Consider the following 57,544-nt stretch of genomic DNA (forward strand, 5'->3'; position numbering starts at 1 on the left):
CCGCATCGAGGAACGCCTGGTGCGTGACGGCATCAACGCCGCGCAGCTGTCCGGCGACGTGCCGCAGCACAAGCGGATCAAGACGCTCGAAGGCTTCCGCGAAGGCAAGATCCGGGTACTGGTCGCCACCGACGTGGCCGGTCGCGGCATCCACATCGACGGCATCAGCCACGTGATCAACTTCACCCTGCCGGAAGTCCCGGACGACTACGTGCACCGTATCGGCCGTACCGGTCGTGCTGGCGCCGACGGTGTGTCGATCAGCTTTGCCGGTGAAGACGACTCCTATCAGTTGCCGTCCATCGAAGAAAAACTCGGTCGCAAGATCAGCTGTGAAACGCCGCCGACCCATCTGTTGCGGGCGGTTGAGCGCAAGCGTCCACAGTAAGCGACGCCATAAAGAGAAGCGCAGCCGGCAACGGACTGCGCTTTTTTTTCACCCGGATATTGTTCAACAAAACTAAAAGTCCATAATGGACAAATTAGTTTAGAAACTGTCTCCGGAGTCTGACATGTCCAGTACGCCTTACGTGATCGACCAAACCCAGGCCCGCGAGCTGTTGGCCCGGATCGATGTGCCGCAGATCCTGCGCAAGCTGTTCCGCGATCTGGCGGCCGGGCATGCGGTGCAACCGGCGCAGCAACTGGTGGAATTCCCTCAGGGTGCCGGGGACTTCATCAACTATCTGGGCGTGCTGGCGGAAGACGGCGTGTACGGGGTCAAGACTTCGCCTTACATCGTTCGCGAACAAGGCCCGCTGGTGACCGCGTGGACACTGCTGATGTCGATGCAGACCGGTCAACCGCTGCTGCTCTGCGATGCCGGCGAACTGACGACTGCCCGCACAGCTGCGACCACCGCCGTGGCGGTCGATGCCCTCGCCCCGTTAAAGGCCGCGCGCTTGGCAATCATTGGTAGTGGCAAGGTCGCCCAGGCGCACCTGCATTACGTCAAAGCGTTGCGCAACTGGCAGAGCATCAGTGTGTACTCGCCGACCTTGAGCGAAGACCCGGCCACCGCCCGCCAACTGCAAGCCCTCGATCCACGGGTGAACATCGCCGACAGCCGCGAAACCGCCATCGCCGAAGCCGACGTGATCATGCTCTGCACCTCGTCCGCAGGCCCCGTGATCGACCCGGCAACCTTGAGCAAACCGGCGCTGATCACCTCGATCAGCACCAACGCACCGCGCGCCCACGAAGTGCCGCCGCAAAGCCTCAACGACATGCAGGTGTTCTGCGACTATCGTCTGACCACCCCGGGCTCGGCCGGCGAGATGCTGATCGCCCGCGAACAACATGGCTGGGACAACAACGCGATCCTCGGTGACCTGGCGGATCTGCTCAGCGAAAAAGTGCAGCGTCCCGATTACAACCGTCACGTGTTTTTCCGCTCCATCGGTCTGGGCCTGGAAGACATCGCCCTGGCCAACGCCGTCTATCAATTGCAGCGCTGACACCGGAGATTTTCATGAGTCATGCAGATTTCATCATCATCGGCGGCGGGATTGCCGGCGCGTCCACCGGTTTCTGGCTGTCGCAGCACGGCAAGGTCGTGGTGCTGGAGCGCGAGTCGCACCCGGCCTATCACTCCACCGGGCGTTCGGCTGCGCTGTTCACCGCTGCTTACGGCACTGCGCAGGTCCGGGCGCTGACCCTGGCCAGCCGCGAATTCTTCGACCATCCGCCCAGCGGCTTCTGCGAGCACCCGCTGCTGACCCCGCGCGGGGAAATGACCGTGGACTTCACCGGCGACGTCGCCGAGCTGAACAATCAATACCTCAGCGCCAAAGCCACGGTGCCGGAGATGCAGTTGCTCAGCGCGGATGAAGCCTGCGCGCGGCTGCCGATCCTGCGCCGGGAAAAAGTCCATGGCGCGATCTACGACCCGACCGCCAGCGACATCGACACCGACGCCCTGCATCAGGGTTATCTGCGCGGCATCCGTCGCAACAACGGCCAGGTGCAGACCGATTGCGAAGTGCTCGGACTGAGCCGGGACGCCGACGGCATCTGGCACGTGCAGACCAACGGCCAGACCTTCAGCGCGCCCATCGTGATCAACGCAGCAGGCGCCTGGGCCGACAAGATCGGTGCCCTCGCCGGCGCCAAGCCGCTGGGCCTGCAACCGAAACGCCGCGCGGCGTTCATCTTCGCCGGCCCGGAAGGCGTGGACATTCATCACTGGCCGATGCTGGTCAGCCTCGACGAATCCTTCTACATGAAGCCCGACGCCGGTATGTTCCTCGGCTCACCGGCCAACGCCGACCCGGTCGAACCCCACGACGTGCAGCCGGAAGAACTGGACATCGCCATGGGCATTTACCAGATCGAGGAAGCGACGACCCTGACCATCCGCCGCCCGACCCGCACCTGGGCCGGCCTGCGCAGTTTCGTCACCGATGGCGATTTGCTGTCCGGCTTCGATCCTCAGGTGCCGGGGCTGTTCTGGGTCGCGGCCCAGGGTGGCTACGGCATCCAGACTTCGCCGGCGATGGGCATGGCCAGCGCGGCACTGGTACGTGGCGAATCGTTGCCCGACCATCTCAAGCAATTCGGCCTGACCGCCGCCATGCTCGCCCCTGCCCGCCTGGCCTGACCGTCCGCCCGGATGACGCGCCCGACGGATTGCGGCACACTCGCAACGCCCCCGGATCACGGGGGCGTTGACGTTGCCTGGAGCTCCACAGTTATGACCGCCCCCGAACACACGCCCGAGCTGAATGACGCCGCGCTGGACAACTACCACGCCATCGCCGACGCCATTGCCACGCTGTTCTTTCCCCACGCCGAAGTGGTGCTGCACGACCTGCGCACGCAGAAGGTCGACTACATCGCCAACAACCTGTCGAAACGGGTGATCGGCGATGAATCGTCGCTGGAAGACATGCTCAGCGACGACGTCAGCGAACGGAACATCGGTCCGTACGAAAAGCTCAACTGGGACGGCCAGAAGATTCGCAGCCTGAGCACCGTGCTGCGCGACAACGAAGGTCATCCGCTGGCGGTACTGTGCATCAATCTGAATATTTCGCTGTTCGAAAATGCCAAGGCTGCGCTGGACCTGTTCCTCTCGCCGAGCAAACTGATCCCGCAACCGGACTCGCTGTTTCGCGATGACTGGCAGGAGCGCATCAACACTTTCCTGCACGCCTGGCTACGCGAGCGGCAACTGAGCCTGAACCTGCTGACCCGCGATCACAAACGCGAACTGGTGCTGGCGCTGCACGCCGAAGGAGCGTTCAAGGGCAAGAGCGCCTCGAACTATGTAGCCAATGTACTGAACATGGGGCGGGCGACGGTGTACAAGCACTTGAAGGAATTGAAGGGCTGAAACCGTGCAGCCTGCGAAGGCTGCACGGTCTTCAGACTCAGTCGCCGTAGATGTCCGACTTGAAGTACTTCTCGGAAATTTTCTGATATTCGCCACTGGCGCGAATGCCGTCGATGGCAGTGTTCAACTGGCTGACCAGTTCGGTGTTGCCCTTGCGCACCGCAATCCCCGCGCCCTCGCCCACGTATTTCGGATCCTTCAGCTCAGGCCCGACGAAGGCGTAACCCTTGCCGCGCGGCATCGACAGGAAGTCGGTCAGCGGGATGGTGTCGGCGAAAATCGCATCGAGACGCCCGGCCGCCAGGTCCATGTAGATTTCTTCGTTGTTGCCGTAGCGCTTGACGTTGATGCCCTTGGGCTCGAACACCTCGGTGGCGTAACGGTCGGTGGTAGTCGCACGCTGCACGCCGACGGTCTTGCCCTTGAGGCTGGCGTACTGGTCATCGACGCTCGCGCCTTCCTTCATCACCAGCCGCGACGAGGTGAAATAGTACTTGTGGGTGAAGTCCACCGACTTCTTGCGGTCTTCATTGATGGTCATGGACGACAGCGCCATGTCGATTTTCTTCACTTTCAGGGAAGGAATGAGACCGTCGAACTCGCCCTCGACCCACACGCACTTGACCTGCATCTGCGCGCACAGGGCATTGCCGATGTCGTAGTCGAAACCGACGATTTCACCCTTGTCGGTCTTCGAGGCGAAGGGCGGATACGCCGCTTCGATACCGATGCGCAGGGTTTTCTCGGCGGCGAACGCGCTGCTGCACGCCAACAGGCTCAGCGCCAGACCGGTAATGAGGGGGAATTTCTTCATGTTCGTTCTCTCGCGGGTTGTTGTTGGTTTGGCAAGACAGAAGAAAAAGCTGGAAACGGGGAAAGACTTTTTTGTACTTGTAAATCCATACTGGACTTTTACGTACAAACCGTCAATTGGGCGAGACCGATCATTTCTGGCCGATGGTCGGGGAGGTGAACTTGAGGGAGTTGGTGATTCGGATGGCCTCTTCGCGAGCAAGCTCGCTCCCACAAGGATCATCGAAAACCTTTGGGAGCGAGCTTGCTCGCGAAGACTGACGCCAAGACGACAGAAGGGTTAATGCTTCCAGCGATCCGCCGCCGCATGATCGCTGTCGCGACCTTCGACCCAGCGCGGGCCGTCGCTGGTGTTTTCTTTCTTCCAGAACGGTGCGCGGGTTTTCAGGTAATCCATGACGAAGGCGCAGGCGTCGAACGCCGCCTGGCGGTGGGCGCTGGCGGCGGCGACGAACACGATCGGCTCACCCGGTTCCAGCGCGCCGATGCGGTGCAGCACTTCCAGCTTCAACAGCGGCCAGCGCTGCTCGGCTTCAACGGCGATCTTGCCGAGGGCCTTTTCGGTCATGCCCGGATAGTGTTCGAGGAACATCCCGGCGACATCCAGGCCGTCGTTGAAGTCGCGCACGTAGCCGACAAAGCTCACCACCGCGCCGACCCCGACATTGGCCGCGTGCATCGCGTTGACTTCAGCGCCGGGATCGAACGGCTCGGACTGCACCCGAATGCCCATGTCTCAGCCTCCGGTCACGGTAGGGAAAAACGCTACTTCGTCGCCATCGACCACCGGTTCGTCGAGCTGGCAGAGGTCTTCGTTGCGCGCGCACATCAGGTTCTGTTCGCTCAGCACCTCGGCGCCCTCACGCTGCGCCAGCAACGCACGAACGTCATCGACGGTGGCGAAATCACCTTCGACCTTCACCGAATCCACGCCCAGCGCCTCACGGTAACGGGCAAAAAACTTCACGGTCAGGTTCATGGCTGCTCCGCCTGGAAATGCCCGCTCTTGCCGCCAACCTTTTCCAGCAGACGTACGCTTTCGATGGTCATGCCACGGTCCACGGCCTTGCACATGTCGTAGATGGTCAGGGCGGCGACGCTGGCGGCGGTCAGTGCTTCCATCTCGACGCCGGTCTGCCCGGACAGTTTGCAACGGGCCACGATGCGTACCGTGTCATCGCCTTCGGCACTGAGTTCGACCTTGACGCCGGTCAGCATCAACGGATGGCACAGGGGAATCAGGTCACTGGTTTTCTTCGCCGCCTGAATGCCGGCAATGCGCGCCACGGCGAACACGTCGCCCTTGGGATGGCCACCGCTGACGATCATCTGCAGGGTGTCGGGCAGCATGCGCACCAGCGCTTGGGCCGTCGCTTCACGGAACGTCACGGCTTTTTCGGTGACGTCGACCATGTTGGCGCGACCTTGGGAATCGAGATGAGTCAGCACGGGATTACTCCTGATCAGGAGCACCGATTGTAAACCTGGGGGTCAGAATTGCGCACATAAAAAACCGGGCGACTTTGCAGTCGCCCGGTTCGGTTTGACGGTTACAGATGCGATTCGGCGTATTCGGCCAGAATCGAGCGAGGCACCCCTTGCAGGGTAATGTGCACACCGTTGGGGAAATCCTTGAAGCGTTCGGTCAGGTAAGTCAGCCCGGAACTGGTCGCGGACAGGTAAGGGGTGTCGATCTGTGCCAGGTTGCCCAGGCACACCACTTTGGAACCGGCGCCGGCCCGGGTGATGATGGTTTTCATCTGGTGCGGCGTGAGGTTCTGGCATTCGTCGATCAGGATCAGGCTCTGCTGGAAGCTGCGACCGCGAATGTAGTTGAGCGATTTGAACTGCAACGGCACTTTGCTGAGGATGTAGTCGACGCTGCCATGGGTGTTTTCGTCATCCATGTGCAAGGCTTCGAGGTTGTCGGTGATGGCGCCCAGCCACGGCTCCATTTTTTCCGCCTCGGTGCCGGGCAGGAAGCCGATTTCCTGGTCCAGGCCCTGCACGCTGCGGGTGGCGATGATGCGGCGATAGCGCTTGCTGACCATGGTCTGCTCGATCGCCGCGGCCAGCGCCAGAATGGTTTTACCCGAGCCGGCGGCGCCGGACAGGTTGACCAGGTGAATATCCGGATCCAGCAGCGCGTACAGCGCCAGGCTCTGGTAGATGTCCCGTGGCTTGAGGCCCCAGGCTTCCTGATGCAACAGCGGTTCCTGGTGCAGGTCGAGGATCAGCAGCTTGTCTTCTTCGATCTCCTTGATCCAGCCGACGAAGCCCTGCTCATCGATGATGAACTCGTTGATGTGCACGGCAGGCAGGTTGTCGATCAGCTGTACCTGATGCCAGGTGCGGCCGTGGTCCTGACGGGTTTCGACCTTGCTCACGCGGTCCCAGAAGGAGCCGGTCATGTTGTGATAGCCGTTGGGCAGCAGGGACACGTCATCAACCAACTGGTCGGTGCTGTAGTCCTCGGCGTCGATCCCGCAGGCGCGCGCCTTGAGGCGCATGTTGATGTCTTTGGTAACGAGCACCACCGGTTTTTTCGGGTCGCGGGTATGCAGGTCGATCAGCTGGTTGATGATTTTGTTGTCGTTCAGATGCTCGGGCAGAATCAGGTTCGATTCGGCCTGCTTGCTCATCAGAATCGACAGCAAGCCCTTCGGGCCGCCCTTGCCGCGCTGGATCGGCACGCCCTGTTCGACATCATCGGGTGAAGCATCGCCCAGGGTCTTGTCGATCAGCCGGATAGCCTGACGGCATTCGGCGGCCACGCTGTGATGCCCGCTCTTGAGCTTGTCCAGCTCTTCAAGCACGGTCATCGGGATCGCGACGTGGTGTTCTTCGAAATTCAGCAGGGCGTTTGGATCGTGAATCAGTACGTTGGTATCGAGTACATAAAGGATTGGCTGGTTGGAGGAAGGGCTACGTCCGTGATCATCCATACTCGGTCACCTTTGTGGGAGCCATTCGACGCAATACCTCGGCGGTGCTGCGCCTCGAAGTGACTGCCGAATCCACCTGCACAGCTTTTGTCGGGATAGCAGGTGAACCGCACACAAAATGGGTCTTGGAAGACGCCACCTGTGTTGCAGGTTTCGGCGGTCTGACTTCGTAATACTCCAAAACCCGTGACAGAAAAAAGCACTTTGACGCTTTTTTGAAGTTTATTTTGCAAAGTGACGAAAAGCCCTTGGCGGACCGCCCTGCCCCCGTTAGAGTCGGAAGTCCGCCTGCATCGAATTCTGCAAAAAATTCACCCCAAGCCCAATGTTTCCGGGCTCTTGCCGTTTTTCAGCGAAACGCGTCCTGACAGTCTTCCCAGCCGATGCCGCTTTGCGCGGTTTGCGCGATCAGCCACGGCAACGCAGTCTTCACCGCATCCTGCTTCATGTTGAAATTGATCACCCCGTGCCGCCACAGCAGCATCAGGGTCAGCACCCGCTGCGCGCTCGGAGCGCCCTTGAGCTTGCCGGCGCCGTCCTGGGCATCGATGTCCCACAGCGCCACTTGCAGGCCCTGACTGTTGAAGAAACCCCGGGCATCGCTGCGACGTTGCCCTTCCGGCGGACGGAACAGCGGCACGTAGTTTTCCGGCAGCTTGTTGCGGACCAGATCGGCACTGCGCCGCACCGAATCCTGCCAGTCCTGCCAGTGGCTGTGAGAGCGGAACTCCCAGCCCTGCACGCCGACGCACTGCTGCGAAAACGCCGCTTGCAGGCTGCTGACGGAACGGTCGGCCAGCCGCGCCTGAACATCCTTGCCCAACATGAAGAACGTGCCGCTCAGATTCGACTTGCGCAGGTACTCGGTGAGCCAGTCGGTGTTGTCCGGTTGCAGGTTGGCGGCGCTGTCGAAACTCAACAGAAACAAGCGGTCGTGCATGTCGTCGCCGTTGCGCTCGTAGTCTCCGAAATGATCGATTTCGCTGCTGGTCTGCGGCGAGAGCGCCGCCTTGCGCATCAGCTCATCGAGGTATTGCAGGTGGAAGATCCGGCTCGGCTCGGCCCACTTGGTGTAATAGCTTTCGTCGCTGACCACGAATTTGGCCGCCTGCTCGCGCAGGGTCGGCAGGTCTTCGACAAGGAAACAGAACGAGGCATCCTGATCGCAGCTTTGCTGGGCAAAGTTGTAGTTGGCCAGCAGCCGCTGCCACAGGCGCTCGCGCAGGCTGTTGATTGCATCCAGATTGACCGTGCGCAGCCCCAGACGCTGGGCCAGCGCCGCTTCGTCCAGGGCTTCGGTGCCGAGCAGGCCGCGGGCGAACATCAGGATTTCCGCCCGCGAGGCGACATCGAACAGGGTCGGATTGTCGAGTTTTTCCGGCCAGGTGCCGCGATCCAGCGTCGCGATATCGCCCGGCGCCGCAACGGCACCGATGCTCAACAGCCACGCGGTGAAAAAAAGAACAATGCGCAAAGGGTGTCTCCATAACAAAACCCGCGCCGCACTATAGCCGATCCGGCTGGTAAACCGCCGATCACCTATGGACGTGATAGCTGGAGTCATCCGCCCCAACCCCCTAGAATCGCCCCCACGATTAAAGGAGACGACTTCATGCTGATGGTGATTTCCCCCGCCAAGACCCTCGATTACGAAACACCGCCGGCGACCCAGCGCTTCACCCAGCCGCAATACCTCGACCACTCCCAGGAACTGATCCAGCAACTGCGCGAACTGAGCCCGGCGCAGATCAGCGAACTGATGCACGTGTCCGACAAGATCGGCGGCCTTAACGCCGCGCGTTTCGGCAGCTGGACACCGGCGTTCACGCCGGAAAACGCCAAACAGGCACTGCTGGCCTTCAAGGGCGACGTCTACACCGGACTCGACGCCCAGAGCTTCAGCGAAGCCGATTTCGATTACGCGCAACAGCACCTGCGCATGCTGTCCGGCCTTTACGGCTTGCTGCGTCCGCTCGACCTGATGCAGCCGTACCGCCTGGAAATGGGCACCAAACTGGCCAACGCCCGTGGCAAGGACTTGTACGCCTTCTGGGGCACGCGCATCAGCGAATGGCTGAACGAAGCGCTGGCCGACCAGGGCGACGACGTGCTGCTGAACCTGGCGTCCAACGAATACTTTTCGGCGGTGAAACGCACAGCCCTGAATGCGCGGATCATCAACACCGAGTTCAAGGACCTGAAGAACGGCCAATACAAGATCATCAGCTTCTACGCGAAAAAGGCCCGAGGTCTGATGAGCCGTTTCGTGATCCAGGAAAAAATCAACGATCCGGCCCTGCTCAAACAGTTCGATGTGCAGGGTTATCGCTACAGCGCCGAGCAATCGAAACCGGATAATCTGGTGTTTCTACGCGATCACGCCCCCGAATAAAGCATGCCTAATGCACGACTCTTTATATGAAGAGTCGTGCAGCTCGCACGATGTCAAAAAAACCCCGCCACATTTCGCCATTTTACTGGCGCCAGAAAAACATCCCTGTCTTTTCTAAGATTAGTTTCACTCGACACTGATCATTTATTTCAGTAGTGGCACCTAAATTTTTTCACCGTAGTGGCACAAAACTATCTAACGTGATTTTTCGCCTGTTATTAAAGGTCGAAAACGAAATTGCTATCAAATTGATACTGGTGCCATCTCCGACAATATTTCAAGAAATTTCAGATTTCGCGATGAGCGGACAGGAACTTCGTCCGAATGCATAGCTCATACCACCGGTAACGATTCTCGCCGAGTTTGTACGAGATAACTTACGCGGAGCAGATAGCCATGTAACCAAGTTGTCACAGCAACTTGTCTAGATGACTAACTAGTCTCAAAGCAGACGATGGACAGGAGATACGCACCATTAATATCCCCTACAAAGGCCATGGCCGCGCCCTTATAAACGTGCTCACCTGAGCACCCAACCGCTTGATTTACGGGACTTTCATCCTGACATCGAGCGCGCAAGACGATTGCACAAGAGTCTTCTCCAAAGAAGATCGGCTGCATAACAGGGCACGTCATAACAACAAGGCCTGGTTGCGCACATCTTGAGTGCACTTATTTAGACACTCGGAACTTAAGTATGCCTGCACACGGCATTGTGGCGCCTGTATGCCGCACTTTCGAGTGCACTAATGAACGCTGAACACCATTAACTCCGGCCCTCTAAGGCCTGATATATACAGAGGTAATTGCGATGCGCATCAGCATATTTGGTTTGGGTTACGTTGGCGCAGTATGTGCCGGTTGCCTGTCTGCTCGGGGCCACGACGTAGTGGGCGTCGATGTTGCCAAAGACAAGATCGACATGATCAACGCTGGCAAATCTCCCATTGTCGAACCGGGCCTGGGCGAGTTGCTGGCACAAGGTATTCAGACCGGTCGTCTGCGCGGCACGACCAACTTCGCCGAAGCGATTCGCGACACCGACCTGTCGATGATCTGCGTCGGTACGCCGAGCAAAAAGAACGGCGACCTGGAACTGAACTACATCGAAGCGGTATGCCGCGAGATCGGTTTTGTCCTGCGTGAAAAGTCCACCCGCCACACCATCGTGGTGCGCAGCACCGTATTGCCGGGCACCGTGGCAAACGTTGTCATCCCGATCCTCGAAGACTGCTCCGGCAAGAAAGCCGGCGTTGATTTCGGTGTCGCCGTGAACCCTGAGTTCCTGCGTGAATCCACCGCGATCGCCGACTACGACCTGCCACCGATGACCGTCATCGGCGAGTTCGACAAGGCGTCGGGTGACGTACTGCAATCGCTGTACGAAGAACTCGACGCACCGATCATCCGCAAGGACATCGCCGTCGCCGAGATGATCAAGTACACCTGCAACGTCTGGCACGCCACCAAAGTGACCTTCGCCAACGAGATCGGCAATATCGCCAAAGCCGTGGGCGTCGATGGCCGCGAAGTGATGGACGTGGTCTGCCAGGACAAGACCCTCAACCTGTCCCAGTACTACATGCGCCCGGGCTTCGCTTTCGGCGGTTCGTGCCTGCCCAAAGACGTGCGCGCCCTGACCTACCGCGCCGGTTCCCTGGACGTCGAAGCGCCGCTGCTCAACTCGCTGATGCGCAGCAACGAATCGCAAGTGCAGAACGCCTTCGACATCGTTGAAAGCCACGACAAACGCAAAGTCGCCCTGCTGGGCCTGAGCTTCAAGGCCGGCACCGACGACCTGCGCGAAAGTCCGCTGGTGGAACTGGCCGAGATGCTGATCGGCAAGGGCTACGACCTGAGCATCTACGACAGCAACGTCCAGTACGCCCGTGTCCACGGCGCGAACAAGGACTACATCGAGTCGAAGATCCCGCACGTGTCGTCCCTGCTCAATTCGGACTTCGATTCGGTGATCGACAACTCCGACGTGATCATCCTCGGCAACCGCGACGAGAAGTTCCGCGCCCTCGCCGAAGAAGCGCCGCAGGGCAAGCAGGTGATCGACCTGGTGGGCTTCATGTCCAAGGCCACCAGCGCCGGTAGCCGCACCGAAGGGATCTGCTGGTAACACAGCAGCAAGCCTCGAGCTTCAGGCCGCACGCCGTGAATCGGCGGGCGGCTTGAAGCCCCCATCACCTTCGGATGACGGTCATGTCCAAGCTCAAACATTTTTTTCTGCAATCCGCCGGCTGGCTTTTGTTTCTGAGCCTGCTGATGGGCCTGGCCCTGATGCTGCCCACGTCCACATTCGACTCCGAGTCGAAGGACTTCATTTTCCTGATTGGCGCCGTAGGTATCTGGCGCTACTCGATGGGTGCCACGCACTTTGTGCGCGGCATGATTTTTCTCTACATCGTCTACCCGCACCTGCGCCGCAAGGTTCGCAAGCTGGGTAAGGCTGCGGACCCGTCCCATGTGTTTCTGATGGTCACCAGTTTCCGCATCGACGCGTTGACCACCGCGCAGGTTTACAGCTCGGTGATCCGCGAAGCCATCGACTGCGAACTGCCGACCACCGTGGTCTGCTCCATCGTCGAAATGTCCGATGAGCTGCTGGTCAAGGCACTGTGGGCGCGGATGAATCCGCCAGACCGGGTGAAACTCGACTTCGTACGCATTCCCGGCACCGGCAAACGCGATGGCCTGGCCTATGGTTTCCGCGCGATCTCCCGTCACCTGCCGGACGACCGCGCCGTGGTGGCCGTGATCGACGGCGACACCGTGCTCGGCGAAGGCGTCGTGCGCAAAACCGTGCCGTGGTTCCAGATGTTCGGCAACGTCGGCGGCCTGACCACCAACGAATTTTGCGAAGTGCGCGGCGGCTACATCATGAGCGAATGGCACAAGCTGCGTTTCGCCCAGCGCCACATCAACATGTGCTCGATGGCCCTGTCCAAACGCGTGCTGACCATGACCGGCCGCATGTCGGTGTTCCGCGCCACCGTGGTCACCAACCCGGAATTCATCGCCGACGTCGAAAGCGACTCGCTGCAACACTGGCGCCTGGGCCGTTTCAAGTTCCTGACCGGCGACGACAAGTCGAGCTGGTTCAGCCTGATGCGTCTGGGCTACGACACCTTCTACGTGCCAGATGCAGCGATCAATACCGTTGAACACCCGCCGGAAAAGAGCTTCATCAAGGCCAGCCGCAAACTGATGTTCCGTTGGTACGGCAACAACCTGCGCCAGAACTCGCGAGCGCTGGGTCTGGGTGTAAAACGCCTCGGCGCCTTCACCTCGGTGGTGCTGTTCGACCAGCGCGTTTCGATGTGGACATCCTTGCTGGGCCTGACCGTGGCAATCATCGCCAGCTTCAAGTACGGCACCGCGTTCATCCTGGTTTACCTGCTGTGGATCGGCATCACCCGCCTGATTCTGACGCTGCTGCTGTCCTGCTCGGGCCACCGGATCGGTCCGGCCTACCCGGCGATTCTCTATTACAACCAGATCGTCGGCGCGCTGGTGAAGATCTACGTGTTCTTCCGCCTCGACCAACAATCCTGGACCCGACAACCCACTTCCCTGACCCGTGATCTCGCCAGCTTTCAACGTTGGTTCAACACCTGGTCGTCTCGGACCATGACCTTCTCCGCCGGCAGCATTTTCGTCGCCGTGCTGCTGATGATGGTCTGACCTGCCCCTATTGAATTAACAAGGAAATCGCCCCCATGAATACCGCCGTCAACGCCAACGTAGTGCATGAATCCGAAGCCCAGCGTCAGCACGCCCGAGTCAAAATCCCGGCCAAGCTGCGTTTCTTCGGCCCCGACCGGACTCCGGTTGAAGCGCGGGTCCTCGACCTGTCCGCCGGTGGTCTGGCGTTCAACGCCGGACAACTGCCGCTGACCGTCGGCGAGGTGTACAAGGCGCGTTTGCAGTTCGTCATCGACAACCTCGGCCTGGCCATGGACGTTGAACTGCAAGTGCGCTCCTACGACCGCCAGACGGGTCGTGCTGGTTGCCAGTTCCAGAACCTTGAACCGCAGGACATTTCGACCCTGCGTCACCTGATCACTTCGCACCTGGCCGGCGACATCGTCAGCATCGGCGAAGTGCTGGCAACCCTGCAGCGCGACAACTTCACCAAGGCGCGCAAGGTCAAGGACGGCGATTCCGGCATGACCCCGTTCGGTCGCCTGAAAGCCGTGACGTTCAGCGCCGGTATCTTCGCGGTCGGCCTGGTGGCGGCGGGTTTCATTTTCAAATCGGTGTACAGCATGTACTTCGTCAGCCATGCGCAGGCCGGTCTGGTCAGCGTGCCGGGGATGAACATCACCATGCCGCGCGACGGCACCGTGCAGAGCCTGGTGAAGTCCGACGGCGTCGCCGCAAAAGGCGCACCGCTGGCGACGTTCAGCACCAGCATGCTCGACGTACTCAAAGGTCACCTGGAAGAAGATCAACTGTCCCCGGCCAAGGTTGAAGAACTGTTCGGCAAGCAGATGACCGGCACCCTGACCTCCCCTTGCGATTGCACCGTGGCCCAGCAACTGGTGGCCGACGGTCAGTACGCGAGCAAGGGCGACGTGATCTTCTCGCTGGTACCGCGCAACACCCAGGCCACCGTCGATGCGCGCTTCTCCTATCGCCAGTTCGGCGACGTGCGTCCGGGCACCCCGGTGAGTTTCCAGATCGCCGGCGAAGACAAGACCCGCACCGGCAAGATCGTCAGCAGCACCAGCCTGAAAAGCGCTGACCTGTCCTCCGACATCCGTGTGCAGATCCAGCCTGACGAGCCGCTGGACAGCCGCTTTGCCGGCCGCCCGGTGGAAGTCAACAGCGACCGTGGTCCGAACCTGAACTGGCTGATCGACAAAGCCATGGCTGCCGGTCTTTAAGTCGAGGACATGCCCGTGACGAGCCCTATCAGAATCCTGCCGGTCCCGCTGACCCTGGCCATGGCAATCGCCCTGGCCGGTTGCGCCGGCCTGCCCGACCAGCGTCTGGCCAACGAAGCGCTCAAGCGCGGTGACACCGCGACCGCCGCGCAGAACTACCGTGCGCTGGCCGACCTGGGTTACAGCGAAGCCCAGGTGGGCCTCGCCGATATTCAGGTCGACAGCCGCGACCCGGAACAGATGAAACAGGCCGAAGCCACCTACCGCGCCGCCGCCAGTGTTTCGCCGCGTGCCCAGGCCCGACTCGGCCGCTTGCTGGTGGCCAAGCCTGGCTCCACCGAAGCCGAACATCAGGAAGCCGAAAGCCTGCTGAAGAAAGCCGCCGCCAGTGGCGAAGGCAACACGCTGATCCCGCTCGCGATGCTGTACCTGCAATTCCCGCACAGCTTCCCGAACATCAACGCCCAGCAGCAGATCGATCAATGGCGCAAATCCGGTTACCCGGAAGCCGGTCTCGCCCAGGTGCTGCTGTATCGCACCCAGGGCACTTACGACCAGCATCTGGATGACGTGGAAAAAATCTGCAAGGCCGCGCTCAACACCACCGACATCTGCTACGTCGAGCTGGCCACGGTCTATCAGAAACGTGGCGCGCCGGAGCAACAGGCCGAACTGATCAAACAGCTGCAGGCCGGTTACAGCCGCGGCACCGTCAGTGCTCAGCGGGTGGATTCGGTGGCCCGTGTGCTGGCCGATTCGACCCTGGGCAAGACCGACGAAAAAACCGCGCAGTCGCTGCTCGAACCGATCGCTCCAGGCTACCCGGCGTCGTGGGTCACCCTCGCGCAACTGCTCTACGACTTCCCGGAACTGGGCGACGTCGACCAGATGATGAAGTACCTGGATAACGGCCGCGCCGCCGACCAGCCGCGCGCCGAGCTGTTGCTGGGCAAGCTCTACTACGAAGGCAAACTGGTCCCGGCCGACGCGAAAGTCGCCGAGGAACATTTCCAGAAAGCCGTCGGCCGCGAAGTCGCCGCCGACTACTACCTCGGCCAGATCTACCGCCGTGGCTACCTGGGCAAGGTCTATCCACAGAAGGCTCTCGACCATCTGCTGACCGCTGCGCGCAACGGCCAGAACAGCGCCGACTTCGCCATCGCCCAGCTGTTTTCCCAAGGCAAGGGCACCAAGCCCGACCCAGTCAACGCTTACGTGTTCAGCCAGTTGGCAAAAGCCCAAAACACTCCGCAAGCCGATGAGCTGGCGACCACCCTCGCCGCGCAACTGCCGCCCGAGCGTCTGGCCGAAGCCCAGCGCCTGCTGCAACAGGAACAGGCGACCCGTGGCGCCCTGAGCCAGAACACGCTGCAACTGCACGCCCTGCAAGAAGAAGACGGCGAGGAAAAATTATGAAATTGAATCCCTTTGTGAAGGCCGGCATTGGCCTCACGTTCGCGCTGATCTGGTCTTGCCCGACCCTGGCCGCGATGACTGAATCGAAGAACTTCGGCCTCGAAGTGAAAATCACCGGCCAGTCCGAAGACGACCGCGACCTCGGCACCGCCAGCGGCGGCGACGTCAACGGTGTCGGCCTCGACCTGCGTCCGTGGGTCTACGGCGAAAGCGGCGCGTGGAGCGCCTACGCGATGGGCCAGGCCGTGACCTCGACCGACATCATCGAGACCGACACCCTGCAGCAGTCCGACAGCGAAGGCACCCAGACCACCGACAACGGCGACCGCAAGACCAAGAAAAACTACCTGGCGATGCGCGAGTTCTGGGTCGGCTACAGCGGCCTGACGCCCTACCCCGGCGAGATCCTCAAGTTCGGTCGCCAGCGCCTGCGCAACGACGACGGCCAGTGGCGCGACACCAACATCGAAGCCCTGAACTGGACCTTCGACACCACCCTGCTGCGCGCCAACGCCGGTGTCGCCGAACGCTTCAGCGAATACCGCACCGACCTCAAGGAGCTGGCGCCGAAAGACAAGGATCGCCTGCACGCCTACGCCGATGCCGCTTACCAGTGGACGCCGGGCAACTGGGTCGGCATTCGCGGCCACCACACCCATGACGACGGCAAGCTCGACTATCCGGAGCCGGGCGTGGCTGGCGACTCGCTGGACAAGAAAGAAAACGGCGACATCAGCTGGCTCGGCCTGACCGCCGACAGCGACGCCTACAACTGGCGCAACACCAACACCGTCAACTACTGGGGCAGCATCACCGGCATGAGCGGCGACCGCGACACGGTCAACGCCCTCAACGCCGATGGCACCCGCCCGGCCCAGGCCAAGCGCAGCGACAACGTCGACGGCTGGGCCACCGATATCGGTGTGCGTCTGCGCCTCGATCCGCAATGGCAGGTCGGTGCAGCGTATGCCCGTGCCAGCGCCGATTACGAACAGAATGGCCTGGAAAGCAACCGCTCGAACTACACCGGTACTCGCTCCCGGGTTCACCGTTTCGGCGAAGCCTTCCGTGGCGAAATGAACAACATGCAGACCGCCACCCTGTTCGGTTCGTGGATGCTCAACGACCAGTACGACGCCAGCCTGATCTACCACAAGTTCTGGCGTGTGGACGGCAACAAGCCGGTGGGCAGCAACGGCATCAACGCCGTGGAAAACAACACCGACGACGTCACCGGCGCGATCCTCTCCAGCACCTCGCTGCCACTGCAGGACGGCAACAAGGATCTGGGCCAGGAAATGGATCTGGTGGTCACCAAGTACTTCAAGCAAGGCTTGCTGCCGGCAGCGCTGAGCCAGTCGATCGACGAGCCGTCGGCGCTGGTACGTTTCCGTGGCGGTGTGTTCAAGCCGGGTGATGCCTATGGCAGCCAGGTCGATTCGTACATGCACCGCGCGTTCATCGACGTGATCTGGCGCTTCTGATGCAAACCGCCAAGGGAGTGCCCGACATGCACCATGCAAGGAAAGGCTCGCTCAGCCTGTTGGCCGGCGCCATGCTGCTGGCCTCCGCTGGCGCCTTCGCCACGGTGGAACCGGCTGTGCCTCAACAGGGCAAACCGGTGACCACCGCCAAAGAGCTGCAACAAGCCAAGACCTACACCGTCAGCAGCGCACCGACCGAAGCGCTGGAACTGGCCAAGCCGAAATTGCCCGACCTCTCCGGCTACACCGCCGAAGCCGCCGCCGCGAAAATCGTGCGCAGCAAACCGGGCAAGATCAGCGTGCGCCGGATGATGCAGGAAGACGCCCTGAAGGATTTCATCGGCGGCGACAACAAGATGGCCGAATGGGTGGTGCGTCAGCACGGCATCCCGCAGGCGATCTTCGTCGACGACGGCTACATGAACCTGAAAGAGCTGGCGCAGAAACTGCCCAAGCAGTACTTCAGCGAAACCTCGCCGGGCGTGTATCTGGCGAAGTTGCCGATCGTGGTCGGCCGCAAAGGCATCCTCGAAATCGACGGTCAGACCCAGGAATTGCGCCTGTCCCAGGAGGCCGGTTCGTTCCTGGTCAACGACGGCCAGCTGTTCGTGCGTGACACCAAGGTCACCGGCTGGCGCGAGAAGGAAAACGGCCCGGCGACCTTCCGTTCGCCGAAGGAATTCCGCCCGTTCCTGCTGGCCTGGGGCGGCACCGAGACCTACATCGTCAACAGCAAGATGGCCAGCTTCGGCTACGCCAACAGTAAGTCCTACGGCGTGAGTATTTCCCAGTACACGCCGAACATGGCCAAGGTGCTCAAGCGTCCCGAGCCGACCGGCTGGATCGTCGGTTCCGAGTTCTCCGACATGTGGTACGGCTTCTATTGCTACGAGACCCGCGACTTCGTGGTCAAGGGCAACACCTACAAGGACAACATCGTCTACGGCATCGACCCGCACGACCGTTCCCACGGTCTGATCATTGCCGAGAACACGGTTTACGGCACGAAGAAGAAGCACGGGATCATCATTTCCCGTGAAGTGAACGACAGCTTCATCTTCAACAACAAAAGCTACGACAACCACCTCTCGGGGCTGGTGATCGACCGTAACAGCGTCAACAACATCATTGCCTACAACGAGATCTACAAGAACCACACCGACGGCATCACCCTCTACGAGTCCGCCGACAACCTGCTGTGGGGCAACAAGGTCATCAGCAACAAGCGCCACGGCATCCGCATTCGTAACAGCGTGAACATCCGCCTCTACGAAAACGTCGCCATGGCCAACGGCCTGACCGGCGTCTACGGGCACATCAAGGACCTGACCGACACCGACCGTGACATCAAGCTCGACCCGTTCGACGCTCAGGTTTCGCTGATCGTGGTCGGCGGTGAACTGGCGGCCAACGGCAGCGGCCCGCTGTCGATCGATTCGCCACTGAGTGTCGAGCTGTATCGCGTGTCGATGCTGGCGCCGACCAAATCCAGCGGCATCAGCTTCAACGGCATCCTCGGCGAGCGCCAGGATGAAATTCTCGACCTGCTGGTGCGCCAGCAGAAAGCCGTGCTGATCGACCCTGTCGAACGCCAGACCGAATTGCAGGACTGAGGATAATTTTATGCACCCACACCTGATCAAATTACTCAGCCTGTCGGCCCTGACCGTGGGCATTCTGGCGGCCAGCAACGGCGCCCGCGCGGACGAAGTGAAAGCGCCGACGTTCACCGCCGAGCCGTGCTGCAGCCTGTGCCCGGCCGCCCACGACGCGAAGAACTACACCACCCGCTACCAGCAGAACTTCACCACTCTGGTGCAGGCGCAGGGCGACTGGTTGTTCCGGACCCAGGAAGACCTGCGCACCGAGTTCAACACCACCCCGGCCGGCTACAAACGCCTGCAACAGCTGCACGATGCGTTCAAGGCCAAAGGCGTCGAACTGGTGATCGTCTACCAGCCAACCCGTGGTCTGGTGAACCGCAACAAGCTCAACCCGGCGGAAAAAGCCGCGTTCGATTACGAGAAAGCACTGGGTAATTACAAGACCATGCTCGGCCGTTTCGCCAAGATGGGTTACGTGGTGCCAGACCTGTCGCCGCTGACCAACGAGTCGCTGCCGGACACCCTGCCCGCCCACGATTTCTACTTCCGCGGTGACCAGCACTGGACGCCATACGGTGCCCAGCGCACGGCGAAAATCGTCGCCGAAAAGGTCAAGCAGATTCCGGCATTCGCCGACATTCCCAAGCGTGAGTTCGAAACCAAACGCTCCGGGCGCATGGGCAAGACCGGCACCCTGCACAACATGGCCGGGCAACTGTGCGGCACCAGTTACGCGATCCAGTACATGGACCAGTTCACCACCGAGCCGAAAGGCGAGGCCGGTGACGGCGACCTGTTCGGTGATTCCGGCAATCCGCAGATCACCCTCGTGGGTACTTCGCACAGCGGCAAGAACTACAACTTCGCCGGTTTCCTTGAAGAAGCCATCGGCGCCGACATCCTCAACGTCGCCTTCCCCGGCGGCGGTCTGGAAGGTTCGATGTTGCAGTACCTGGGCAGCGACGAATTCCAGAAGACGCCACCGAAAATCCTTATCTGGGAATTCTCGCCGCTGTACCGCCTCGACCAGGAAACCATCTATCGCCAGATGATGTCCCTGCTCGACAACGGCTGCGAAGGCAAAGAGGCGCAAATGTCCGCCAGCACCACGCTCAAGCCGGGCGGCAAACAAGAACTGCTGGTCAACAGCAAGAACCTGAACCTGCAGAACAGCAGCCATCAGGTCGACATCCGCTTCGCCGACACCTCGGTGAAAACCCTGCAAGCCACCCTCTGGTACATGAACGGTCGCCACGAGGACATCAAGATCGAGAAACCGGAAACCTCCGACACCGACGGTCGTTTCGCCTTTGAGTTGCGCACGGACGAAGACTGGGCCTCGCAAAACCTGCTGGCGGTCGAAGTCCAGGGCCCGGAAGCGGGCACCGCGCCACAGAAAGTCGAAGCGAAAATCTGCAAACGCAACGTATTCCCGGGCGCTGGGCCACAAACCGCTCAGGTCGGGCAATGAGGTCTGCTATGCGAAATCCGAAACTGAAAACTCTTCTGGCGCCGACGCTGCTCGGGCTGGCGATCTTCGCCGGCACTGCGCAGGCCGCCGCACCACTGCGTCCGCCACAGGGCTATTTTGCGCCTGTGGATAAATTCAAGACCGGCGACAAGAGCGAAGGCTGCGATGCAATGCCGGCGCCCTACACCGGGCCACTGCAATTTCGCAGCAAATACGAAGGCTCGGACAAGGCTCGCGCGACGCTGAACGTGCAGTCTGAAAAAGCCTTTCGCGACACCACCAAAGACATCACCACACTTGAGCGCGGCACTGCCAAACGGGTGATGCAGTTCATGCGCGACGGTCGCCCGGAGCAGCTCGATTGCACGCTGAACTGGCTCACCGCGTGGGCCAAGGCCGATGCGTTGATGTCGAAGGATTTCAACCACACCGGCAAGTCGATGCGCAAATGGGCGCTGGGCAGCATGGCCTCTTCGTACATTCGCCTGAAGTTCTCCGATTCCCATCCGCTGGCCCAGCATCAGCAAGAGGCACAGTTGATCGAGGCCTGGTTCAGCAAAATGGCCGATCAGGTGGTCAGCGACTGGGACAACCTGCCGCTGGAAAAAACCAACAACCATTCGTACTGGGCAGCCTGGTCGGTGATGGCGACGTCGGTCGCGACCAACCGCCGCGACCTGTTCGATTGGGCAGTCAAGGAATACAAGGTCGGCGTCAATCAAGTCGATGCCGACGGTTTCCTGCCGAACGAACTCAAGCGCCAGCAACGCGCCCTCGCCTATCACAACTACGCCCTGCCGCCGCTGGCGATGATCGCCAGTTTCGCCCAGGTCAACGGTGTGGATCTGCGTCAGGAAAACAACGGCGCGCTGAAACGCTTGGGTGACCGGGTGTTGGCCGGGGTGAAAGACCCGGATCAGTTCGAGAAGAAGAACGGCAAAGAGCAGGACATGACCGACCTGAAACAGGACATGAAATTCGCCTGGCTTGAGCCGTTCTGCACCCTCTACACCTGTTCGCCGGATGTGCTCGAGAAGAAGCACGGGATGCAGCCGTTCAAGACCTTCCGACTGGGTGGCGACCTGACCAAGGTCTACGACCCTTCGCACGAGAAAGGTAACAAGGGCAGTTAGTCGCTGATCGGCTGATCGTTCCCACGCAGAGCGTGGGAACGATCGCAGGACTGTTTCACCCCTCCAACACCACGGGGGGTTTGGGGGGGCTTTGGCCCTTGACTGTTGGTTCAAACATGGAGAGATCGGGATGGTATTTTCATCCAACGTGTTCCTGTTTCTGTTCTTGCCGATCTTTCTCGGCTTGTACTACCTGAGCGGGCAACGCTATCGCAACCTGCTGCTGCTGATCGCCAGCTACGTGTTCTACGCGTGGTGGCGGGTGGACTTCCTGGCGCTGTTCGCCGGCGTCACCCTGTGGAACTACTGGATCGGCCTGAAAGTCGGCGCCGCCGGCGTGCGCACCAAACCGGCCCAGCGCTGGCTGTTGCTCGGTGTGGCGGTGGACCTGTGCATCCTCGGCTACTTCAAGTACGCCAACTTCGGCGTCGACAGCATCAACGCGATCATGACCTCGATGGGGCTTGAGCCGTTCATCCTCACCCACGTACTGTTGCCGATCGGTATCTCGTTCTACATCTTCGAGTCGATCAGCTACATCATCGACGTCTACCGCGGCGACACTCCGGCCACCCGCAACCTGATCGACTTTGCAGCGTTCGTGGCGATCTTCCCGCACCTGATCGCCGGCCCCGTGCTGCGCTTCCGTGACCTGGCCGATCAGTTCAACAACCGCACTCACACCCTCGACAAGTTCTCCGAGGGCTGCACGCGGTTCATGCAGGGTTTCATCAAGAAGGTCTTCATCGCCGACACCCTCGCCGTGGTGGCCGACCATTGCTTCGCCCTGCAAAACCCGACCACGGGCGATGCCTGGCTCGGCGCGCTGGCCTACACCGCACAGCTGTATTTCGACTTCTCCGGTTACAGCGACATGGCCATCGGCCTGGGCCTGATGATGGGTTTCCGCTTCATGGAAAACTTCAAGCAGCCGTACATCAGCCAGTCGATTACCGAGTTCTGGCGCCGCTGGCACATCAGCCTGTCGACCTGGCTGCGTGACTACCTGTACATCACCCTCGGCGGCAACCGTAAAGGCACGCTGATGACCTATCGCAACCTGTTCCTGACCATGTTGCTCGGTGGTCTGTGGCACGGCGCGAACATCACCTACATCGTCTGGGGTGCGTGGCACGGCATGTGGCTGGCGATCGAAAAAATGCTCGGCCTCAACACCGCGCCGCGCAGCCTCAATCCGATTCGCTGGGCGCTGACCTTCCTGCTGGTGGTCATGGGCTGGGTGATCTTCCGCGCCGAGAACCTGCACGTTGCCGGCCGCATGTACGGCGCGATGTTCAGCTTCGGCGACTGGTCGCTGTCGGAACTCAATCAGGCCAGCCTCACCGGCCTCCAAGTCGCGACCCTGGTTGTGGCTTACGTGACTCTGGCGTTTTTCGGCCTGCGCGATCTGTACACCAATCAGCCGCCTGCCAAGAGCAAACCTGAGGTCAACGTCGAGGCCAATGGCCCGGCCACAGCGACTCCGGGAATGATCAAGGCAGCCCCGGGCGAAAACCCGGCAAGCATCCACGAGCCTGGCTACACCGTCGGCGTCGAAGCCCAGGTGCAACCGGCCTACTGGACCGCGGACTGGTCGCGCTACGTGATGCGCGGACTGATCCTGCTGCTGTTCATCGCCTCGATTCTCAAACTCTCGGCGCAAAGCTTCTCGCCGTTCCTTTACTTCCAGTTCTGAGGGATCTGACATGACCCGCTCATTACGCATCTTCTACATCGCACTGTTTCTGGTGACCCTGCTGGTGCTCGGTCTGTGGTCGGTGCGCAGCTTCTTCGGCTTCAGCACCAACGCCGATGCGACGGTGCTCAACGGTCGCTGGACCAAAGCCGTGGAAACCCACTACGACGACGAATTCCCGATCAAGCGTCTGGGCACCAATCTCTGGGCCGCGCTGGATTTCAAACTGTTCAACGAAGGTCGTCCGGGCGTGGTGCTCGGTCGCGATCAGTGGTTGTACAGCGATGAGGAATTCAACCCGATCGTCAACGAAGAGCTGAACCTGCAAGGCAACTACGCGCTGGTCGAAGGCGTGCGCCAGACCCTGAAAGAGAAAGGCGTGAAACTGGTGATGGCGATCGTGCCGGCCAAGGCTCGCCTGTACCCGGAACACCTGGGTGAAGTGAAACCGGCAAGCATCCACGCCAACCTCTATCAAGACTTCCATGCCCGTGTCGCGGCGGACAAGATCCTCGCCCCCGACCTGCTCGGCCCGCTGCAAGCGGCCAAGCAAAACGGTCAGCAAGTGTTCCTGCGCACCGACACCCACTGGACCCCTGAAGGCGCGGAAATCGCCGCCAACACCCTGGCCAAGACCATCGCCGACAAGTTCCCGCTCAGCGGCGAGCCGCAGCGTTTCGTCACCACCCCGGCGGAGAAGGTCACACACAAGGGCGACCTGCGTCTGTTCCTGCCGCTGGATCCGCTGTTCGAAAACCTGATGCCGGCCAAGGAACCGCTGCAAAAGCGCAACACCGTAGCCGTCGAGCAGCCTGCCGGGGACGACGCCCTGTTCGCCAACAGCGAAGTGCCGGTGGCCCTGATCGGCACCAGCTACAGCGCCAACCCGAACTGGAACTTCGTCGGGGCGCTCAAGCAAGCGCTGCACAGCGACGTGGTCAATTACGCAGAAGATGGCCACGGCCCGATCCTGCCGATGCTCAGCTACCTGAAAAGCGATGACTTCAAGAACAGCCCGCCACAGGTGCTGATCTGGGAGTTTCCTGAACGATATCTGCCTGTGAACAACGAAATCGGCGACGCCGACCCGCAGTGGGTCGCAGAGCTTAAACAAGCCGGTGCTCGCCAACAAAACGTAGCCATCAACACTAAATCCGAGACGCCCGATCGGGCGCAAAACTGAAAGAGAGGTAACACCATGACTTTCACTACAACTCCTCGTCGTCTCGCCAAACGCTTCGCTCTGGTTGCCGGTCTGAGCGTGCTGTCGGTCCAGGCCTTCGCCGGTGGCGACGCTGCGCTGTACGGCCCGACTGCACCGAAAGGCTCGACCTTCGTGCGCGTCTACAACGCCAGCAACGCTGAAGTCAGCGCCACCGTCGGCAGCACCAATCTGAGCGACGTCGCGCCGCTGGCCAGCAGCGACTTCAGCTTCATGCCGGGCGGCGACTACAGCGCCAAGGTCGGCAGCCAGACCCTGCCGGTGAAACTCGCCGGTGACCACTACTACACCCTGGTCAACAACGCTTCCGGCGCGCCGCAACTGATCGAAGAACCGCCGTTCAAGAACAAGCAGAAATCCCTGGTGCGTGTGCAGAACCTCAGCGACAAGTCGCTGACCCTGAAGACCGCCGACGGCAAGACCGACGTGGTGCCGAACGTGGCCGCCAAGGGCCGTGGCGAGCGTGAAATCAACCCGGTGAAAGTCAGCCTGGCGCTGTACGAAGGCGACAAGAAAGTCGGCGACGTGAAACCGGTCGCCCTGGAGCGCGGTGAAGCAGCCGTGCTGTACGTCACCGGCAACGGCAGCAACCTGTCGCCAGTCTGGGTGAAACGCCCGGTGTCGACTCGCTAAGCACATGAAACCGGGCAGCCGTCGCTGCCCGGTACGGAACAACAACAAGAGTGAAACGACACAGCGTTCGTGCCTCTAACCAATCGATTTTATGGAGTAAACAATATGATTCCGGTGATCTTGTCAGGTGGTAGCGGCTCACGTCTTTGGCCGCTTTCGCGCAAGCAGTTTCCCAAGCAGTTCCTCGCCCTGACCGGCGAACACACACTGTTCCAGCAAACCCTCGAGCGTCTGGTGTTCGAAGGCATGGACACCCCGATCGTGGTCTGCAACAAGGATCACCGCTTCATCGTCAACGAGCAGTTGGCCAGCCGCAATCTGGAATGCCAGCGGATCCTGATGGAACCGTTCGGTCGCAACACCGCACCGGCCGTGGCGCTGACCGCGATGATGCTGGTCAATGAAGGTCGCGACGAACTGATGCTGGTGCTGCCGGCCGACCACGTTCTGGAGGACCAGAAAGCCCTGCAACGCGCCCTGGCCCTGGCCACCGTCGCTGCTGAAAACGGCGAGATGGTGCTGTTCGGCGTACCGGCCACCAAACCGGAAACCGGCTATGGCTACATCAAGTCCACCGGTGATTCGCTGCTGCCGGAAGGCGTCAGCCGCGTTTCGCACTTCGTCGAAAAACCCGACGTCAAACGCGCCACCGAGTACGTTGAGTCCGGCGGTTACTACTGGAACAGCGGCATGTTCCTGTTCCGCGCCAGCCGCTTCCTCGAAGAGCTGAAAAAGCATGATCCGGACATCTACGACACCTGCCTGCTGACCCTCGAGCGCAGCCAGCAGGATGCCGACACCGTCACCCTGGACGAAGCCACCTTCGCCTGCTGCCCGGACAACTCCATCGACTATTCCGTGATGGAAAAAACCCAGCGCGCCTGCGTGGTGCCGCTGACTGCCGGCTGGAGCGATGTCGGCTGCTGGTCGTCGCTGTGGGAAGTCAACGAGAAGGACGCCAACGGCAACGTCAGCAAGGGCGACGTGGTGATCCAGGACAGCAAGAACTGCATGATCCACGGCAACGGCAAACTGGTGTCGGTGATCGGTCTGGAAAACATCGTCGTCGTCGAAACAAAGGACGCCATGATGATCGCCCACAAGGACAAGGTTCAGGGCGTCAAGCAGATGGTCAACACCCTCAACGCCCAAGGCCGCAGCGAAACCCAGAACCACTGCGAGGTGTACCGTCCGTGGGGCTCGTACGACTCGGTGGACATGGGTGGCCGCTTCCAGGTCAAGCACATCTCGGTCAAGCCGGGCGCGTGCCTGTCGCTGCAGATGCACCACCACCGCGCCGAACACTGGATCGTGGTCAGCGGCACCGCCGAAGTGACCTGCGACGAGAACGTGTTTCTGCTCACTGAAAACCAGTCGACCTACATCCCGATCGCCTCGGTGCATCGCCTGCGCAACCCGGGCAAGATCCCGCTGGAAATCATCGAAGTGCAGTCGGGCTCGTACCTGGGCGAAGACGATATCGAGCGCTTCGAAGATATCTACGGTCGCTCTACCCCGATCGAACGCGGCGTGTCGGTGAAAACCATCGCGCAGTAAGCGTTCCGTAAAACAAGAAGTCCCCGTCCAGCCCGCTGCGTCCCCTATCCGCAGCGGGTTGGGCGGGGGCTTTTTTTTTCGCCAACCGCCTCCAGGCTTAGGTAGGATGAACCTTCCCTGCCCACGAGGTTTCGCGACATGTTCATCGGCGTCTTGCTGGTCATCACCTGGCTGATCCTGCTGTTGCGCTACCCGGCCAAGGCCTTGCCGGTGTCCATGGCCGCCGCCGTTGGCCTCGGGTTGGTGGCGATGTGGGTGGTGTGGCTGGACAACCGCGAGGTCAAGCAACTGGCGCGCCTGGAACTGCGCATCGTCTATGCCCCCGAACACTGCCCCGCCGACCGCCCGCTGCTGCTCAAGATGAACAACGGCAACGACGTGCCGCTGACCGAACTGCGCTGGCGCATCGCGGCGTACGCGCCGGGCGACACCGTGAACCTGGCCGACAACCAATACGCCGCCCCGCGCTATCGCGGCCCCGGTGAATTGCAGCCCGGCGGCAACTGGGAAGACTGTCTGCCGATGCCGCCGTTGCGTCCCGGTTATCGCCCGCAGACCCTGGAGTTTCGCGCCGAGCGATTGCAGGGTAGTTTCTCCGACTGATCCCTCCCCTCACACTTTGCACAAGGAATGCGCCATGCCCGTTGCGTTGATTACCGGTTGTTCCAGCGGCATCGGCCGCGCCCTCGCCGATGCCTTCAAAGGCGCCGGCTACGAGGTCTGGGCCAGTGCGCGCAAGGCTGAAGATGTCGCGGCCCTCGGTGCGGCCGGGTTCACGGCGGTGCAGCTCGACGTCAATGACAGCGCGGCGCTGGAACAACTCGCCGAACGGATCAACCAGCAACATGGCGGCCTCGATGTACTGATCAACAACGCCGGTTACGGCGCCATGGGGCCGCTGCTCGACGGCGGCGTTCCGGCCATGCAGCGCCAGTTCGAAACCAACGTGTTTTCGATTGTCGGCGTGACCCGTGCGCTGTTCCCGGTGCTGCGCCGGGCCAAGGGCCTGGTGGTGAATATCGGCAGTGTTTCCGGGGTGCTGGTAACGCCATTTGCCGGCGCCTATTGCGCGTCGAAAGCGGCGGTACACGCGTTGAGCGATGCTTTGCGCATGGAGCTGGCGCCGTTCGGGATTCGCGTCATGGAAGTGCAGCCCGGAGCGATCCAGTCCAGTTTCGCCAAGAATGCCGGGCATGAGGCCGAACAACTGATCAACGAACAATCGCCGTGGTTTCCGTTGCGCGAAGGTATACGGGCGCGGGCCAAGGCTTCGCAGGACAAACCGACGCCGGCCAGCGACTTTGCCGCCGAGCTTCTCAAGGCTGTGCAGCAGAGCAAGCCGCCACGGCTGATCCGCATCGGCAATGGCAGCCGGGCGTTGCCGTTGCTGGCGACGTTGCTGCCGAAAGGATTGCTGGAGTCGACGTTGATGAAGCGCTTCGGCTTGCGTGGGCAACTCTGAAACCGCGTCAGCCCCATCGCGGGCAAGCCCGCTCCCACAGGTTTTCGTGTCGTACTGGATATCTGAGTGCCCCGCTAAACTTGTGGGAGCGTGGCTTGCCCGCGATGGCGCCAGTGCAGACACCGCAGAGCTTCACCCCCAGCCCTTCATGAAATCAATGAACGCCCGCACCTTCAGCGGCAGGTGCCGGGTGTCCGGGTACAGTGCGTACACGCCTTGTTGGGCGAAGCGGTAATCCGGCAGCAAACGCTGTAATCGCCCGGCGTCGAGGTCTTCCTGAATCAGCCACTGCGGCAGAATCGCGACGCCTTGCCCAGTCAGTGCAAAGGCACGCAGGGTCGCGGAGTTGTCGGCAACAATGGCAGTGGTTCCCGGTTTTGGCTGGTAGACATGCTCGGTGCCGGCCGGGTCGCTGACCGTCATTTCCGGCACTCGCCCATGCCCGAGCGTCGGCATCGACTCCAGCACCGCCAGCGTATCGACCGGCACAAATCGCTCGATCAAACCCGGCGCCGCCACTGCAAACACCTCGAACGTCGACAACTGCACCGCCCGCAGATTGGAGTCGTGCATGCGTCCCAGGCGAATCGCCATGTCAAAGCGTTCGGAGATCAGATCGGCATGGGTCGAGGACGTGGACAGGTGAATGTTCAGTTGCGGTTGCTGCTGTCGAAACACCTCCAGCGCCGGCACCACCTGAGCCAGCGCGAACTCCACGGTCGTGGTGATGCGCAGGGTGCCCTTGAGTTGCGAGTGCTCCGAACGCGCTTCCTCGATGGCCAACCGTGCTTCGTCCAGCGTGCGCAGACAGCGTCGGTAAAAACGTTCGCCGGCATCGGTCAGGGCCAGTTGCCGGGTGTTGCGGGTGAGCAAGGTGACGCCCAACTCTTGCTCAAGACGTTTGAGGTTGAAGCTCACCACCGCCCGCGTCTGCCCCAGCGTATCAGCGGCGGCGGTCAGCGAGCCGGCCTCGACCACGGCCTTGAAGGTATCGAATCGATCCAGGCTGACCATGTTCGCAGCGCTCCCTGTCAAAATTATTTTGACAAACTAGCAGCCAAACCAGCGTATTTCTATCGCCACCAACGCCCTACCCTGCACGCCTCATCACAGGGAAGCTGCCATGGCCTATCGCTCGAAAGTCGCGCTGGTGTATCTGTTGGGGTTCGCCCTCGACCTGCTGAACATGTTCGCCGCGAGCATCGCCTACCCGGACATCGCGGCGCAGTTGCACGCCTCGGTGACGCAACTGGCCTGGATCACCAACGCCTACATGCTCGGGCTGACGCTGATCATTCCGATGAGCGTGTGGCTGGCTGCACGGGTGGGCGAGCGGCGGCTGATCCTCGGTTCGCTGCTGGTGTTCGGGATTGCCTCCGGGCTTATCGCTCAGGCGGGGTCGATTGAAAGCCTGATCGGCTGGCGACTGCTGCAAGGGTTGGGTGGCGGGTTGCTGCTTCCGGTTGGTCAGGCGCTGGCCTATCGGGAGTTTCCGGCGACACAACGTGCACACTTCACTGGCGTGGTTTTGCTGGTAGCCCTGATGGTGCCGGCCCTGTCGCCAGCGGCGGGTGGCTTGATCGTAGAAGCGCTGTCGTGGCGCTGGATTTTCTACCTGAACATGCCGGTGGCGCTTTTCGCTTTCGGTCTTGGCCTGCTCTGGTTGAAAGCGGATCAGACAGCGAGTGAGCGCCCGACACTGGACGCCCGCGGTCTGCTGCTGGCCGTGTCTGCGTTGAGTCTGTTATTGATTGCGGTGAGTCTGGCGAGTGAATCCGCTACCCGACATCTCTCGATGGGTGTCCTGCTGCTCAGTGCCATAACCTTTTGGATCTACCTGCGCGATGGCTGGAACAAACCGGGTGCAGTCCTTGATCTGCAACTGATCAGGAACCCGTCATTGCGCCTGGCGATGCTGATCTATCTGTTCGTGCCCGGCATCTTTACCGGCACCAACATGATCGCCGTGTTGTACCTGCACGACCTCGGTTTCGGTGCAGCACAAACCGGGGCGCTGATGCTGTCCTGGGCGGCGGCTTCGGGCGTGGCGATCATGCTGGGTAAACGCAGCTTCAACCGGATCGGCCCCAAGCCATTGCTGATCGCCGGCATGCTGCTGCAATGCCTTGGCATCGTCGTGCTGATGCAGATCGATCAACCCGCCAACGGCCCGCTGATCCTCGCCTATGCCCTGATGGGGTTGGGCGGCAGTCTGTGCAGCGTCACCGCGCAGACCCTGGCGTTTGTCGGTATCACGCCGGAAAAAATGGGCCACTCCAGTGCCCTGTGGAATATCAATCGGCAACTCGGTTTCTGCCTCGGCGCGGCGCTGCTCAGCTCATTGTTGGGCGCGTTGGGGGCCAACGGTTTCAAATACTGCTTTCTCGCCGCTGCACTGCTCACGCTGTTGCCGATGGCCGCCGTGCTGCGTTTCGACTCGACAAAATTACTCGCCCTTCTGCGCTCATCTCACCTTCAGGAAAAATCCACATGACTGACTACGCCGACTATTTTGACGAAGTGATCCAGGCCCATGAGGCCATCGAACGATGGTTTGCCGTGGAGGAAGAAGAGGCCGCACTGGAGCGATTGCTGACGCGGTTTTCGCCCCGGTTTTCCATGGTGACGCCACTGGGGCGAGTGCTGGATTTCGAGGCCTTGCGTGCGCTGTTTCAAATGGCGGGCGGCAAGAAGAGCGGGTTCAGGATCGAGCTCGGCGAGCTTCAAGGAATTGCCTTGCATGAACGCGGCGCGACAGTGAGTTATCGCGAACAGCAGACCGATGCGAGCGGATTGCACACGGATCGGCGTTCAACCGTGGTGTTTGAAAAAACCGAATCCGGGCGGGTGATCTGGCGGCATCTGCACGAGACGTTTTGCCAGGGCTGACACCGTCCGGTTATGGCGAGGGAGCCTGCTCCCTCGCCAAAGGATTACTCGGCAGCGTCCTGCTTCACCACCACCGTGCAGGTAATCCCCGCCGCCAGCAGCACACCCTCCGGCACTTCATCGATGTGAATCCGCACCGGCACTCGCTGGGCCAGACGCACCCAGTTGAAGGTCGGGTTCACATCGGCGATCAGCTCGCGGCTTTCCGGGTTGTCGCGGTCGTAGATGCCGCGGGAAATGCTCTCCACGTGGCCCTTGAGGACTTCGCCGCTCATCAGTTGCATGTCGGCTTTGTCGCCAACGCGCACGTGGGGCAGTTTGGTTTCTTCGAAGAAGCCATAGACCCAGAAAGAGTTCATGTCGACCACGGCCATTTTCGCTTCGCCGATGCGGGCGTAGTCGCCGCGATGCACGTTGAGGTTTGTCACGTAGCCGTCCACCGCCGCACGTACCTCGGTGCGTTTGAGGTTGAGTTCGGCGGCTTCCAGTTGCGCCTGGGCCTGTTGGTAATCGGCCAGTGCGGAGTCGGCGATGTTGCTGGCGTCGTCGCGGTTTTCCTTGGAGATCACCAGGTTGTCGAGGTCGGCGCGGCGATGGGCGTTGACCTTGCGCATCTCCCACGTGGCCTTGCGCGAAGCCACCAGCGACTGCGCCTGTTTCACCGCCAGGCGGTAGTGCTCGGGGTCGATCTGCATCAGCAGATCACCTTTCTTCACCAACTGGTTGTCGCGTACCGGCACGTCGACCACTTCACCGGTGACGTCGGCCGCGACGTTGATGATGTCGGCGCGCACCCGGCCGTCGCGGGTCCACGGCGTGTTCATGTAGTGCTCCCACAACGTGCGGCCGATCCACAATGCCAGGGCCAGCACCAGCAGGGTCGCGAGCAGGCTGAAAAACTTTTTCATCGGGACAATTCTCAGACTCAACGGTAGACAGTCAGCGCCATGGCGCCGAACAGACAGGTAAACAGGCTCAGGCGCAGCAGCGCCGGGTGCCAGAAGAAGCGGTACAGATCGAACCCCGAAAGGAACCGGTCCAGCGCCCAGGCCAATGCCGCAGCGACGAAAAACATCAGGGTCATGGTCGGCATGTACACACCGTGGAAGGCGATTTCACGAGGCATGGGCAAGTCCTTCGGGCTTGGCGATGGCGTAGGCAGCGAGTGGCGATTGCGGGTCGAGCAGCGAGGTGCGGATGAAGTGCAAATAACTCTTCACCCGACGCAGCGCCGAGGTATCAAAGTGCGGTGCGAACGGCTCGTCAGTGGCGGCAACCCGGCTGATCGCGTGATCGACCGCGACCAGCGCGCGTTCCAGATTGCTCGAATTCGGTTGCAGGAACAGCCGCACCAGCGAGCGGCCCATGACCCGGATCGCCTGACGCCATGGCTGGGATTCGGCATACGCCGGATGCACCGGCAGGATCGCCTGTTCCTTGCGCAACTCGATGATCGCGTGGCCGACTTCAAGCACCACGAACATCCAGCGCAGCAGGTTTTTCTGCACCAGCGGCTGACCGGCCGCGAGGCCGTAAGCCTGATGCATCAAATCGCGCGTGCGGCTTTCGAAACTCGACGCCAGCCCCTTGAGTTTGCCGCTGATCGCGTACACCACTTGCCCGCGCAGGTCCTGCTCCAGGCGCTGCCACAACCAGCGGCTGTTCGGCGGCAGGATGATCGCGCCCGCCGCGGCGCAAACCAGCATGCCCATGACCATGGCGATGTAGTCATTGATGAAGGTGTAGGGGTTGTAGATCGTCAGGTTGTCCGGCACGGAACCGGTGCTGAAAAAGATCAACAGGCCAAGACCGACACCAGCGTATTGCGGCCGCGAAGCGAGGAACGAGCCGAGCACGATCACCGGCGCGAGCATCACGCACAGCAGCGGAAAACCGTCGATCCACGGGAAGATGAAAAACATCTCGACGAAGCCGATCAACGCCCCGAGGAACGTGCCGCAGGCCATCTGGAAGGCCATGCGTTTCGGGTTCGGCGTGGCGGCCGACAGGCCCACAGTAGCGGCGGCGATCAGGGTCATGGTCGCGCCACTCGGCCACGCCGTGGCGACCCAGTAACTGCCGAGCACGACCAGAATGAATGCGGCACGAATCCCCGAAGCTGCCGCCGCCCACCAACTGGTCTGCGGGGTGAACGGCTCGTCCCAGCGCTCGCGTTCGTGGCTGTGATCAGCCAGCGAAGCGTGGGTCTGTGCATAACTGTGCAGGTCATCGACGAAGCGATAGAGCAGCTCGTATGCGGTGTGGAAATCCAGTTGTTCGGCGTCGCTCGGCTCGCTCTCCTGGAAGATCGCCCGCAGGCTGCGCACCCGCGCCGGCAAGCCTTCCTTGTAGGCCGCGAGCGCCAGTACAAGACGCGCCGCATCCGGACTGGTCAGGGCGCGGCCGCTAAAGCCGTCCAGCACTTCGGCCAAATCCTGCAGGCCCGGTTTGATCGCTGCTTCCACATGGTCGGCGCCGTTGCGGCGCAGGCGCTCGAGCAACTGGTGCAGGGCGTTGAACCGGGTGGTAATGCCCATGAACTCGCTGTTCAGGCGACTGAGGCGACCGTTGCGCCGGCGCATGTGCGGGTCTTCGAACACGGTCACGCTGCGCAGCCCTTCCAGCCCCACTGCTTCGGCGATGAAGCGCACGTTGCTGGCCTCGAACGACTCCGGTTTGCTGCGCCCGCGCAGGCCATCGGTGACGAACAGGGCGAACACACCGAAGCGCTGATACAAGGCGTTGCGCATCGCCGCGCTGGCGGTTTGCGGCAGGATCGCGGCGCTGACCAGGGTCGAGCAGAGAATCCCCAGCGAGATTTCCAGCACTCGCCACACCGCCGCCATGAACGCGCCGTCAGGATGGGCGAGCGCCGGCAGGCCGACCATCGCCGCCGTGTACCCGGCCAGCACAAAACCGTAGGCGCGGAAGTTGCGGCAGCGGGCGGCGCCGGCCGAGCAGATGCCGACCCAGATCGCCAGCGAACCGAGGAACAGTTCGGTGTTCTGGGCGAACAGCGAAATCAGCGTGACCATCATCGCCGACCCGGCCAGAGTGCCGAGGAAGCGATAGAAACTCTTGGCGAACACCTGACCGCTTTGCGGCTGCATGACGATGAACACGGTGATCATCGCCGTGCGCGGTTGCGGCAATTCCAGGCGCATCGCCAGCCACAGGGTCAGGAACGCGGCAATCAACACCTTGAAGATGTAGACCCAGGTCACGCCATCGCTGCGCGCCCAGTCGAAGAAACCCCGGCGCCATTCCAGGGAGTAGAGCCAGCGCAAAGGTGCGGGCAAGGGAGTCATTAAGTCTTGCTCAGTGGTCGAGGGCTTGAAGAAGGGCCGGGGTTTTCGGTGCAGCGGTCTGTTCGGCTGTCGGCACGTCTTTACCCGCACCAAGGCCACCACCCAATGCCGTCACCAGTTCCGCATGGGCGCTCAAGCGCGCCGCCTGCACCTGCTGCTCGACCTGCTGCTGTTTGAACAGCAGGGTCTGGGCGTTAAGCACGTTGAGGTAATCGGTGAGGCCGCGCTGGTAAGCGATCATCGCGATGTCGTAAGTCTTCTGCGCGATGGCCACCGATTCGGCGGCGAACGTCTGCTGCTTGTCCATCGACTCGCGGCGGATCAACTGGTCCGAGATGTTCTTCAGCGCATTGACCAGGGTCTGGTTGTAATGCGCGACGGCGATGTCATAACCCGCCGAGGCTTCGCCCAGTTCGGCACGCAGTCGCCCGCCGTCGAAGATCGGCAGCGAGATCGCCGGCCCGACGTTGTAGTTGAGCTTCTTGCCGGTCAGGAACTCCAGCGCCCCGCCGCCGGTGGCCATGTAGCCGAGACTGCCGACCAGATCGACGTTGGGGTAGAACCCGGCATGCGCGACCTCGATCCCGCGCGCCTGCGCCGCCACTTGCCAGCGACTGGCGACCACGTCGGGACGCTGGCCGAGCAGTTCAGCAGGCAATGCCGACGGCAGTTTCAACGCCGCGCCGAGGGACAGGGTCGGACGCTGCAACTGCGCACCGGCGCCCGGGCCTTTGCCGGCCAGTGCCGCGATCTGGTTGCGGCTCAGAGCGATCTCTTCGTCCAGTGCATCCAGTTGCCGATGGGTTTCCGGCAGCGGGGTTTCGGCCTGGCTGACTTCAAAGTGCGTACCAATTCCGCCGTTCAGGCGTTTCTGCGCCAGCTCGAGAATCTGCTGTTGCTGCTTGAGCGTCGCCGCCACGATGTCGCGCTGGGCGTAATGCAGCGACAGCTCGATGTAGGCGCGCACGATGTTGTTCTGCAATTCGAGCTGCGCCTGACGCGCCTCGGCCGCGCTCATGTGCGCCAGATCGACGGCCCGCTCGGTGCTGTTGCTTTCACGCCCCCAGAGGTCGAGGGCATAACTGAAACCCAGCGCCGCGTTGTTGTCCCAGGTGGTGCTGTTGGCCAGCTCACCGGGACCGTAGAACTGGTCGGTCGGCCAGTTGTGGCGCTTGAGGGTCGACTCGCCATTGATCTGCAACGACTCGGCGGCTTCGGCGACACCGGCCAGTGACCGGGCCTGACGCACGCGCGCGGCGGCCATGGCCAGGGTCGGGCTGCCTTGCACGGCAAGGTCGATCCAGCGATTGAGTTGCGGGTCACCGTAGACTTGCCACCATTGGGCGGTGGGCCAGTTTGCGTCACGGGCGGCGTGGGCGATGGCCTCGTCGGTGGCCAGTTCATTAGCCTCCAGAGCCTTGCCCTGCGGGGCAATTCCTCCGGTTCCAATGCAGCCGCCGAGACCTAACGAAAGAGCCAGAACACTGAGCGGCAAAAGCGCTCTGTTGATGCGACGCGGCACTGCTGCGAATTCCTGAGGTGGGAGATGTTTCGAGGTGGGCGCAATTCTAGGGGGGTGCCATGACGGCGATAAGCTGGGAATCCTGTGAATCTTTGTTACCGTTAACGAGATAATCCCTTGGTCGGGGGTCTCAGCCCCTGAAACTTCGTGTCACAATTTGCCATCTCCCTTGAGAGCACCCCATGGACACTTTGCAAAACATGCGCGCCTTCAGTTGTGTAGCCGAAGCCGGCAGCTTCACCGCCGCCGCCGTGCAACTCGACACCACCACCGCCAACGTCTCGCGCGCGGTCTCCAACCTTGAGGCCCACCTGCAAACCCGCTTGCTCAACCGCACGACCCGGCGCATCGCGCTCACCGAAGCCGGCAAGCGCTACCTGCTGCGCTGCGAGCAGATCCTCGCCTACGTCGAAGAGGCCGAAGCCGAAGCCAGCGAAGCCCACGCCCGCCCGGCCGGACAGTTGAAAGTGCACACCATGACCGGTATCGGCCAGCACTTCGTGATCGACGCCATTGCCCGCTACCGCAAGACCCACCCCGACGTGACCTTCGACCTGACCATGGCCAACCGCGTGCCGGACCTGCTCGACGAAGGCTACGACGTGTCCATCGTCCTCGCTCGCGAGTTGCCGGACTCGGGCTTCGTCTCGCAACGCCTGGGCATCACCTACAGCATCGTCTGCGCCTCCCCGGCCTACGTAAAAGCCAACGGCTGCGCACAAAAACCCAGCGACCTGCTGAACCACGCCTGCCTGCGCCTGGTGAGCCCGGTGATCCCCCTGGAAAAATGGGCCTTCGACGGCCCTGACGGCCAGGAAATGGTCACCATCAACAGCTCCCCCTTCCTGGTGAACTCCGCCGACGCGATGAAAAGCGCGATCACCAGTGGCATGGGCGTCGGCGTGTTGCCGGTGTACGCCGCGATTGAAGGCTTGCGCAACGGCTCGCTGGTGCGGGTCATGCCCAACTACCGCTCGCAGGAACTGAACCTGTATGCGATCTACCCGTCGCGGCAGTATCTGGATGCGAAGATCAAGACCTGGGTTGAATACCTGCGTGGATCGTTGCCGGAGATATTGGCGGGGCATCAGGCGGAGTTGGCGGCTTATGAGATGAGTGGGAGTCTGGCGGGGGGTGCGGGTGGCGAATTGAGTTGGCCGGTCTGAAAAATGGGGGAATACGGAGGGCGCCAACCCCTCACCCTAGCCCTCTCCCAAGGGAGAGGGGACCGACCGAGTTGTTTGGGAGAAGTACGCCGATATGACACACCGAGGTGAATTCGGGTTTTAAAAAAGCACACATTCCGTCTCTGCTTTGGCTTCCCACCACTCAACACGATGAGCGTTAGCTCGAGTACCGCTTTTGACGTGCCGGCCCCATCGGAAGGCTGAGTGGAGGGATTTATCCGGGGGTGGGAGCGCAGCGACCGTTTGGCGAAGCCAAACACATCGAGAGGAGGTGCAGCGAAGCAAACCGTAGGCGATGCCCCCGGATGAATCCCGGAACGAAGGAACACCGAGCCAAAGCGAGGTGCCGAACGCCGGGGCCCAGCGTTTTTGGTTACTTTTTTGGCGTTTGAAAAAAGTGACTCGCCGTAAGGGCGAAACCCTAAGAAGCCGTTACCGCAGCAACGGATATTCACCCAAAACCCCAAGAACCTGGTCGGCCCAAAGGCCGCCAAGACAACCCAAAACAGAAATGTTAGCTTGCTTGGCATCACACCAGCCGCCAAGCCCGAGCCCAATGCCAATGAAAAAAACAGTCCTGGCCTTCAGCCGCATCACCCCCCCCATGATCGAACGCCTGCAACAGGACTTCGATGTCATCGTCCCCAACCCGAAAAACGGCGACATCAACGCCCAGTTCAACGAAGCCCTGCCCCACGCCCACGGCCTGATCGGCGTCGGTCGCAAACTCGGCAAGGCCCAACTGGAAAACGCCGCCAAACTCGAGGTGGTCTCCAGCGTCTCCGTCGGCTACGACAACTACGACCTCGCCTACTTCAACGAACGCGGGATCATGCTCACCAACACCCCGGACGTCCTCACCGAAAGCACCGCAGACCTGGCCTTCGCCCTCATCATGAGCAGCGCCCGCCGCGTCGCCGAACTGGACGCCTGGACCAAGGCCGGCCAATGGCAGGCCAGCGTCGGCGCACCACTGTTCGGTTGCGACGTACACGGCAAGACCCTGGGCATTGTCGGCATGGGCAACATCGGCGCCGCCGTCGCCCGTCGCGGACGCTTCGGCTTCAACATGCCGATTATCTACAGTGGCAACAGCCGCAAGACCGAACTGGAACAGGAACTCGGCGCGCAGTTCCGCAGCCTTGACCAACTGCTGGCCGAAGCCGATTTCGTCTGCCTGGTGGTGCCGCTCAGCGACAAGACCCGCCACCTGATCAGCCATCGTGAACTGGCACTGATGAAGCCGGACGCGATTCTGGTGAACATCTCCCGTGGCCCGGTGGTCGACGAGCCGGCACTGATCGAAGCCCTGCAAAACAACCGCATTCGCGGCGCCGGCCTCGACGTCTACGAGAAAGAACCGCTGGCCGAATCGCCGCTGTTCCAGCTGAAAAACGCAGTGACCTTGCCGCACATCGGCTCGGCGACGAATGAAACCCGCGAAGCCATGGCCAACCGCGCACTGGCCAATTTGCGCAGCGCCCTGCTCGGCGATCGCCCGCAGGATCTGGTCAATCCGCAGGTCTGGAAAGGCTGACAAAAAAAGGGGCAGACGTCGCCAAACGTCTGCCCTTTTACTGCCAGAACACTCAGGCCAGTTTGCCGTGACTCGGCATTACCGGCGCCTTGGGTTTGCGGAACACCAGCACATTGCCCAGCATCACCAGCACCAGTCCGGCCAGTGCCGGCGCCGTCCATTGGTAGCCTTCGGCAAACGCCGAAACATTCAAAGCCACCACCGGGAACAGTACCGTGCAATAGGCTGCGCGTTCAGGCCCCATGCGACCGACCAACGTCAAGTACGCGGTGAAGCCGATCACCGACCCCGGAATCACCAGATACAACAATGCGCCGATGTAGCGCGACGTCCATTCCATCTCGAACGGAATGCCGTTGACCAGGCACCACACCGACAGCATCGCCGCGCCGTAGGCCATGCCCCAGGCATTGGTCGTCAGCGGCTTGAGGCCGGCCTTCTGTTGCAGGCTCGAGAGCATGTTGCCCGCCGAGAAACACAAGGTGCCGCAGAGTGCCAGGCCAAGGCCGAGCAAAGTTTGCGGACTGGCGTGATGCCCGGCCAGCTCCGGCCAGAACAACAGGCCCAGACCAAACAACCCCAGCGCTCCGCCCATCAACACATTGCGCGCAATGCGCTGGCCTAAGAACACCCGCGCATTCAGCGCGTTCCACAAGGTCGCGGTGGAAAACACCACCGCCACCAGACCGCTGGGAATCCATTGGCTGGCGGTCAGGAAACACATGAAGTTGACGCAGAACAGGCACAAGCCCTGCGCTACGCAGATCAGATGCCCGCGCCGGTTCATCGGTTGCAGACGACGGCTGAGCAATAACAACGCAAACAACACCAGCGCGGCGAGACCGAAGCGGTAGACGATCGATACCGGAATCGCCACCACGCCCAGTTGCCATTTAAGGGCGATCCAGGTGGTGCCCCAGATCAGTACGGTCAACAAATACAACGACAGGTTCATGGCAGACACTCCTCGATTGGGTTTCAGTGTCCGCCTGCGCCCTCGCCCCTCGCTTGCATAAACTTGCGCTTTTGTCGGGCCACAGGCTGGCAGCGCGAAATCTACGGAGTAGGATGCAAAGCGTTGAAGAGAACCGACCATGGCCGCCATCGATACCCTGCAAGTCTTTCAAGCCCTCAACAATTCGCCAAATGCACGCCTTGTGCACAGCGCCGAGTTGGGTGACGGCTTGTCTGCAGCTTTGTGGACCAATCACCACGACGCCCAGGAATACGAAGCGCCGAGCCATCACACCCTCTCCTGCTACATCGCCGGCGGCACCGGCACCTTCCGCCGTGGCGAACCCGGTAACAAGGGTGGCCCGGACAAGCTGTGCATCCTGCCGGCCGATCACGAATCAGGTTGGGTCATCAACGGTGATATTCGCCTCGCTCACCTGTACTTCAGTGCCGAACAATTTGCCTTGGGTTGCGTGACGCTGCTGGATCGCGAGCCTCGGGAAATGCAGCTGCGCGAACAGACTTTTCTCGAAGATCCACAACAGGCCCAACGGTTTCGCCAGTTACTGACCCTGAACTGGGACGAACCCGGCGAGCGCTTGCTGACCAGCAGCCTGGCCCACGAACTGATCAGCCATACCTTGCTGAGCCAGGTCGGCGTACGCCAAGGCTTGCGCCTCAAGGGTGGACTGGCGCCGCATCAGCGCCGGCAACTGGTGGAATTCATCGACAGCCAACTGACCGAGCCGATCAGCCTCGGGCAACTGGCAGGCTTGTGTGCGTTGTCGGAATACCACTTTGCGCGGATGTTCCGGGTGAGCTTCGGCCTGCCGCCGCATCAATATGTGCTGGCGCGGCGTTTGAGCCGGGCGCGTGAGTTGTTGCGGGGCACGGCATTGCCATTGGGGGAGATTGCCCTGGCGTGCGGATTTGCCAGTGCCAGTCACTTCACCAACCGCTTTCGCCAGGTGCTGGGTGGAACGCCCGGCGAGTATCGCCAGGCGTTTTTGCGCTGATCAGAACTCCAGCGTGCTCGACAACGAAATCTGCCGCGAGTCGCCCATCGACACGAAGAACCGGCTCGCCGCCGAGGTGTAGTAAGTGCGATCAAACAGGTTCTTCACGTTGAGCTGGAACTTGACCTTCTGCCCTTCAACCTTGGTGTCGTAAGTGGCGAACGCATCGGCCACGGTGTAGCTCGGCAGGTCGAAATCATTCACCGCGTTACCCGCTCGTTCACCGACATACCGCGCGCCGGCGCCGACCCGAAGCTGATCGCCGCCGATCACGCTGCCGAAGTCATAGACCGCCGATAGCGAGCCAGTATTTTTCGCCACGTTTTGCAGCTTGTTGCCTTTGTAGTCCGGATCTTCCGTGACCTCGGCGTCGGTGTAGGCGTAGCTGCCGATCATGCTCCAGCGGTCGCTGAGCTGGCCGGTCAGATCCACTTCCAGACCACGGGAACGCACTTCGCCGGCAGCGCTGTAAATCGTGGTCGGGCCTTCGGAATTGGCCACCAGCACGTTGCGTTTCTTGATGTCGAACAGCGCGATGTTGCCGGTGACACGCCCCGGAATGTCGAGGCGTGCGCCCAGCTCCCAGGACTTGGCTTCTTCCGGCGCAATGCTGCCGTCGAGCACGGTACTGCTGCCGCTCAGCGGAGCGATGGTCGAGTTCGGTTTGAACGATTCGGTGTAGCTGCCGTAGAACGACAACGCGTCGGTGTAGCGATACACCAGGCCTGCGCGCGGCACCCACTTCTGGCCGTTGCTGTCGGTGTTGGCCTTGAACGGCACGCCTTTGCCGGCGTACTGGTCGTACTCCTGGAAGCGCCCGCCGGCCACCAGAATCCACTGGTCGTTGAGGTGGATCGAGTCCTGCAGGAACACCGAATCGCTGCGCAGTTCGTCGGTCTGCGCACTGTCCGCCGGGCTGACGGTGGTGCCTTCGACTTCGCGGCCGTAGACCGGGTTGACGTAGCTGAAGGTGCTCAGGCTTTTCTGGCGGATCAGGTCGGCGCGGTAGATCTTGCGATACTCGTCGTCGACACCGAACACCAGATCATGCTGCATGCCCAGCACGTTGACCTTGCCTTCGAGACTGGCGGTGGTGAAACGGTCGGTGCTGATCGCGCCCTGGGTGCCGTCCATGCTGCGGGTCAGGGTGCCTTTTTTGGTGTCGATCGCCGTTACGCGGACTTGGCTGGCGTCGTAGGTTTCGCGGTTCCAGCTGTAGCCGAAATGGGCTTTCCAGTCGTCGTTGAGTTCGTGGTCGGCCTCGAAGTGATAGAGGTCCGATCGCCCTTCCATGTCGTTGAATTTCTCGTCGAGACGCTCGTTGCGCGAGATGTCCAGCGGATGGTTGGTGCGTGGATCGATCAGGGTTCCACGATCGAACGGGGTCAGGAATTCGCGGTGCTCATAAGCAAACAGCAACTTGGTGCGCTCGCCGTACCAGGCCAGCGACGGCGCGATCAGGGTTTCGCGATGAGTGCCGAAATTGCGCCAGTAATCTTCGTCTTCGTGGTCCAGCACCATGCGATACGCGAGGCCGGAATCCCCCAGCGCACCGGTGCTGTCGAAGGAGCCGCCGCTGCCATTCTTGCCGTCGCCGTAGGTCGAGCCGCGCAGGGTCAGCGCGTTGTACTGAGTCAGTTCAGGCTTCTTGCTGACCATGTTGACCACACCGCCCGGGTCCTGAATCCCGTACAGCAGCGACGCCGGTCCCTTGAGCACTTCGACGCGATCCACGGTCGCGTTCATGCCACGGCCCTGCACCACCGGCATGCCGTCGCGCATGATCGAGCCGTTGCGGTTGTCGCCGAAGCCGCGGGTCATCACCGAATCCTGGGTGCTGCCCAAGGTGTTGCCCTGGGTGATGCCGCTGACGTTGGCCAAGGCGTCATCAAGATTGCGCGGTGCCTGATCGCGAACGACCTGAGCCGGAATCACGTTGACGGTCTGCGGGATTTCCTGAAGCGAAGCGGAAGAGCGCATCACCGAACTGGTTTCCGGTGGCTGGTAGCTCATCGGCTGGTTGACCACCGAGGTGATGGTGGTCGCGCCCAGATTCAACGCACCTGCGGTCGGTTGCGGTTCGAGCGCCAGGGTATGGCTGTCGGTGCGGCGGAAGGTCAGGCCGGAGCCGTTGAGCAGACGTTGCAGCGCCTGTTCGGCACTCATCTGGCCGTTGATCGCTGGAGCGGTCAGGCCATACGGCGCCTCATCGGTGTAAACCACGCTCTGGCCGGTGACGCGGCTGAAATCGCTCAGGGCCTGAGGCAAGGGCTTGGCGGCCAGGGAAAAACTGAACTGCTTTTGTGGCTGACTGCTGACGGATTCAGCGGCCAGCGCCACGCTCACCGGCAACAGGGCCAATGCCGAAAAACTCAAGGCCGAAACGCCTAACCACTGTTTGACCGAACCCGATTTTGCCCTGGACTTCATTGCTCATGACCTGTGTAGAACCGCAGCGGATGCGAATGACTCGCAGTTTCAGTCACTACACGGATGGCATCCGGGTTTACCTCACTACAAAGTTGAAAATATTTTCAGCGCAGGATGATCAGCTTGCCCAACACCTGATGCTGCTCGAATCCCAACACCCCTTGCAGCGAGTTCAACACTGCCTGCGGGTCCTTGCCCGGAAAGCTGCCGCTGACCTTGCGCGCCGCCAGTTCGTCGTTGAGCAACACGATCCGTCCGGGGTAATAACGCCGCAGATCCTGCACCACATCGGCCAGTGTCGACTTGTAGTAAGTCAGCCAGCCCTGGCGCCACGCCAGTTGCGCTTCGCTGTCCACTGCATGCAGTTTTTCCGCAGTGCCTGCGCCGTACGCCACTTGCTGGCCGGCGGTGAGAATCTGCTGTTGATCATCACGGGACGCTGTCACGCCAACGCGTCCGGACAGCACAGTGACTTGTGCGCCATGGGGTTGCAGGCGCACTTCGAACTGAGTGCCGAGCACCCGCGCCTGGCCTTTCTCGGCCTCGACCACAAAGGGATCGCCCCTGTGAGTCACGCTGAAAAATCCGGCGCCGCGGCGCAATTGCACATGCCGCTCGCCATGACTGAAATCCACGGCGATGGCGCTGTCGGCGTCCAGCGTCACCTGCGATTGATCGGCCAGGATCACGGTGCGGATCTCGCCCGGTGCCGACACGTAATCGGCGCCCAGATCATCGATCCAGCGCTGCGGCTGCCAACCTGTGCCGAGGCTGATCATCAACAACAGGCAGGCCGCCATGGCCAGAGCGCCGGCCCAACGCCGGATCTGTGGACGACGCGGCCGGTTCATCGCATTCAGATAGCCCTGCAAGGCGAACGCCTCTTCATCGGCCAGAGTGCGCGCCGGCCCTTCGCTCAATTCCCACACCACTTGCGCCTGGGCGTAGGCCTCGGCGTGGGCCGGGTCAGCGTGCAGCCATTGGCTGAAGGTCAGTTGATCACCGGTGCTCGGGCGGTCGTGCAGCAGGCTCAGCCAGGCGAACGCGGCCTGTTCCTGAGCGGGCGTCGGGATGACGCGGTCGGTGTGATTCACGGTGCTTTCCATGGCGTGCGTGGCGCGGGTTCGCGCAGGCTGGCCTTGCAGGCCTCGAGGGCGCGCATCATATGTTTTTCCACGGCGCTTTGGGACAGGCCCATGGCTTTGGCGATCTCGGCGTACTTGCGCCCGTGAATGCGATTGAGCAAAAAAATCTGCCGCGTGCGCTCGGGCAGCGCGCGCAACGCCGCTTCGACATGGCGCAAATCGTTGCCTGCTTCAAGTGCGGCTTGCGGTTCGCTGGCGCTGCTGTCCGGCTCCTCCGGTTGCCAGCCTTCGTTGACCCGCACCCGCGCGCCTTCGCTGCGCAAATGATCGATGGCGATATTGCCGGCGCAGCGCAACAGATAAGTGCTGAGTTCTTCGACCTGAACCAGCGGTCGACGCCAGAAACGCAGGAACAGATCCTGCACCAGATCCGCCGCCGTCGCCCGGCAACCGACGCGCCGGCTCACCAGCGCTTCCATCTGCGAACGCTGGGACAGGAACACCTGAAGAAAATGCGCACGGGCGCCATGGGGTTCGCCGTCGCGATGCTCAGGAGGATGGCCGATCAACATGTCAGTTCAAGGCCCACGCAGCGACCGGGCTGGCGAGCAGGCTCAGTCCGGCCATGGTCAATGCCAAACGTGGTCGATAGGGCAACAACAGCACCAGAGTCAGCGCGCTGAGCATCAACACCGCGCACCAGTCGACCAGACCGAAGCTCCAGCCCTTCATGAAAACCGCCGCCCAGAGCGACAGCCCCAGCAACATCCAGCCTGCGAGCTTCAGACCTTGCCGACGGCGGGCCGAAGGTTTGTGGCCCAGCAGCTCTTCGTGATGCCGGGGCATCGCCAGGCACAGCGCGGTGAAAGCGGAATAACAGAGCAACAGCGCCAATAGCATTCAGTTCGCACCTTGCTCGAGGGTGATCGGCCGGGCCTTTTCGCGGGCTGGTTTTTTCACGCTGACGGTGTACCCGGCGCGCTGCATTTTTCGGGCAGCCCAGGCGAGGAAAAGGCCGCTGCCCAGACACGTCAGGTCAAAACCGGCCAAGACCCAATCGCCTTCGGGCACTGTCACGCCGAGGTGATACGGGGAGGTCAAACCGTTAAGAAGCGGCACTGCGACAAACAGTGCGGCTCCCAGAGACAGCTGTTCGACCCAGGCCCTGCGTCCCGGTCGAAACAGGGCGTGCACCACGCTCAAGCCCCAGGTGATGAAGAACGCGTTCACTTCCCAGTCGTCACGCCCGACCAGACTCACCGGCAGCAGACGATTGGCCCAGAAGAACACGGCGACCGCTGCCACCAATCCGGCCATGCTGGCGATGTTCAGCACTTCCACCAGCCGCAGTTCGAAAGGCATCACTCCCGTCTTGGCGTGTTTGAGCTGACGCTTGCCGAGCCAGATCACCAGCCCGGTGCCGATCATCGCCGTGCCCGCCAGACCGCAGATGAAATACAGCCAACGCAGCACCGGCCCGGCAAAGTGCCCCATGTGCAAACCGTAGAAACTGCCGGCCACTGCCATCGCCATCGGCTGTTGAGATGGGGTGCCGATGATTTGCCCGCTGACGCCATTAAAAGTCACCGCGCTGCCGGCATCGTTCACCACCCGGTCGGAACCCGCACGGGACATCACCACCGAGGCGTTGGCATCGCCCGGATTGTTCACGCTGATACGCCCGACATGTCCACCCGACCATTGCTCGCTGGCCGACCGCAACAGTGGCGCCAGCGGTGCCAGTGTCGCCGGTTGACCGGCAGGCTCGGGAACGTTGGCGGCGGGAAACACCTCGTCGTAAAACGCCCGGACATTGTTGCCGTACGAAGCCAGAATGCTCGCCGGCATTACCATCGACATGAAGATCACCAGACTGCTGTAGGTGATCATCAGATGAAACGGCAGCACCAGCACGCCCACCGCGTTGTGCCCGTCGAGCCACGAACGCTGGCCCTTGCGGGGGCGGAAGGTGAAGAAGTCCTTGAAGATTTTCTTGTGGGTGATGATCCCGGTGATCAGCGCGACGAACATCACCATCGCGGCGATGGTCGAGAGCCAGCGGCCCCACGGATAAGGCATTTGCAGCTGGAAGTGGAAACGGTAGAAGAACTCGCCGCCCATGCTTTCTCGGGCCTGTACTTCGGCACCGGTCTGCGCGTCGAGGATCTTGCGAGTGAATGCACCCCGTTCACCGGGTTTGGCTGGCGTCTGCTGCCAGCCCACGCTCAGACCGGGATCGCGGGCGTCGGGCAGGCCAATGATCCAGCGCGAAGCGTCGGGGGCGTTTTGTTGCAGATACTGCTGGGCCAGCGTCAGGCTTTTTTCGGCATCCAATGGATGGGCGTGGATTTCCGGCTGCATCCAGTGACTGGTTTCGCCCTTGAAATAGGCCAGGGTTCCGGTCAGAAAAATCGCGAACAACAGCCAGCCGAAAACCAGCCCGGTCCACGTATGCAGCCAGGCCATCGCCTGCCGAAAACCCTCTTTCATGCCAGCCCCAGACCGCGTGCAGCCCCGGAAACGGTGGCCAGAATCACGCTCGGCACCAGCAAACCGACCCACGCCGACCATGCGCTGCGACAGGCGAAACACCAGAGCACCGCCACCAGATAGACCAGGAACGAGACGGTCATGCCGGTGACCACCGCTTCGGCACGGTTCAGCGGCAACCACAGCGTCAGCGTGACACTGGCCAGCGCCGCGACCAGATAGCCGCCAAACACCGCCGCGAGCACTCGCGACGTGACGGCCAGACGATAGGACATGGGAAGAGCGGCGAGTTTGGCTTTCATGTTTCGACCCTGAAACGGTTAACGCCCGATCAACAGACCGAGACGACAGGCATGCGATATTAATGATAAATATTCTCATACGCAAAAGAGTCTGATTGCCGGGCATCACTGACAGCCCTACAATGCGAACCATTCTTGTTCTCTAACGCATCCCGCATGCGCCCGGAGTAATGCCGTTGTCGTCCGCCCATCCTGTCGAATCGCTGTATCAGGCCCACCACAGCTGGCTCACCGGCTGGCTGCGGCGCAAACTCGGCTGCCCGGACAGCGCCGCCGATCTGGCCCAGGACACCTTCATCCGGGTGCTGACCGCCCGCGAGCCGCCGGTGATCATCGAGCCGCGCGCATTCCTCACCACCCTGGCCAAGCGCGTGCTGTTCAATCATTACCGCCGCCAGGATCTGGAGCGCGCCTACCTCGACACCCTCGCGCAGATGCCGGAAATGGTCGCGCCTTCGGAAGAAGAGAAAGCGATCATCCTGCAAACCCTGATGGAGCTGGATCAGTTGCTCGACGGTCTGCCGCGCGCGGTCAAACGTGCATTTCTGCTGGCGCAGGTCGATGGCCTGACCTATCCGCAGATCGCCGCCGAACTGGGCATTTCCGTGGCGACGGTCAAACGCCATCTGAATAAAGCGGCGATGCGCTGCTACTTCGCCCTGTGAATCCGCCGATGGATTTTTCCGCGCAAGTCGCCGAACAGGCGGTGCACTGGTTGCTGGAAATGCAGCAAGGCCAACTGAGCCCGCGCCAGCAACAAGCCTGGCAGCAATGGATCGACGCCCACAGCGAACACCGCCGTGCGTGGGAGCACATTCAGCGAGTCAATTCGCGGTTGCGCGGGTTGTCGTCGCCACTGGCCCACGCCGCGCTGAATGCGCCGAAGTCAGGCAGCCGTCGTCAGGCGCTGAAGTTGTTGCTGATTCTCGGCGCTGGCTCGGCGGTCACCTGGGGGATGCGCGAGCACAATCCGTTGCCATCGCTGCTGGCCGATTACCGCAGCCCGGTTGGTCAACGCCGCAAGATCTCGCTCGGCGCTGGCGGCCAATTGCAGCTCAACACCGCCAGCGCGGCGGATGTCCGGGGCGATGGCCTGATCCGTCTGCTCGAAGGCGAAATACTGCTGACCGCCACTCAATCCTTCGAAGTACAAACCGCACAAGGCGTGCTGAAAACCCAGGGTGCGCGAATAAACGTGCGGCAGTTTGCCGACCGCACGCAGATCGCACTGTTTGAAGGTCGGGTCGAGTTGAATGTGCAAGGTCGCGCGCCGATGCTGCTGCCGGTCGCCCGACAACTGAGTTTCAGCGCCACCTCCATCAGTGACGCCAAACCGCTGGACGCCAACAGCGGTGCCTGGGCCGACGGCATGCTGGTGGCCGCGCACATGCGCCTGGGCGATTTCCTCGATGAACTGGGTCGCTACCGCCGCGGGCAGCTCCATTGCGATGCGAAAGTTGCTGAATTGCTGATCTCAGGGACTTATCCACTGGACGACAGCGAGCGGATTCTCGATCTGCTGGAAATCAGCCTGCCGGTGAGAGTGAAGCGTTTTACTCGCTATTGGGTGACGGTCGAAGCCAGAGCCTGATCGCTCCCACGCTCTGCGTGGGAACTCAACCCGGTCGCTCCGCGCCCCTGTAAAAAATAAATGAGCCGTTTTTCAGATCTGGCGTGACAGAGAAGGAAAGCCCCCTTGATTCAACCTTCTCAGGACCGTCCTCCATGCACCCCACCCGCCTCACGCCGCTGGCCCGAACCCTGCGCAACCTTGTCCTCGGCGCCAGCCTGAGCTTCAGCGCCCTTCCCCATGCGCTGGCTGCCGACACCAAGGCTTACCACATCGCCCCGTCGTCGCTGGAGAATGCCCTCAACCAGTTCGGCCGCGAAGCCGGTGTGCTGATTTCGTTCGGCTCGCAGGTTACCAGTGGTGTGCAAAGCCGTGGCCTCGAAGGTAGCTACACAACCGAGCAAGGTCTGAATGCACTGCTTGAAGGCACCGGTCTGCAAGCCCGCGCCGAAGGCGGCAATGCCTTCAGCCTCCAGCCGGCGAACGACAGCGCCCTGGAGCTGGACACCTCGAAAGTGGTCGGCGACTGGCTGGGTGAAGCCGCGCAGGTCAACGTCTTCGAACATCCCGGCGCCCGTGACGTGATTCGCCGCGAAGAATTCGAACGCCAGGGCGCGACCCAGGCCCGTGATGTGCTCAACCGCATTCCCGGCGTCAACGCCCCGGAAAACAACGGCACCGGCAGCCACGACATGGCGCTGAACTTCGGCATTCGCGGCCTCAACCCGCGTCTGGCCGCACGCTCGACGGTGTTGATGGACGGCATTCCGGTGCCGTTCGCGCCTTACGGTCAGCCGCAGTTGTCGTTCGCGCCGATCAGCATGGGCAACATGGACGCCGTGGACGTGGTGCGCGGTGGCGGCGCCGTGCGTTACGGCCCGCAGAACGTCGGTGGCGTGGTCAACTTCGTGACCCGGGCGATTCCGGACGAGCCGACCGTGAAAGGCGGTTTCCAGACCGAAACCAGTCCTTCTTCCAGCCATGACGGCTTCAAGACCAGCGCCAACCTGCTGGCCGGCGGCACCAATGCCAACGGTCTGGGCGGCGCGTTGCTGTACTCCGGCACTCGCGGTGGTGACTGGCGCGAACACAGCGATACGGAAATCGACGACCTGATCCTCAAGGGCAAATACCAGCTCGACGAGGCCAACAGTTTCAACGCCATGGCCCAGTATTACGAAGGCAAGGCCGACATGCCCGGCGGCCTCAATGTCGCCGATTACGATGCCGACCCGTATCAGTCGACCCGCCCGAAGGACCAGTTCTGGGGCCGTCGCACGATGTTCAATTTCGGCTATCGCTATCAGGAAGATCGCCGCGAGTTCACCGCCAATACCTTCTTCACCAAAACCCTGCGCAGCGGCTATCTGGATCAGGGCACGTTCCTGTCGCTGTCGCCGCGCGAATACTGGGTTCGCGGTCTGGAAACCCGCTTCGCCCAGGGCTTCGATCTCGGCGCCACCAGCCATGAAGTCGGCGTCGGCTATCGCTACATCAACGAAGCCGGTCACGAACTGCGCTACCGCACGCCGATCGCCAGCAACGAATACCCAACCACCAACAGCCGCAACGACCGCGACACTCGCGGCGGCACCGAAGCCAATGCGTTCTTCGTCGATGACCGGATCGACATCGGCAAGTGGACGATCACCCCGGGCGTGCGCTACGAGATGATCGAGTCGCAACAGACCAACAATCTGACCAACGTCAAATACAAGGGCGACTACAACACCGCACTGCCGGCGTTGAACGTGCTGTATCACCTGACCGACAGCTGGAACCTGTACGCCAACACCGAGGGTTCATTCGGCAGCGTGCAATACAGCCAGATGCCCAACCGCGTGAGCAGCGGCGAAGTGAAACCGGAGAAGGCCCGCACCTGGGAAGTCGGCACCCGTTACGACAACGGTGCGCTGCGAGCGGAGATCGGCGCGTTCCTGATCAACTTCGACAACCAGTACGAAAGCAACCAGACCAATGATTCGGTGATCGCCCGTGGCGAAACACGGCATCAGGGCATCGAGACCAGCGTCAATTACGCTCTCGACGACTTGAGCCCGGCGCTGGCCGGCTTCGATGTCTACGCCACTTACGCCTATGTCGACGCAACCATCCGCGAAGACGGGCCGAACAAGGGCAATCGTGTGCCGTTCTCGTCGAAACACAAAGGCACGATCGGCGTCGGTTACACCGAAGGGCCGTGGAAGCTTAACCTGGACAGCAGCTTCCAGAGCGACCAGTTCGCCGATAACGCCAACACCTCCAAAGAAAGCGCCGACGGCAGCACCGGCAAGATCCCAGGCTACATGCTGTTCAGCAGCCGTGCCGGTTATGACTTCGGCCCGCAGCTGTCGGACCTGAACGTGGCGGTGGGGGTGAAAAACATCTTCAACACGCAATACTTCACCCGCTCGTTCGATGACAACAACAAGGGCAAGTATGTCGGTGAGCCGCGCACGGTGTACGTGCAGACCTCTGTCGCTTTCTGACCCCTGCTGAAAACAGAAAGGGCCTGCAATTGCAGGCCCTTTCTCATTGGGTGGCTTGGAAAATCAGCGCATCAACTGTTGATCGCTGCCTGTTCGTTCTCGTCAAACTCTTCCGCCAACAGCTTGTCATTGGCTTTGCTTGTGAATGGCACCACAGCGGCTCGCGGTTTGCCGCGCAGTTTGCCAAACAGGTGCTCCAGCGCGTGCTCCAGTTTTTCGGCTGCACCATCGATCGCCTGTTCCAGCGAATCGGCTTTGTGGGTGACGGAAATCGGTTGATGGCCTTTCGGCCGCGCTTCCAGTTGGCAGCGCAAGTCATGGGGACCCGGCTTTTCACCGTTCTCGTCGCTCAGATGGACTTCGACACGGGTCAGGTCTTCCTCATAACGGTCGAGCGTGCTCTCAATTGTGGTGCGTACCCACTCCTCCAGTCGTTTGCTGCTTTGAATATGATTGTCGCTGTTGACTTGGATTTGCATAGTTCATCCCTTATTTCAGCTAGCTCGCAAGAGGCCTGGAACAGGATTTCGTGACCTCTTGATTACAACAATCGGCCCGCCGGACGAACATTTCAACCCCTTAAAAAAGATAAATATTCATTCGCAAAAAAAGCCGGACAACCGAGTAAAGCGCTGGTAAGGTCGGGAGTTGGGTCGCCCCGCCCCTCCGAAAAATCTGCTCACAATTGGCCATCACCCAACGGGTGCAGGCTGCGGAAAATCCCCGCCTCTTCCACCAGCCAGTCATGCACCGCCCGCACGCCCGGATGGCTCAACGCCCCCGGCGCGTAGAGCAATACATAGCGTTTGTGATTGGGCACCGAAATCCCGAATGGCACGATCAACGTCCCCCGCTCCAGCTCATCGTTGAGCAACGTGCGTCGGGCAATCGCCACGCCCATGCCGGCAATCGCCGCTTCGATGGTCAGGTGGTTGCGATTGAACGTGTGCCCGCGCCGCACATCGGCACCCTCGAAACCGATGGCATTCAGATAAAACTCCCACTCCGCGTATTCATAGCTGCCGCGCCAGGCGGTGATGTCATGCAACAGCGGGAAGTGCACCAGATCCGCCGGCCCGTGCAGCGGCGGCCGCCCGCGCAACAGACCCGGCGCGCACACCGGGAAAATCTGCTCGTCGAGCAAGGCTGTGGATAACAGGCCCGGATAACTACCGTCGTTCAGGTCGATGGCCAGGTCGAAATCCCCCTCATGCAATGGCACGCTGCTGTCCTCCGCCACCAGCCGCAACTGGATGTCCGGGTAACGCTGTTGCAGACGCGGCAGGCGCGGGGTCAGCCATTTGCTGAGGAACGATGGAATCGAGCGCACCCGCAGAATCCCGCTGATCATCCCCGCATCCAGCCGACGCAATTCCGCGTCGATGCTGCCGTAAGCCTCGTTGACCGTGATCGCCAGTCGCTGCCCTTCCGCGCTCAGCTCCACACCGCGCGCGCGGCGATGAAACAGGCGAAAGCCAAGACGTTCTTCCAGCTGTCGGATTTGCTGACTCACAGCCCCCGGCGTGATGTGCAGTTCCTCGGCACAACGGGTGAATGACAGGTGCCGCGCGGCACAGGAAAACACCTGCAGCCAGACGTAAGTCTGGGCGTGCAATTGACGACTCATGGTTTAGTCCTGCTAAAGGCTTACTTAGGAAGTTTCGTTAGTCACGTTGAAGCGAGGTAGGCAGTATCGCCGACATTGCGCTTGTCCTACAAAAAATGGCAGCGATTCCTACTCCATTGCTTGTAAGGGTTTAGCATGGCTATCAGTGTTTTCGATCTATTCAAAGTCGGCATCGGCCCGTCCAGTTCCCACACTGTCGGCCCGATGCGCGCTGCGGCGACCTTCGCCCAGGCGCTGATCGACCAGCATTTGCTGAACGATGTGCAGCGGGTGGAAATCCGTTTGTACGGCTCGCTTTCGGCCACCGGCGTCGGCCATGCCACTGACCGTGCAACGGTCATGGGCCTGATGGGCGAATGGCCGGACAGCATCGATCCGTCGACCATCGAGCCACGCATCCAGCAACTGCGCGAGACCGGCCAACTGTCTCTGGCCGGTGAACGTTCGATTGCCTTCAACTGGCAGCACGATCTCCTGCTGCTGGACGAGAGCCTGCCCTACCACCCGAACGCCATGTCGCTGACAGCCTTCGGTGCATCCGGCCAACTGTTAGAGCAAACGTACTACTCGGTCGGCGGCGGTTTCATCATCGAAGCGGCCGAAGCCGAATCGGGTGTGGCGCCGGCCGGCGACGTCGAGTTGCCTTACGAATTCTCCAGCGCCGTCGAACTGCTGGCGCTGTGCAAGCAGCACAACCTGCGGGTTTCCGAACTGATGATGGCCAACGAGCGGGCCTGGCGCAGCGACGCCGAGATCCGTCAGGGCCTGTTGCACATCTGGTCGGTGATGCGCGAATGCGTCGAGCAAGGCCTGCGTCACGAAGGCATCCTGCCTGGCGGTCTGAATGTTCCGCGTCGCGCGGCGAAATTGCACCGCAGCCTGCTGGAAATCGGCAAGCCGAACGTCATCAGTTCGACCCTGTCGGCGATGGAGTGGGTCAACCTGTTCGCCCTCGCCGTCAACGAAGAGAACGCCGCCGGCGGGCGCATGGTGACTGCACCGACCAACGGTGCCGCCGGGATCATCCCGGCCGTTCTGCACTACTACATGAAATTCAATCCAGACGCGTCCGACGATGACGTGGTCGCCTTCTTTCTGGGCGCGGCAGCGGTCGGCATCCTGTGCAAGAAAAACGCCTCGATTTCCGGCGCCGAAGTCGGCTGCCAGGGTGAGGTCGGCTCAGCTTGCGCCATGGCCGCTGCGGGTCTCGCCGATGTGCTCGGCGCCACGCCTGAGCAACTGGAAAACGCCGCCGAAATCGGCCTGGAACACAACCTCGGCCTGACCTGCGACCCGGTCGGCGGGCTGGTGCAGGTGCCGTGCATCGAGCGCAACGCCATCGCTGCGGTGAAGGCGATCAACGCCACGCAAATGGCCCTGCGCGGCGACGGCAAACACTTCATTTCCCTCGACCGGGTGATCCGCACCATGCGCGATACCGGCGCCGACATGCATGACAAATACAAAGAGACTTCACGGGGCGGCCTGGCCGTGAGCTGGGTGGAGTGCTGAGGAGCACTCCCTGACCGCCCGTAACACGTGAGCCCGAGCAAGAATAATAACGAGGCAAAAACGATGACCGATGTACGCACACCTGCTGCCGAAAATCCCGCTGTAGACCGCACACGCAACAACGAAACCGCCCACAAGGGCTGGAGCAAATTCGACACCACCTGGATGCTCGGCCTGTACGGCACGGCCATCGGTGCCGGCACCTTGTTCCTGCCGATCAACGCCGGTGTCGGCGGCTTCTGGCCATTGCTGATCCTGGCGTTGCTGGCGTTCCCGATGACCTTCTTCGCACACCGGGGCCTGACCCGCTTCGTGCTGTCGGGCCGCTCCGGTGACATCACCGAAGTGGTGGAGGAACACTTCGGCATCGGCGCCGGCAAGCTGATCACGCTGCTGTATTTCTTCGCGATCTTCCCGATCCTGCTGGTGTACAGCGTGGCGCTGACCAACACCCTGAGCAGCTTCCTCGAACACCAGTTGCACATCGCCCCGCCGCCACGTGCGGTGCTGTCGCTGGCGCTGATCCTCGGCTTGATGGCCATCGTCCGCTGTGGTCAGAGCGTGATCGTCAAAGCCATGAGCGTGCTGGTGTATCCGTTCGTCGCCGCGCTGCTGTTGCTCGGCATCAGCCTGATTCCGAACTGGAACGGCGCATTCTTCGCCAGTGCTCAAGAACCGATGGAAATGTCGGTGTTCCTCAAGACCCTGTGGCTGGCGATCCCGGTGATGGTGTTCTCGTTCAACCATTCGCCGATCATTTCCGCCTTCGCCGTCGAGCAGAAACAACGCTACGGCGACCAGGCTGAACGCAAGAGCAGCGGCATTCTCGCCATGGCTCACGGCATGATGGTGGTGACGGTGATGTTCTTCTGCTTCAGCTGCGTGCTGGCACTGTCGCCGGCGGATCTGGCAGCGGCCAAGGCGCAGAACATTTCGATCCTGTCGTACCTGGCCAACCACTTCCAGACTCCGGTCATCGCTTACGCCGCGCCGCTGATTGCGCTGGTGGCGATCACCAAATCCTTCCTCGGCCACTACATCGGCGCCAGCGAAGGCTTCCAGGGCATGATCGTCAAAAGCCTGCGCAGCCGTGGCCGGGTGATGTCGGCGAGCTGGCTGAACCGTGCGACCGCGCTGTTCATGATCCTCAGCTGCTGGGCCGTGGCGACCTTCAACCCGAGCATCCTCGGCATGATCGAAACCCTTGGCGGGCCGGTGATTGCCTGCCTGTTGTTCCTGATGCCGATGTACGCGATCCGCCGCGTGCCGGCCTTGCGCCAGTATTCGGGCCAGATGTCCAACGTGTTCGTGGTGCTGATCGGCCTGATTGCACTGTCAGCGATCATCTACTCGGTTCTGCCCTGAAACGGGCCGCAAACGAAGAAGGCGAGCCATGGGCTCGCCTTCTTTTTGGCCGGATTCATTGTTCGACAATATTCCCGGCATGTCCCTTGCTACATCGCTGAAGGAGACAGGACCACGGAAAGGCCGATGGTCAGGTTTGGCGAACCAACCCGATCAAGGCCGGTCAACAACTGCACGTTCAATCAGGCGGTGACGCATCATGGACAATCCTTTTCAGATCATTACCGATGCCTTCGCGCCGGACTATCAGATCAACCTGAGCATTCAGGGGCTCGACGGCAGCATCATGCTGACCCTCTCCAATGGCGGCCGGATCGTCGCCAAACGGATGATCAGCGCCGAACAGCGCAACGACCCCAAACGCCTCAAACGGCTGGTGCAAAGCATTCAGTTCGGCATCGCCATCGAACAGGGCCACAGCGCCATGGCGATCCTTGATGCCATGACTCGCGGCGACGGAATCACTCCGCCACCGCGTCGGGCCAAACATCAGCCCCGGCCAGCCGCCGGCCTTTAAAGTTCGCCCTTCTCCACTTCCGGATGTTCACTGGAACCCGTGCCGATCTTGCGGTGCGGGTTCTCGATTTTCACCGAAGGGAATTGCGACGAGGCGTAACGCACCACCAGAATCGAGAACGCCAGCAGCAGAATCCCGCCGCACAGGTAGATGATGCCCATGTCCGGCGGGTTGTGGTGCGAGACGTTGGAGATCAGCAGGCGCGTCAGTGCCGTGATCGCCACGTAGATCAGGAAGCGCACCGGCATGTGGTTGGTCTTGAAGTAAATCCCGACCATCGCCCCCAGTTCCAGATAGATGAACAGCAACAGAATGTCATCGATCTTGATGTGCCCTTCCTCGAGCATCCCGAGAAATTCCATCACCGCCGCCCACGCGGTCACCGCACCAATGGCGAACAGCGCCAGATAGTGAAAGGTCTCGACGAACAGGTTGCCCAGGGACTCGGCCAGTTGGTGCACGTTTTGCCGCAGTTTCTCGGCCCAGTTGATTTTCACGATGAAGGTTCCTTAGCCCGGTTCGAGCGGATGTTGCTTGCTGGACGTGACGGTTATTGCACACGTACGCAGATGCATGCAGAAAAGAGGCCACGCCATCATGGCGAGGCGGCGCGAAACCCGCGCCGTGGCGTTTGGTCGCACCTGTGCGCAGGCATCGGGCTGACAAAATCCGAATCCGGTCTACATTGAAAAGCCACTACCCAAAGCGCAGGGATTCGCTTATCCTTTTAGCTGTATATAGATACAGTAGTCGCAAAGACAACTTAATGTGAAGGCATGTGAGGTGGTGAATGGCCGTCGAAGTGGTATACCGCAGCAGCCGAGATCTGGAGCGCTTGTTCATGGATAAAGCCGAAGCTGACCGTCATGACAAAATGCTCGAATTGGCCGAACTGTTGGCCGAAGTGCTGGAAAAAGCCGTTCCTTCGTTGAGCGAGCAGCAAGTGGAAGAAGTCGGGATCTTCATGGCGAAGAACCGCGATGTGTTCGCCCGGGCGTTCAAGAGCCAGCCTGATGCACTGTCGGAGCTGATCAACGCACCGGCGGCACCGGTTGTGGCAACCGAGCCGGCAGACGTGGCCGAACCGGCAGAAGCGCCAGCCAAACCTGCCAAAGCGGCGAAGGCTGCGAAGTAAGCGACACTTGGATTGAAGCCTCTGAATTGAATAGCCCCTGAGTTGAAAGACTCGGGGGCTTTTTCATGCCCGGACAAACCTCAGCGGTACAACACCTTCTCCGCCAGCTCGTCCGCCACCCGCGCGGGTGAACGTTTTTCCGCCTGGGCGTGGGCGAAGACTTCAGTCAGGCGCGAACTGATCTTCGAGAGGTGCGCGGTGATGGTCGTCAGTTCTTCGCCCCGATGCTTGAGGGAAACGTAGATCAGACCGCCGGCATTGATCACATAATCCGGCGCATACAGGATTCCGCGCCGTTCGAGTTGATCGGCGACATCCAGGTGCGTCAGTTGATTGTTGGCCGAGCCTGCCACCGCCGAGCAGCGCAACTGGGTGACCGTGTGGCTGTTGAGCACACCGCCCAAACCGCACGGTGCGAGGATGTCGCACGGCGTGCTGAGCAACGCGTCGTTGGCAATCGGATGGGCGTTGAGCTGTTCCATCGCCAGTTGCACCTTGCCGTGGTCGATGTCGCTGACCAACAGTTCGGCACCGGCTGCGTGCAGCTGT

Annotated in this window: 52 protein-coding genes and 1 pseudogene (2 of these 53 only partly in view); 31 read left to right on the top strand and 22 right to left on the bottom strand. The window is 61.3% G+C overall.

Going from position 1 to position 57,544, the window contains the following annotated elements; genetic code table 11:
* The 4 genes from rhlB to AC07XZ_RS17210 form a co-directional block, all read left to right on the top strand.
* Positions 1–388: the end of an ATP-dependent RNA helicase RhlB gene (rhlB, locus tag AC07XZ_RS17195; RefSeq protein WP_085746996.1), read on the top strand. Its footprint begins 1,091 nt before the window's first position; 388 of the gene's 1,479 nt are visible here — the last part of the coding sequence; the start codon falls outside the window, past its left edge; it ends in the stop codon at positions 386–388.
* Positions 389–512: 124 nt separating this feature from the next.
* Positions 513–1,457: an ornithine cyclodeaminase family protein gene (locus AC07XZ_RS17200; RefSeq protein ID WP_102686914.1), complete on the top strand. Its 945-nt coding sequence runs from the start codon at positions 513–515 to the stop codon at positions 1,455–1,457.
* A gap of 14 nt (positions 1,458–1,471) precedes the next feature.
* Positions 1,472–2,599: an NAD(P)/FAD-dependent oxidoreductase gene (locus AC07XZ_RS17205; RefSeq protein WP_085746994.1), complete on the top strand. Its 1,128-nt coding sequence runs from the start codon at positions 1,472–1,474 to the stop codon at positions 2,597–2,599.
* 93 nt (positions 2,600–2,692) lie between these two features.
* On the top strand, positions 2,693–3,334 hold the full coding sequence (locus tag AC07XZ_RS17210) for a helix-turn-helix transcriptional regulator (RefSeq protein ID WP_102686913.1): 642 nt from the start codon (positions 2,693–2,695) through the stop codon (positions 3,332–3,334).
* Positions 3,335–3,371: 37 nt separating this feature from the next.
* Here AC07XZ_RS17210 and AC07XZ_RS17215 read toward each other — a convergent pair whose 3' ends face one another.
* The 6 genes from AC07XZ_RS17215 to AC07XZ_RS17240 form a co-directional block, all read right to left on the bottom strand.
* Positions 3,372–4,148 carry an ABC transporter substrate-binding protein gene (locus AC07XZ_RS17215; RefSeq protein WP_011332566.1) on the bottom strand — a complete coding sequence of 259 codons (777 nt, stop codon included), beginning with the start codon at positions 4,146–4,148 and terminating at the stop codon, positions 3,372–3,374.
* 279 nt (positions 4,149–4,427) lie between these two features.
* The gene (gene moaE, locus AC07XZ_RS17220; RefSeq protein WP_102686912.1) at positions 4,428–4,880 is read right to left on the bottom strand and encodes a molybdopterin synthase catalytic subunit MoaE; all 453 of its coding nucleotides are present in this window, start codon (positions 4,878–4,880) and stop codon (positions 4,428–4,430) included.
* A gap of 3 nt (positions 4,881–4,883) precedes the next feature.
* Positions 4,884–5,126, bottom strand: coding sequence for a MoaD/ThiS family protein (locus AC07XZ_RS17225; protein WP_085608143.1), 243 nt, complete (start codon positions 5,124–5,126; stop codon positions 4,884–4,886).
* Positions 5,123–5,596 (bottom strand): cyclic pyranopterin monophosphate synthase MoaC, encoded by a 474-nt coding sequence (gene moaC / locus AC07XZ_RS17230; RefSeq protein WP_064382454.1) that lies wholly within the window; start codon positions 5,594–5,596, stop codon positions 5,123–5,125. Before moaC ends, AC07XZ_RS17225 begins: the two co-directional genes overlap by 4 nt.
* A gap of 101 nt (positions 5,597–5,697) precedes the next feature.
* Positions 5,698–7,092, bottom strand: a complete 1,395-nt coding sequence (locus AC07XZ_RS17235) for a PhoH family protein (RefSeq protein WP_007957320.1) — start codon at positions 7,090–7,092, stop codon at positions 5,698–5,700.
* Between the two features lie 349 nt (positions 7,093–7,441).
* On the bottom strand, positions 7,442–8,566 hold the full coding sequence (locus tag AC07XZ_RS17240; protein WP_102686911.1) for a polysaccharide deacetylase family protein: 1,125 nt from the start codon (positions 8,564–8,566) through the stop codon (positions 7,442–7,444).
* A gap of 138 nt (positions 8,567–8,704) precedes the next feature.
* On the opposite strand from AC07XZ_RS17240, the gene yaaA reads away from it, so the two are divergent.
* The 15 genes from yaaA to AC07XZ_RS17315 all read left to right on the top strand — a co-directional run bounded on the left by yaaA (position 8,705) and on the right by AC07XZ_RS17315 (position 28,060).
* Positions 8,705–9,484, top strand: a complete 780-nt coding sequence (gene yaaA / locus AC07XZ_RS17245; protein WP_064382456.1) for a peroxide stress protein YaaA — start codon at positions 8,705–8,707, stop codon at positions 9,482–9,484.
* An 811-nt stretch (positions 9,485–10,295) separates the two neighbouring features.
* Positions 10,296–11,612, top strand: a complete 1,317-nt coding sequence (locus AC07XZ_RS17250; protein WP_011332560.1) for a nucleotide sugar dehydrogenase — start codon at positions 10,296–10,298, stop codon at positions 11,610–11,612.
* Positions 11,613–11,695: 83 nt separating this feature from the next.
* Positions 11,696–13,177, top strand: a complete 1,482-nt coding sequence (alg8, locus tag AC07XZ_RS17255; protein ID WP_163974069.1) for a mannuronan synthase — start codon at positions 11,696–11,698, stop codon at positions 13,175–13,177.
* A gap of 35 nt (positions 13,178–13,212) precedes the next feature.
* A complete protein-coding gene (locus AC07XZ_RS17260; RefSeq protein WP_102686910.1) occupies positions 13,213–14,382 on the top strand; it encodes an alginate biosynthesis protein Alg44 in 1,170 nt (389 codons plus the stop codon).
* Positions 14,383–14,391: 9 nt separating this feature from the next.
* Positions 14,392–15,798: an alginate biosynthesis TPR repeat lipoprotein AlgK gene (gene algK, locus AC07XZ_RS17265; RefSeq protein ID WP_102686909.1), complete on the top strand. Its 1,407-nt coding sequence runs from the start codon at positions 14,392–14,394 to the stop codon at positions 15,796–15,798.
* Positions 15,795–17,282: an alginate export family protein gene (locus tag AC07XZ_RS17270; RefSeq protein ID WP_085608137.1), complete on the top strand. Its 1,488-nt coding sequence runs from the start codon at positions 15,795–15,797 to the stop codon at positions 17,280–17,282. The genes algK and AC07XZ_RS17270 overlap by 4 nt, the downstream gene beginning before the upstream one ends.
* 26 nt (positions 17,283–17,308) lie before the next feature.
* Positions 17,309–18,895, top strand: a complete 1,587-nt coding sequence (algG, locus tag AC07XZ_RS17275) for a mannuronan 5-epimerase AlgG (RefSeq protein WP_102686933.1) — start codon at positions 17,309–17,311, stop codon at positions 18,893–18,895.
* A gap of 10 nt (positions 18,896–18,905) precedes the next feature.
* Positions 18,906–20,357, top strand: coding sequence for an alginate O-acetyltransferase (locus AC07XZ_RS17280; RefSeq protein WP_102686908.1), 1,452 nt, complete (start codon positions 18,906–18,908; stop codon positions 20,355–20,357).
* Between the two features lie 8 nt (positions 20,358–20,365).
* Positions 20,366–21,490, top strand: coding sequence for a mannuronate-specific alginate lyase (locus tag AC07XZ_RS17285; RefSeq protein ID WP_102686907.1), 1,125 nt, complete (start codon positions 20,366–20,368; stop codon positions 21,488–21,490).
* A gap of 130 nt (positions 21,491–21,620) precedes the next feature.
* Positions 21,621–23,186: an MBOAT family O-acyltransferase gene (locus tag AC07XZ_RS17290; RefSeq protein WP_085611402.1), complete on the top strand. Its 1,566-nt coding sequence runs from the start codon at positions 21,621–21,623 to the stop codon at positions 23,184–23,186.
* Between the two features lie 10 nt (positions 23,187–23,196).
* Positions 23,197–24,369: an alginate O-acetyltransferase gene (locus AC07XZ_RS17295; RefSeq protein ID WP_039769444.1), complete on the top strand. Its 1,173-nt coding sequence runs from the start codon at positions 23,197–23,199 to the stop codon at positions 24,367–24,369.
* 15 nt (positions 24,370–24,384) lie between these two features.
* Positions 24,385–25,041 carry an alginate O-acetyltransferase AlgF gene (locus AC07XZ_RS17300; RefSeq protein ID WP_064593524.1) on the top strand — a complete coding sequence of 219 codons (657 nt, stop codon included), beginning with the start codon at positions 24,385–24,387 and terminating at the stop codon, positions 25,039–25,041.
* 105 nt (positions 25,042–25,146) lie between these two features.
* Complete coding sequence (locus tag AC07XZ_RS17305) at positions 25,147–26,598, top strand: mannose-1-phosphate guanylyltransferase/mannose-6-phosphate isomerase (protein ID WP_011332549.1); 1,452 nt, start codon at positions 25,147–25,149, stop codon at positions 26,596–26,598.
* Positions 26,599–26,736: 138 nt separating this feature from the next.
* Positions 26,737–27,201, top strand: coding sequence for a hypothetical protein (locus AC07XZ_RS17310; protein ID WP_007957299.1), 465 nt, complete (start codon positions 26,737–26,739; stop codon positions 27,199–27,201).
* Positions 27,202–27,235: 34 nt separating this feature from the next.
* The gene (locus AC07XZ_RS17315) at positions 27,236–28,060 is read left to right on the top strand and encodes an SDR family oxidoreductase (RefSeq protein ID WP_102686906.1); all 825 of its coding nucleotides are present in this window, start codon (positions 27,236–27,238) and stop codon (positions 28,058–28,060) included.
* 132 nt (positions 28,061–28,192) lie between these two features.
* On the opposite strand, the gene AC07XZ_RS17320 is transcribed toward AC07XZ_RS17315, so the two are convergent.
* Complete coding sequence (locus AC07XZ_RS17320) at positions 28,193–29,074, bottom strand: LysR family transcriptional regulator (protein ID WP_102686905.1); 882 nt, start codon at positions 29,072–29,074, stop codon at positions 28,193–28,195.
* Between the two features lie 109 nt (positions 29,075–29,183).
* Between AC07XZ_RS17320 and AC07XZ_RS17325 the strand changes: the two genes are divergently transcribed.
* Both AC07XZ_RS17325 and AC07XZ_RS17330 read left to right on the top strand, forming a co-directional pair.
* A complete protein-coding gene (locus AC07XZ_RS17325) occupies positions 29,184–30,554 on the top strand; it encodes an MFS transporter (RefSeq protein ID WP_102686904.1) in 1,371 nt (456 codons plus the stop codon).
* Positions 30,551–30,949 (top strand): DUF4440 domain-containing protein, encoded by a 399-nt coding sequence (locus AC07XZ_RS17330; RefSeq protein ID WP_102686903.1) that lies wholly within the window; start codon positions 30,551–30,553, stop codon positions 30,947–30,949. Before AC07XZ_RS17325 ends, AC07XZ_RS17330 begins: the two co-directional genes overlap by 4 nt.
* 44 nt (positions 30,950–30,993) lie before the next feature.
* Here the strand turns inward: AC07XZ_RS17330 and AC07XZ_RS17335 are convergent, their stop codons facing one another.
* The 4 genes from AC07XZ_RS17335 to AC07XZ_RS17350 are packed head-to-tail and all read right to left on the bottom strand — an operon-like array spanning position 30,994 to position 35,779.
* A complete protein-coding gene (locus AC07XZ_RS17335) occupies positions 30,994–31,857 on the bottom strand; it encodes an efflux RND transporter periplasmic adaptor subunit (protein WP_085746982.1) in 864 nt (287 codons plus the stop codon).
* Between the two features lie 17 nt (positions 31,858–31,874).
* Positions 31,875–32,075, bottom strand: a complete 201-nt coding sequence (locus tag AC07XZ_RS17340) for a DUF1656 domain-containing protein (RefSeq protein WP_003221811.1) — start codon at positions 32,073–32,075, stop codon at positions 31,875–31,877.
* Positions 32,065–34,257, bottom strand: a complete 2,193-nt coding sequence (locus tag AC07XZ_RS17345) for an FUSC family protein (protein WP_102686902.1) — start codon at positions 34,255–34,257, stop codon at positions 32,065–32,067. The genes AC07XZ_RS17340 and AC07XZ_RS17345 overlap by 11 nt, the downstream gene beginning before the upstream one ends.
* Positions 34,258–34,267: 10 nt before the next feature.
* Positions 34,268–35,779, bottom strand: coding sequence for an efflux transporter outer membrane subunit (locus AC07XZ_RS17350; protein ID WP_102686901.1), 1,512 nt, complete (start codon positions 35,777–35,779; stop codon positions 34,268–34,270).
* Between the two features lie 182 nt (positions 35,780–35,961).
* Between AC07XZ_RS17350 and AC07XZ_RS17355 the strand changes: the two genes are divergently transcribed.
* Together AC07XZ_RS17355 and AC07XZ_RS17360 are read left to right on the top strand one after the other, a co-directional pair.
* Positions 35,962–36,945: a LysR family transcriptional regulator gene (locus tag AC07XZ_RS17355; RefSeq protein ID WP_102686900.1), complete on the top strand. Its 984-nt coding sequence runs from the start codon at positions 35,962–35,964 to the stop codon at positions 36,943–36,945.
* Positions 36,946–37,528: 583 nt separating this feature from the next.
* Positions 37,529–38,503: a 2-hydroxyacid dehydrogenase gene (locus AC07XZ_RS17360; protein ID WP_102686899.1), complete on the top strand. Its 975-nt coding sequence runs from the start codon at positions 37,529–37,531 to the stop codon at positions 38,501–38,503.
* Positions 38,504–38,555: 52 nt separating this feature from the next.
* Here AC07XZ_RS17360 and AC07XZ_RS17365 read toward each other — a convergent pair whose 3' ends face one another.
* Positions 38,556–39,458 (bottom strand): DMT family transporter, encoded by a 903-nt coding sequence (locus tag AC07XZ_RS17365; protein ID WP_102686898.1) that lies wholly within the window; start codon positions 39,456–39,458, stop codon positions 38,556–38,558.
* Positions 39,459–39,597: 139 nt separating this feature from the next.
* Between AC07XZ_RS17365 and AC07XZ_RS17370 the strand changes: the two genes are divergently transcribed.
* Positions 39,598–40,473 carry a helix-turn-helix domain-containing protein gene (locus AC07XZ_RS17370; RefSeq protein WP_102686897.1) on the top strand — a complete coding sequence of 292 codons (876 nt, stop codon included), beginning with the start codon at positions 39,598–39,600 and terminating at the stop codon, positions 40,471–40,473.
* Here the strand turns inward: AC07XZ_RS17370 and AC07XZ_RS17375 are convergent, their stop codons facing one another.
* From AC07XZ_RS17375 to AC07XZ_RS17400, 6 genes are all read right to left on the bottom strand, one after another.
* Positions 40,474–42,903, bottom strand: a complete 2,430-nt coding sequence (locus tag AC07XZ_RS17375) for a TonB-dependent siderophore receptor (RefSeq protein ID WP_102686896.1) — start codon at positions 42,901–42,903, stop codon at positions 40,474–40,476.
* Between the two features lie 104 nt (positions 42,904–43,007).
* Positions 43,008–43,997, bottom strand: coding sequence for a FecR family protein (locus AC07XZ_RS17380; RefSeq protein WP_102686895.1), 990 nt, complete (start codon positions 43,995–43,997; stop codon positions 43,008–43,010).
* Positions 43,994–44,560, bottom strand: a complete 567-nt coding sequence (locus tag AC07XZ_RS17385) for an RNA polymerase sigma factor (protein ID WP_085746974.1) — start codon at positions 44,558–44,560, stop codon at positions 43,994–43,996. Before AC07XZ_RS17385 ends, AC07XZ_RS17380 begins: the two co-directional genes overlap by 4 nt.
* 1 nt (position 44,561) lies before the next feature.
* Complete coding sequence (locus AC07XZ_RS17390; RefSeq protein ID WP_085746973.1) at positions 44,562–44,888, bottom strand: DUF3325 domain-containing protein; 327 nt, start codon at positions 44,886–44,888, stop codon at positions 44,562–44,564.
* Positions 44,889–46,478, bottom strand: coding sequence for a PepSY-associated TM helix domain-containing protein (locus AC07XZ_RS17395; RefSeq protein ID WP_102686894.1), 1,590 nt, complete (start codon positions 46,476–46,478; stop codon positions 44,889–44,891).
* On the bottom strand, positions 46,475–46,780 hold the full coding sequence (locus AC07XZ_RS17400) for a DUF3649 domain-containing protein (protein WP_085746971.1): 306 nt from the start codon (positions 46,778–46,780) through the stop codon (positions 46,475–46,477). The genes AC07XZ_RS17395 and AC07XZ_RS17400 overlap by 4 nt, the downstream gene beginning before the upstream one ends.
* Before the next feature lie 176 nt (positions 46,781–46,956).
* Here AC07XZ_RS17400 and AC07XZ_RS17405 point away from each other — a divergent pair, with 176 nt between their 5' ends.
* The 3 genes from AC07XZ_RS17405 (at position 46,957) to fecA (ending at position 50,839) form a co-directional block, all read left to right on the top strand.
* A complete protein-coding gene (locus AC07XZ_RS17405; RefSeq protein ID WP_007957265.1) occupies positions 46,957–47,445 on the top strand; it encodes a sigma-70 family RNA polymerase sigma factor in 489 nt (162 codons plus the stop codon).
* Positions 47,442–48,371 carry a DUF4880 domain-containing protein gene (locus AC07XZ_RS17410; RefSeq protein ID WP_102686893.1) on the top strand — a complete coding sequence of 310 codons (930 nt, stop codon included), beginning with the start codon at positions 47,442–47,444 and terminating at the stop codon, positions 48,369–48,371. Before AC07XZ_RS17405 ends, AC07XZ_RS17410 begins: the two co-directional genes overlap by 4 nt.
* 134 nt (positions 48,372–48,505) lie before the next feature.
* Positions 48,506–50,839 (top strand): TonB-dependent Fe(3+) dicitrate receptor FecA, encoded by a 2,334-nt coding sequence (gene fecA, locus AC07XZ_RS17415; protein WP_102686892.1) that lies wholly within the window; start codon positions 48,506–48,508, stop codon positions 50,837–50,839.
* Between the two features lie 71 nt (positions 50,840–50,910).
* On the opposite strand, the gene AC07XZ_RS17420 is transcribed toward fecA, so the two are convergent.
* Complete coding sequence (locus AC07XZ_RS17420) at positions 50,911–51,318, bottom strand: HPF/RaiA family ribosome-associated protein (RefSeq protein WP_007957262.1); 408 nt, start codon at positions 51,316–51,318, stop codon at positions 50,911–50,913.
* A 200-nt stretch (positions 51,319–51,518) separates the two neighbouring features.
* Positions 51,519–52,466, bottom strand: coding sequence for a LysR substrate-binding domain-containing protein (locus AC07XZ_RS17425; RefSeq protein ID WP_011332523.1), 948 nt, complete (start codon positions 52,464–52,466; stop codon positions 51,519–51,521).
* Between the two features lie 135 nt (positions 52,467–52,601).
* Here AC07XZ_RS17425 and AC07XZ_RS17430 point away from each other — a divergent pair, with 135 nt between their 5' ends.
* From AC07XZ_RS17430 to AC07XZ_RS17440, 3 genes are all read left to right on the top strand, one after another.
* A complete protein-coding gene (locus tag AC07XZ_RS17430) occupies positions 52,602–53,978 on the top strand; it encodes an L-serine ammonia-lyase (RefSeq protein WP_102686891.1) in 1,377 nt (458 codons plus the stop codon).
* Between the two features lie 63 nt (positions 53,979–54,041).
* Positions 54,042–55,343: an HAAAP family serine/threonine permease gene (locus tag AC07XZ_RS17435; protein WP_102686890.1), complete on the top strand. Its 1,302-nt coding sequence runs from the start codon at positions 54,042–54,044 to the stop codon at positions 55,341–55,343.
* 199 nt (positions 55,344–55,542) lie between these two features.
* Positions 55,543–55,860, top strand: coding sequence for a DUF3509 domain-containing protein (locus AC07XZ_RS17440; protein WP_011332520.1), 318 nt, complete (start codon positions 55,543–55,545; stop codon positions 55,858–55,860).
* On the opposite strand, the gene AC07XZ_RS17445 is transcribed toward AC07XZ_RS17440, so the two are convergent.
* A complete protein-coding gene (locus AC07XZ_RS17445) occupies positions 55,857–56,357 on the bottom strand; it encodes a phosphate-starvation-inducible protein PsiE (RefSeq protein WP_007957255.1) in 501 nt (166 codons plus the stop codon). The genes AC07XZ_RS17440 and AC07XZ_RS17445 overlap by 4 nt on opposite strands.
* A 293-nt stretch (positions 56,358–56,650) precedes the next feature.
* Between AC07XZ_RS17445 and AC07XZ_RS17450 the strand changes: the two are divergent.
* A pseudogene (locus AC07XZ_RS17450) lies at positions 56,651–56,908 on the top strand (YebG family protein); the annotation flags it as partial.
* 167 nt (positions 56,909–57,075) lie between these two features.
* Here AC07XZ_RS17450 and AC07XZ_RS17455 read toward each other — a convergent pair.
* A protein-coding gene (locus tag AC07XZ_RS17455) for a Glu/Leu/Phe/Val dehydrogenase family protein (RefSeq protein WP_085608113.1) crosses the window boundary here: on the bottom strand, positions 57,076–57,544 show its 3' portion. 551 nt of this gene lie beyond the right edge of the window; the window shows 469 of its 1,020 coding nt (coding positions 552–1,020); the start codon falls outside the window, past its right edge — the gene reads right to left on this strand; the stop codon is at positions 57,076–57,078.

This window comes from Pseudomonas sp. GW458-11-26-14-LB4 (assembly GCF_059423925.1).

Bases quoted from the DNA above. Each gene is read 5' to 3' on its own strand.
- AC07XZ_RS17200 (WP_102686914.1), top strand. From the start codon at position 513: ATGTCCAGTACGCCTTACGTGATCGACCAAACCCAGGCCCGCGAGCTG.
- AC07XZ_RS17205 (WP_085746994.1), top strand. From the start codon at position 1,472: ATGAGTCATGCAGATTTCATCATCATCGGCGGCGGGATTGCCGGCGCG.
- AC07XZ_RS17210 (WP_102686913.1), top strand. From the start codon at position 2,693: ATGACCGCCCCCGAACACACGCCCGAGCTGAATGACGCCGCGCTGGAC.
- AC07XZ_RS17215 (WP_011332566.1), bottom strand. From the start codon at position 4,148: ATGAAGAAATTCCCCCTCATTACCGGTCTGGCGCTGAGCCTGTTGGCG.
- moaE (WP_102686912.1), bottom strand. From the start codon at position 4,880: ATGGGCATTCGGGTGCAGTCCGAGCCGTTCGATCCCGGCGCTGAAGTC.
- AC07XZ_RS17225 (WP_085608143.1), bottom strand. From the start codon at position 5,126: ATGAACCTGACCGTGAAGTTTTTTGCCCGTTACCGTGAGGCGCTGGGC.
- AC07XZ_RS17235 (WP_007957320.1), bottom strand. From the start codon at position 7,092: ATGGATGATCACGGACGTAGCCCTTCCTCCAACCAGCCAATCCTTTAT.
- yaaA (WP_064382456.1), top strand. From the start codon at position 8,705: ATGCTGATGGTGATTTCCCCCGCCAAGACCCTCGATTACGAAACACCG.
- AC07XZ_RS17250 (WP_011332560.1), top strand. From the start codon at position 10,296: ATGCGCATCAGCATATTTGGTTTGGGTTACGTTGGCGCAGTATGTGCC.
- alg8 (WP_163974069.1), top strand. From the start codon at position 11,696: ATGTCCAAGCTCAAACATTTTTTTCTGCAATCCGCCGGCTGGCTTTTG.
- AC07XZ_RS17260 (WP_102686910.1), top strand. From the start codon at position 13,213: ATGAATACCGCCGTCAACGCCAACGTAGTGCATGAATCCGAAGCCCAG.
- algK (WP_102686909.1), top strand. From the start codon at position 14,392: ATGCCCGTGACGAGCCCTATCAGAATCCTGCCGGTCCCGCTGACCCTG.
- AC07XZ_RS17270 (WP_085608137.1), top strand. From the start codon at position 15,795: ATGAAATTGAATCCCTTTGTGAAGGCCGGCATTGGCCTCACGTTCGCG.
- algG (WP_102686933.1), top strand. From the start codon at position 17,309: ATGCACCATGCAAGGAAAGGCTCGCTCAGCCTGTTGGCCGGCGCCATG.
- AC07XZ_RS17280 (WP_102686908.1), top strand. From the start codon at position 18,906: ATGCACCCACACCTGATCAAATTACTCAGCCTGTCGGCCCTGACCGTG.
- AC07XZ_RS17285 (WP_102686907.1), top strand. From the start codon at position 20,366: ATGCGAAATCCGAAACTGAAAACTCTTCTGGCGCCGACGCTGCTCGGG.
- AC07XZ_RS17290 (WP_085611402.1), top strand. From the start codon at position 21,621: ATGGTATTTTCATCCAACGTGTTCCTGTTTCTGTTCTTGCCGATCTTT.
- AC07XZ_RS17295 (WP_039769444.1), top strand. From the start codon at position 23,197: ATGACCCGCTCATTACGCATCTTCTACATCGCACTGTTTCTGGTGACC.
- AC07XZ_RS17300 (WP_064593524.1), top strand. From the start codon at position 24,385: ATGACTTTCACTACAACTCCTCGTCGTCTCGCCAAACGCTTCGCTCTG.
- AC07XZ_RS17305 (WP_011332549.1), top strand. From the start codon at position 25,147: ATGATTCCGGTGATCTTGTCAGGTGGTAGCGGCTCACGTCTTTGGCCG.
- AC07XZ_RS17310 (WP_007957299.1), top strand. From the start codon at position 26,737: ATGTTCATCGGCGTCTTGCTGGTCATCACCTGGCTGATCCTGCTGTTG.
- AC07XZ_RS17315 (WP_102686906.1), top strand. From the start codon at position 27,236: ATGCCCGTTGCGTTGATTACCGGTTGTTCCAGCGGCATCGGCCGCGCC.
- AC07XZ_RS17320 (WP_102686905.1), bottom strand. From the start codon at position 29,074: ATGGTCAGCCTGGATCGATTCGATACCTTCAAGGCCGTGGTCGAGGCC.
- AC07XZ_RS17325 (WP_102686904.1), top strand. From the start codon at position 29,184: ATGGCCTATCGCTCGAAAGTCGCGCTGGTGTATCTGTTGGGGTTCGCC.
- AC07XZ_RS17330 (WP_102686903.1), top strand. From the start codon at position 30,551: ATGACTGACTACGCCGACTATTTTGACGAAGTGATCCAGGCCCATGAG.
- AC07XZ_RS17335 (WP_085746982.1), bottom strand. From the start codon at position 31,857: ATGAAAAAGTTTTTCAGCCTGCTCGCGACCCTGCTGGTGCTGGCCCTG.
- AC07XZ_RS17340 (WP_003221811.1), bottom strand. From the start codon at position 32,075: ATGCCTCGTGAAATCGCCTTCCACGGTGTGTACATGCCGACCATGACC.
- AC07XZ_RS17345 (WP_102686902.1), bottom strand. From the start codon at position 34,257: ATGACTCCCTTGCCCGCACCTTTGCGCTGGCTCTACTCCCTGGAATGG.
- AC07XZ_RS17355 (WP_102686900.1), top strand. From the start codon at position 35,962: ATGGACACTTTGCAAAACATGCGCGCCTTCAGTTGTGTAGCCGAAGCC.
- AC07XZ_RS17360 (WP_102686899.1), top strand. From the start codon at position 37,529: ATGAAAAAAACAGTCCTGGCCTTCAGCCGCATCACCCCCCCCATGATC.
- AC07XZ_RS17365 (WP_102686898.1), bottom strand. From the start codon at position 39,458: ATGAACCTGTCGTTGTATTTGTTGACCGTACTGATCTGGGGCACCACC.
- AC07XZ_RS17370 (WP_102686897.1), top strand. From the start codon at position 39,598: ATGGCCGCCATCGATACCCTGCAAGTCTTTCAAGCCCTCAACAATTCG.
- AC07XZ_RS17375 (WP_102686896.1), bottom strand. From the start codon at position 42,903: ATGAAGTCCAGGGCAAAATCGGGTTCGGTCAAACAGTGGTTAGGCGTT.
- AC07XZ_RS17385 (WP_085746974.1), bottom strand. From the start codon at position 44,560: ATGTTGATCGGCCATCCTCCTGAGCATCGCGACGGCGAACCCCATGGC.
- AC07XZ_RS17390 (WP_085746973.1), bottom strand. From the start codon at position 44,888: ATGCTATTGGCGCTGTTGCTCTGTTATTCCGCTTTCACCGCGCTGTGC.
- AC07XZ_RS17395 (WP_102686894.1), bottom strand. From the start codon at position 46,478: ATGAAAGAGGGTTTTCGGCAGGCGATGGCCTGGCTGCATACGTGGACC.
- AC07XZ_RS17400 (WP_085746971.1), bottom strand. From the start codon at position 46,780: ATGAAAGCCAAACTCGCCGCTCTTCCCATGTCCTATCGTCTGGCCGTC.
- fecA (WP_102686892.1), top strand. From the start codon at position 48,506: ATGCACCCCACCCGCCTCACGCCGCTGGCCCGAACCCTGCGCAACCTT.
- AC07XZ_RS17420 (WP_007957262.1), bottom strand. From the start codon at position 51,318: ATGCAAATCCAAGTCAACAGCGACAATCATATTCAAAGCAGCAAACGA.
- AC07XZ_RS17425 (WP_011332523.1), bottom strand. From the start codon at position 52,466: ATGAGTCGTCAATTGCACGCCCAGACTTACGTCTGGCTGCAGGTGTTT.
- AC07XZ_RS17430 (WP_102686891.1), top strand. From the start codon at position 52,602: ATGGCTATCAGTGTTTTCGATCTATTCAAAGTCGGCATCGGCCCGTCC.
- AC07XZ_RS17435 (WP_102686890.1), top strand. From the start codon at position 54,042: ATGACCGATGTACGCACACCTGCTGCCGAAAATCCCGCTGTAGACCGC.
- AC07XZ_RS17440 (WP_011332520.1), top strand. From the start codon at position 55,543: ATGGACAATCCTTTTCAGATCATTACCGATGCCTTCGCGCCGGACTAT.